Below are 55822 nucleotides of genomic sequence, written 5' to 3'. Positions count from 1 at the left end.
GCCGGCGGGCTCACCGTCTGGCTCCCGCCGCTGGTCTCCTACCTGCGCTCGCAGGGTGCGTTCGCGATCCGGATCGCTCCCCCGGTGCGGACCGAGACCTGGAGCGCCGCGGAGGTCAAGGAGGGCATCGCAGACCCGTGGGTCGTACGCCTCACCGATCTGCCCGGCCGCGCCGACCCGGTCGGCAGCGACGTGATCCGGTATCTGCGCGACGCCAGCTGGATCCCGCAGAACCCCGAGAGCGGGTTCGGGGCGGGGCAGCCGCAGTTCACGTACGAGGTCGCGCTGCGCCGCGCGGACGGGACCGCGCGGTCCGAGGACGACGTGCTCAGCGGGATGAACCAGCTGTGGCGGCGCAACATCAAGAAGGCCGCCAAGGCCGGCGTCGAGATCACCGCCTCGACCGGCGGGGAGGACCTGAAGGCGTTCCACGACCTCTACGTCCACACCGCCGAGCGCGACCGCTTCACCCCGCGGCCGCTGGCCTACTTCGAGAGGATGTTCACGGCGCTGAGCACCGAGGACCCCGGACGGATCAGCCTCTACCTCGCCCATCACGACGGCGACCTGGTCGCCGCGACAATCTACGTCCGGGTCGGCGGCCACGCCTGGTACGTCTACGGCGCCTCGTCGACGACGAAACGGGACGTACGCGGCTCCAACGCCTGTCAGTGGGCGATGATCCGCGACTCGCTGGCCGCCGGCTGTGAGGTCTACGACCTGCGCGGGATCACCCCGACGCTGTCATCCGACGACTCGCACGTCGGGCTGATCCAGTTCAAGGTCGGCACCGGCGGGCAGGCCGTGAGGTACGTCGGCGAGTGGGACCTGCCGCTGCGCCCGATCGTCTACCGGGCCTTCGATCTCTACATGAGGCGGCGGGGCCGATGATGGTGAACGAATCGGGCTCACTCACCTTCATGGGCATCGCCCTGCTCACCATCTTGGCGCTGCCCATGGCGGTGCTGGCAGTGCCGGTCCTGGCGCTGTTGCGCCGGGGACTCGGTCTGGCGCCGGGCCGGGCATGGCGTACGTCGCTGGCCGAGGTCGCGATCGTCTACGGCACCGTGCCGTTCGTACTGCTGACGATGGTCCCCGGTCCGATGGCTGGCCAGGTCGACGGCAGCGTGAGCCTGGTGCCGCTCGAGGACCTACCGACGATGACGACCATCGGTGTCGTCGGCAACCTGCTGATCTTCGCCGCGGCCGGCTTCTTCGGCCCGATCCGCTTCCGGGCGCTGCGCTCGGTGGGACGGGTCCTCGCCCTGGGGATCGCCGGCTCGGTGACGATCGAGACCCTGCAGTACACGCTGCGCCTTGACCGGGTCTCCTCCGTCGACGACGTGATCCTCAATGCCGGCGGTGCCACCGTGGCCGCGATCCTGTCGTGGCCGTGGTGGCGGCAGCGCACCGCGACCGCGCCGAGCACGGCGAACAGCAACGGCCTGGTGCGGTCGGGCTGACCGCGCCAGACCGTATGGCGATGCTGGCTACGCGTCTGGTGGGTTGCGGAGCTGCCGCTTCTGCTCGTCGTCGAAGCGTTTCAGCGCGAGAAGGCGTTCGTACTCCTCGTCGCTGTAGTCCGCCGAGTAGTCGGCCACGAAGTCGAGGGCCGGATCGCCGCTCTGCTTGTCCTTGCCCCTGCCTCCGCGACCGGCCCCTCCGGCACCTGCGCCGCGCATCTGGCTTCGGCTGCCCGCACCGGCCGCAGCCCGACCTCCGGCGCCGGCTCGGCCTCCTGCGCCGCGCGCGCCACCAGCCCCCGATCGTGCTGCCTGGCCGGGGGCTCCGACTCTCGGCGCCGTGCCGGCCGCCCTTCCTGCGGCGGCCCTCGCCGGGCTGCTGGCGGCACTGACCTTGCCGGCGGCTGCCGTCGCTCCGGCACCGAACCTGGCCCTCAGCGCCGCGGCGGCGCCGACCGCGAGCCCGGCGCCGCCGAGCCCGATCCCGAGCGCAGCCTCTCCGCCGGCGCCACCGCCGAGCGGTGCCAGACCTTCGGCGGTCTCGATGCTGGCGTAGCTCGTCGCCGGTGCCGCGGAGCCATCGGAGTTGACCCACATTCCGGCAGCGTTGTCCCACTCCGGGATGTTCTCGGCGTGGGCCTGCCTGATGATCTCCTTCTGCTCGGCCCGGATCTGGTGTCCCTCGCCCTCGGCGTAGAGCGTGCCCGGGTTCACCGAGTCGTACTTGGCCTGGGCCGCGGCGACCGCGCTGCGCGACCCCGGGCTGGAATAGCCACCGGACGAGCTGCCCGAGCCGCCGCTGCCGTTCGACCCGGGTGACGTCGACGATGGCGGCTCCGTGATCGCCCGCACCTTCGGCTCGGCTTCCCGATTGCCGTCATCGATCTGCTGGCACTGGAAGGCCGCCTCCCGCTCGGCATCCGCGATCGCCTGGGCGTCCTTCGCGTGCTGTGCCTTCGCCTCACTCAGAGCATTCTCGCGAGTCGTCTTCTCGGCCCCGGTGTAGCCCTCGGTCGTGTACGCCGGGTCGGATGCGCTCGGTGCCGGGCCATGCGACGTCGGCAGCCGGCCCTCATGCAAGTCGTACGCCTTCTTCGCCTGGTCGTAGCGCTCCGCAACACGCGCCACCGCCTGGCGTGCTTCCATGATGGTTTCCGCCTTCTCGCGCATCTGTGCGGCAGCCGTCTTGTAGGAGCGGTCGGCGGATTGTGCAGTGTAGGAGGATGCTGCGAAGGCGTCACCGCATCCCTTCGCCAACGCGGTGAACTGTTCGGATGCACCTGTGAAGAGCTCTTCGGCGAGCTGCCAGTTCGCGATATGGGCGTCAATGTCCGCCGCATCGGCCGCGAGCAGATACTGCTGCAGGCGAATCATGTGTGGACCTTTGACTCGGCTGATGCCGCCTCCACCGTCGAGGGCCGCCATCAGGCACCGTCCTGTCCGGACGAGGAGCCCACGATCTCTGCGCGCGACTGCATCTCCTGGAGCAGCTCAGGCGAAACCGGCAGGAAGGGGATCGGGAGCGGCAGGGCGTCGGGACGGTCGTCCTTGCCCACGTTCAGGGCGAGCGGCTGGCTCACCATCTCAACGCCATCCGCCATCGCTCTGCCCCAGTCGCCGGCGTCCTCATCGGCGCCAGTCATCTCCTTGGCTGCACGGTCGGTGCCCTCATAGAACTTGATCAGCGCGTCCGAGAGATGCGACAGCGTGGCGTTGATCCGATCGCTCGCCACATCCATCTGAGACTTGAGCGACTCCCCGCTCGCACCCTGCCCGAGAAGGCCCGCACGAGGCGTCTCCACCCGCAGTTTGTCCACGTCTACCTTCATGTCGACCAGCATGTTCTTCATGCTGTCGACGGCCGCTTGGTCGACCTTGGTCTCTTTCCCGCTCCCCACGGCGTACCCCCTCAGATGGCGCATGTGTTGAAACGTCGACCGAGTGCGCCCGAAGAGGCGGCGGCCCGGGACCCATCAACCCTCTGGCGCACATTTTGCTGGACAGGTCACCTCCTGTCCACGGCATAGCCCTCCCATGGTGTTCAGCGTTGCATCTCCTGGCATCGACCTCGGCTCGCTACGCTCGCCACCATGTCGACGACTCGGGCACGAACCCGCCATCTCGTTTCGACCTCCGTTGTTGCCGTGGTCGCCCTTCTAGGGGCGAATCTGAGCGCGTGCAGCTCGACTGAGGATCCAGCCGATGGCGCCACATCGTCCGCCAGCCCACCCAGTGAGCCCTCAGCGAGTTCGGCTGAGCCAAAGGATGGCTGGCACACGGCCGCAGACGAAGGCGGCCAGTTCCTCGTCCCACCGGACTGGAACGTAGAGAAGGTCGCCACTGGGCACGAGCTTCAGGCTCCGCTTGAAGACGAAGGCGGCTTCCGGCTCGGTGGGGGAATTCTCACGTCCAGGCCGACTCTGGAATCCGCCACCGCCATCGACGATGCGGCTGAGGCTAGAGTGGCCCACGACAAGAAGGCGGGCTACGACAAGGTGACACGTCTCCCAGACGTGACCTTCGGCGGTCTCACCTTTTACCACGTCCGCGCCGAGGATCCAGAAACCTGGATCGATGACTACGGGACTGTCAGCGACGGCCAGCGGGTCACCATCATATGGCAATTCAAGCGCGAACTGGTCGATCGGAAACAGACCGATGAACTGATCAACCAGGTGATGCCGACCTTCGAACCGTCCTCCTGACGAGGCGACGCGCGCACCCACGCCGGCCAGGTGCTCGTCTGGCTCGATCCACAACAATCAGCATCGTCGCCTGGTTTCCTCGCAACGGATGGATGTCACTGGACGAGCTTGTAGAGCGAGATCGTGGCATCTGGCGAGTCGGTATCTTCAGGTACGAGCGCAAGATAGCTGCCTGAGACGATGATCCGTGCGTCGTTGCTGTTCAACGGCAACGGATCACCGACCGGCTGGCCACGTTCATCGAGGAACGTCCACGGCCCCATCATCTCGTATGCAAAGGACCGGTCGTTGGCCACGACGGGCGTGGGCTGGACGAGCTTTCTCATCGGCTTGCTGACTGGAGACGAGGCACCGTCGCTCAGCCAGCTCACCATGTTCGGCTTCCGGCCGCTGCTGCTCCACACCACCCCATCACCTACGGCAGCGATGCGATGCGTCAGGCCGTCACCGCTCACGGGGAAAGCCGGGCCTTCATCCCCGGCTAGGCCGAGCTTCTTCACACCGGTCCTGAGCGCGTAGACACCCTTGGTGGAGTCGTTCTTGTACGTGTCGACGGCGTCACGGGCGAAGAGCACCCAGTCGTCGGAAATGCCGAACAGATTGGTGCGCGATTTCGTGCGCCACAACGTCTTGCCAGTCTCCGCGTCGAGCGCCTCGAACGGTGACCCACGCTTCGCGGTGCTATCTAGGGGAAGCGTGCGCGCCAGCACGACGCCGTTGCTGACGGACAGCGCGACGAGGCCTTTCCTCTCCCATGCGAGCTCGCCCGTCGCGGCGTGGAACGCCTGAGTGCGGCGGTGCCACGTACGTTTCGGCTCACCACCCATGTCGCCGCCGGTGAACTCGTCGATCGTCTGAATGACGAGCTCGTCGTGGGCCCCGACGAACTGGCGCCAGACCGTCACGCCGTCACGGCGCACGACAGGCTTGTAGGCGTGCGCCCACTTGGCCTTCATCGTCTCGGGGTCGATGCTGGCGATGCCCGGTGCGACTCCTGCCATCGAAAGATCGTCGAGATCCGCCACCGCGTCGTTGAGGAAGCCGACAACCACATCAGAGCCAGCGATGTAGACGCCGGGGTCCTGCACTTCGGGCAGAGGATTGAAGCCGTCCAGCCCAGACACTGACGCCATGCTTTCAGGCATCTCCCACCGCACCTCACCACTGGGAATGTCGACCACTGCCAGCCAGGGTTCGTCGGTGTACTCGGTCCAGTCGCTTTCGCCGAGCCCGCCGGGCATCCTCTCCGGCACCGTCGCTGGAATCGGAATGGAACGGATGATCGCAGTGTCACCGACGATCTCGACGCTGGTCGACGCATTGATCTGGAAACCCACGTCGTTCAACGTCCACAGCGGCTGGTAGTAGGGATCCTCGCCCGGCTTGAGCGTCGCCGCCTCGGACGACCCCTCCATACTCGGCCTCTTCGCTGGTTCCAACGACGTAGAAGGGACGATGCTGCACGCGGACAGCAGCATCACCGAGGCCATGATCCCGAGACGAGATTTCATGATGCCAATAGTTCCACAGCGCCCCGGGATTCTCTGTGGACGCAAGTCGCCGACATGGCGCCCCCATGACGCAACCTAGCCCCGCTCGACCGATCAGTCCGACTCCTCGGCAGGGAAGTCTGGCGCTCGCTCGAGCACTTTCTTCAGCAGCTCCGTGACGTCAACCGGCGGCTCCTCGCTTCCGCGGTAGTCCACACCGACTGCGGCAAGCCTGCCGTCCGAGGTCGGCGCGAACACCATTACGCCCGCAGGCTGAGCGTTCTCGGTCGTGTCATTCAGGCGGTAGCCGAACCCGCCTGCGGGCAGGTCCTCGACCTTCTCGATGCTCCAGGTCCCCGTCATATCCTGCGGAGGATGGTCGACCATCGACAAGCACTTCTGATAGCCGGCGTCCACCTCGTCCTCCATCGCCTGAACGGAGTCGTAGCGGTCACCCGGGGCGAAGATCGTGGCGCCGAGTTCCGCGTAGGGATCCTCGCGTATGAAAGTCGACCCAACAGGGGTCCCGGAGAAATCCACAAGGTTGTTCTTGGCGTTCGCCAACCCAAGACGGCACCAACTGGTTCCGAACACCTGGCCCTCCAAGAAGTCAATACCATCGGTGTCTTCTGACTGGCTGAAGGCTGCTGGGACATCACCCTTGTCGAGGAGCTGAGGTTCATCACCGACGCAGCTAGCGCAGAGCGCCAGCGCGGCGAGTGCAAGCGCGAGTGTGGCCCGGCGAATCATGGTGTTCCCTTACCTGTGCGGAATTCCACGAACGGGTCTTCGTAGGCACTCTTGAAGTCGTGCTCGGTCATGATTCCCTCACGGGCCAAGATCGCGTCAATGCTGCTGATCGCGCTGGCGGGATTGAGGTCAGCGAACGGCGTCGGTACGCCATCGCCGTCCTGGTCGAACAGGTCGTCGCCGGCGATGTCCAGGACACCCGCGTTGACCATCGCGTAGAAGGTGCGCGCCTTGACGTCGGCGAGGTGAGCTGCCGCGGCGTCGTTGGCTTCGGCGGTAGCCCCGTCCGCCTCGGAGCCGAACTCCTTGAGCGCGGACGCGGACATGCCGTCGCGTGCCTTCGAAATGCCCTCATCGACGAAGTTCTTGGCCAGCCCACCTGCGATGTCCTCGCCCGGACCAGGCAGCGGCACGATCTTGGCGCCGAAGCTGATGGCATCGATCATCTGCTTGCGGCGCTTGTCCTGCTCGGCTGCATCGTCGATCTCGATCTGGCCTGCAGAGTACTCAGCGAAGCCGGACAGCTTCGCCGTGTCCTGGATAGTGGCCTTGATGGCTGTTGGCGATCCGTCGGTCTCGGCAGCGGTGTTGAGGAGGGTCTGCTGGTAGAACCCGATCCGCTGACCCATCTCGCTTGCCCCGTCTTCGCGGGCAACCGCGACCTGCATCAGCCGATCCAGATCGTCCCCATTGATCATCGGGAGGTCCTCGAGCCTCACCGTCTCACCATCACTGCCTTGGAAGGGCAGGGCGTGATCGTAGATTCCCGGCCCTCCATCTCTGCCATCCATCGCCGCCGTCACGGATGGGAGGTTGCTGCCCAAGAGCCGTGCCATGTTCGGCGAGGCATCTTTGGCTCCCTCCGGGGTAAAGCCCTGGTTGTCGGCGATCTCGTCGAAGAAGCGTGAGGTGAACATCGCGAGGTCCTTGGGGTGTTGCTGCCCCAGTTGTGCGTCGGTGCCTACGTTGGCCGCGAACTCGGTGATGGTCGCGTAGCCATCGTGGCTCCAATCACGGTCGCCGAAGTAGTAGGCGGCACGCTTCTCGCCGACCTCGTCGGCGAAGAAATCGAGACCCTCTTGCGGGTGCTCGCCGAGAGCGCCGATGATCTCGCCCATCGGGTCGATGCGAACGTAGCCGCTGGTTTCACCCAAGAGCGGACTTGGCGTGGTCATGACCACCGGCTGTTCGGCGTTGCGGTCGCGGGGGTCGAATCCCTCGGCGGCACCGCGGACGAAGGGACCGTCGTAGCCGTGGTCCTTCATGAGATAGGCGACGACGGACGGTGAGGCGTTCTCGCCGATCTGCTTGCCGAAGTAGTGGTCGGGGAACGAGGAGTCGTGTGACGCGCTGACCAGACCCGAGCGGACCAGTCCGGCGGCGTCGTCGAGCCCCGTGATCTGGGTGGTCGACATCAGATACTCGATCCGCTCCATCGTGTCGACGGTCCCCGAGGCTCCCAGCTTCCCGAAGAGACCGGCGGCGACACCCGAGTTGGCTGCGGACATCGCCATCAGCTGATTGGCTCGGTTGACCTCTCTCTGAGTCGGCCTTTCGTCGGGGCCGAAGGTCGTCTCGACCTCTTGGGCGATCGCCGAGCCGACCGCCTTCTGCTGCGCCGGGGTCAATGTGTCGACGTAGCCCTCATACTTCTCAGGGTCCATCACGATGCGGGTGGCGATCTCTTCGTCCGAAAGACCCCGCAGCTCTGGGGGTAGACCTGCCTGGGAGAGAGAGCCAGTGCCTCCGTCGTAGGCGCCACGCCTGGCGTTGCGAAGGACAGTGGCGAAGTCGATGCCTGCCTGGTCCGCCTTCTGCAGGGCATCGAGAAGGTCCTGCACGAACTCACGAACCTGGCCTTCGAGGGCGTCGATCTCCTCTTGGGTCTTCCCATCGAGCTCCGCCTCCGACGGCGGCGAGGTGAGCACAGTCCTGCTCGTCGCGGACTCGACCTTCCACCCCTTGGCGATGATCGCCTCGCGGGCGGCGCGAGCCTGCTTCTGAGAGGTCTTGCCGACCTCGGCCGTGTGGTCGAGCGCTTCGATGATCGGTGGTGCTGGTGCGACGAGATCGTTGATCTGGTCACGCAGGTTGCGGTGACGTAAGCGAGCTCGCTCCGCGGCTGCGCCCGTCCAGTCGGGCGGAATCTCCCCGGCGTCCAGCTCGTCTTGCTGGTCGATCATCCGCTTGCGGCCGCTGTTGATCCGATCGGCGATCCCGGAGAGCTTGCCCGGATTCCAGGTCATCAGCTGGTCGTAGGTCAACATCATGCATTCCTCTCGACCCGGCTCGCGTGGCGCTGGCCCTCAGCGGCCGACTGGTCGTCGGCTTCGACGATTGCGCTGGTGTCCTCTGTCGTCGCCTGATGGTGAGCGTGTGCTGCCTTCACCCAGGCTCTCTTGTCGCCGTTCCAGCCACTCTGACATGTGGATGCGGCCTCGCCCGCCGGATGGCCCGGCATCGCACCGGCAACGTCAGCCAGCGGCTCGGCCAAGTCGATCTTGGCGACCTGGTCAGCCGCCGACTCGATCGACGCCGCAGCACGGCGGACCTCCGCGGGTTTGATTTCGATGTTCACGCCGGCACTTCCCCGAGACGGTTGAAACAGATGACTTCCATCTGGCTCATACCCCGCCGACGGAAACCTAAACATAAATCTCGCGGATCGTTCAGACGGGGTCAACGACATTACCGCCCGTTTGTGAGTGGCGGATCACCAGACCCTTGACGGCAGAGCCCCACAGATCAGCCCAGCGCCGCGGCGACCTCGTCGAGACGGGCTCCACGCGAGGCCTTGACGAGCACCACGTCGCCGGGGCCGAGGTGGCTCCGCAGCCAGTCGACGGCGGCGGCGTTGTCGGGCAGGGCGAGGGCCCTCTCCCCCGCGCCGTCGGCGATGACTGCGGCGGCTTCGCCGATGGTGATGACGAGGTCGGCACGGGTCGCTGCGTACGTCCCGATCTCGTGGTGGGCGTCGTGGCTCGCCTCGCCGAGCTCGAGCATCTCGCCGAGGACGGCGATGCGGCGCTTGGCGTCGATCGAGGCGAGCGCGTCGAGGCCGGCGCGGGTGGACTCGGGGTTGGCGTTGTAGGAGTCGTCGAGGAGCGTCGCGCCGCTGTCGAGGACGCGAAGTTCCATGCGCCACTTCGAGATCGAGGCGGTGTTCAGGGCGGTTGCCGCCTGCTCCAGGGATACGCCGGCGGCCAGGCCCGCTGCCACGGCGGCCGCGGCGTTGAGCGTCCAGTGGGCGCCGACGAACGGGAGCGTCACGCTGGCACTGTCGCTCCCATGCCACAGGTTGAACGACGGTCGGCCCAGCCGGTCCAGGGACAGGTCGCGCACGCGTACATCCGCTCCGTCGCCGGCGCCGAAGGCCAGCACCGGACCATCGGACAGCCTAGCCATCGCGAGCACCCGCGGGTCGTCGGCGTGGAGCACCGCCGTGCCGTCGGCAGCGAGTCCGCGCACCAGCTCGCTCTTGGCCACAGCGATCGCCTCGCGCGACCCGAACTCGCCCACGTGGGCCTGACCGACGTTCGTGACGACGGCGATGTCCGGTGCGACCAGGCCGGTCAGCTCGGCGATGTCGCCGATGTGCCGGGCACCCATCTCGAGCACGAGGAATCTCGTGGACCTATCGGCGCGCAGCATGGTGAGAGGTACGCCGAGCTCGTTGTTGAACGAGCCGGAGGTCGCCACGGTCGGCGCAGCGGTCGACAGCACCGCATCGATCATGTCCTTGGTGCTGGTCTTGCCCTGGGAGCCGGTGACCGCGACCACGGTCAGCTCCTCGCGCAGCATCGAGACGATATGGGCGGCCAGGCGTTGCAGCGCGGCCTGCGCGTCGTCGACGACGACGGTCGGGAGGGCTGTCGGGCGCGAGCCGAGCGCGGCGACGGCGCCGGCCGCGGCTGCCTGCGGTGCGTACTCGTGGCCGTCGGCGTGCTCACCGGCGAACGCGACGAAGAGGCCGCCGGGGGCCGCCGCGCGGCCGTCGATCACGGCAGGCGCTCTCACCGTCACGGAGCCGTCGCCGACGACCTTCCCGCCGACCAACGAGGCTATTTCGTCCAAGCTGAGGGGAATCATCCCGTCAGTCTTCGAGATCCGGTGTTGTCGGCACGTATGCGCTAATCGATATGCGGACGATAACTGCCCGAGATCACCGGTCCACCTATCGTCGACATATCGGAAAATCGATACGGGCCCGCAACTGCTCGTGGGGTTTGCTGGCGGCGATGATCTACCACGAACCGACCCTGACGGCACTGACAGAGCCGATACAGCCGACCACGATCTCCCCGACTGCTCGGATCGCGGTCTACGGCTGCGCACCCGACGAGAAGATGCTCTTCGAGTCGCTGGCACCCGTGCTCGGCGTCTCCCTGACCACCACGCTCGAGGAGGTCGCTGCGGACAATGCCGAGCTGGCCCGCGGAAACCGGTGTGTCAGCGTGAGCCATAAGACGCCGATATCGAACGAGACGCTCCTGGCTCTGAAAAGGGCAGGGGTCCGATATGTCTCGACGCGAAGCGTGGGGTTCAATCATGTCGACGTCGATTTCGCGGCGAGCATCGGCATGACGGTCGGAAACGTCGCCTATTCACCTGACTCGGTCGCCGACTACACCTTGATGCTGATGCTGATGTCGCTGCGCGGCGCCAAGAGCACGATCCGGCGATCCGACGCCCACGACTACCGCCCGGAAGCCGTACGCGGCCGCGAACTGCGCGACCTGACCGTCGGCGTGGTCGGCACCGGCCGGATCGGCGCAGCCGTCATCGACCGGCTGCGGGGCTTCGGCTGCGAGGTGCTCGCTCATGACATCCGGCCCCGCCCCGCGACCGCGGAGGTCGAGCACGTCGACCTCGACACCCTCGTCGAGCGCAGCGACGTCATCACGCTCCACGCGCCGCTCAGCGAGGAGTCGCACCATCTTCTCGACCGGCGGCGCATCGCCCGGATGCGCCCCGGCGCCTACGTCATCAACACCGGCCGCGGGGCGCTCATCGAGACGCCGGCGCTCGTCACGGCCCTCGAAGAGGGCCGGCTCGGCGGTGCGGCGCTGGACGTCGTCGAGGGCGAGGAAGGCATCTTCTATGCCGACCTGAGGGGACGCGAGATCCCCAACAGGTGGCTGGCGCGGCTCCAAGAGATGCCGAACGTGCTGGTCAGCCCGCATATCGCATATCTCACCGACCATGCCCTCCAGGACACGGTCGAGAACTCCATCGCGAACTGTCGTGAATTCGAAAGCAGGTTTCAGCATGTCTGAGTCCAAGATGTCCAAGTCCTCCAGGCTCAAGGTCGGCGTCATCTTCGGTGGCGTCTTCGAGGAGCACCCCGTCTCCGTGAAGTCGGCCCAGGAGGTCGCGAGGCACCTCGACGCCGACAAGTACGAGGCGTACTGGATCGGCATCACCAAGAGCGGCGACTGGCGCCTGTGCGACGGACCCGAGGTGAGCTGGGAGGACGGCGCGCACCGTCCGGTCGTGCTCTCCCCCGACCGCAGCGTCCACGGGCTGCTCGTCCTCGGCCAAGGCAACGACGCAGGCAAGTACGAGGCGATCCGGCTCGATGTCGTGCTGCCGGTCCTGCACGGCAAGCTCGGTGAGGACGGCGCGATCCAGGGACTCTTCGAGCTCTCCGGGATCCCCTACGTCGGCTGCGACGTGCAGAGCTCGGCGCTGTGCATGGACAAGTCGCTGGCCTACATGGTCGCCGGCGAGGCAGGGATCCCGACGCCGAACTTCTGGGTCCTCGGCCCCGATGACACTGTGCAGACCATCGGCGACCCCGCCGCACTCCCCTATCCGGTCTTCGTGAAGCCGGCCCGATCCGGGTCGTCCTTCGGGGTCAGCAAGGTGACCTCGGCCGAGGAGCTGGCCGAGGCGGTGGCGACCGCGCGGCAGTACGACGACAAGGTGCTCATCGAGGAAGGCGTCGTCGCCGAGGAGATCGGCTGCGCGATCCTCGGCAACGCGTCCGATCTGGTCACCGGAGAGGTCGACCATGTCGCGCTCTCGCACAGCTTCTTCAAGATCCATCAGGAGGACGCCCCCGAGACCGGCTCGGAGAATGCGACCTTCATCGTGCCCGCCGACGTCCCTTCCGAGGCGCAGGAGCTGGTCAAGACCGAGGCTCAGCGGGTCTACCGCGCGCTCGGCTGCCGCGGTCTGGCGCGGGTCGACATGTTCCTCAAGGCCGACGGCACCGTGGTGCTCAACGAGGTCAACACGCTGCCGGGGCTCACCTCCTACAGCCGCTACCCACGGATGATGGCCGCGGCCGGGATCTCGATGACCGAGCTCCTCGACCGTACGGTCTCGCTGGCGCTGGAAGGGACGGCCCGATGAGGGACGGGTTCGCCTTCGTGGACGAGCTGGTGCCGGGCATCCGCTGGGATGCCAAGTACGCCACCTGGGACAACTTCACGGGCAAGCCCGTCGACGGCTATCTGGTGAACCGGATCGTCGGCACCCACGAGCTCTGCGCAGCGCTCACGCGGGCACGCGACGAGGCGGCAGCGCTCGGGTACGGCATCCTGCTGTGGGACGGCTACCGCCCCCAGCGCGCCGTCGACGCGTTCCTGCGTTGGGCTGAGGAGCCCTCGCCCGCGGACGACGCGCGCAAGCGGATCCACTACCCCGCGATCACCCGTCCGGAGATGTTCGAGAAGGGGTACGTCGCCACGAATTCCGGTCACAGCCGCGGCAGCACCGTCGACCTGACCCTCTTCGACCTGGCCTCCGGCGAGCGGCTGGACATGGGCGGTGACCACGACCTGATGGACGAGATCTCCCACCACGGCGCAACCGGGGTCTCCGAGGTCGCGGCACACAACCGGTCGCGGCTGTGCGAGGTGATGGAGTCGTGCGGCTTCAGCCGCTACGACAGCGAGTGGTGGCACTACTCGCTGATCGAGGAGCCCTTCCCCGACACCTACTTCGACTTCCCGGTTGGCTGACTCAGCCAGCCGTGGACCTTCGGGCGGTTCGCCTTCTTCCAGACCGAGGCGAACCGCGCCTCGGCGGTGTCAGCGGCGGCCCGCTCGACCTCGAGGAGATCGCGGACGGCGTCGTCGGGACCTGGAACCTGCCCGATCGTCTGGATCATGACTGCGGCGTCGTTGAGGTCGCCGAGGGTCGACTGGATCGACTTGGCTGCCTTCGCGAGGCGCTCGGCATGCTTGCCGAAGACCTCGCGCGACGATTCGGCGGCGTAGCGGATCCTCTTGGCCCTCTTGCGCACCTCGTGGAACTGCCGGCGCCGCTCTTCCGCGTCGTCGGTGTTCGCGGCGGCGTCGGCCGCGGCCGCCATCAGTCGCCAGTTTCGGCGGAGCCGCTTGCGCAATGCCTTCTTGCCGGGATCCGCCTCTGACCAGCGCAGACCGGCGGCGAGGGCTGCGATCAGCGCCCGGTAGCGGTCACCGTCCAGCTCTGGCAGGAGCCGGGCCCTCCCCTGGATCTGGCGCTCGGCGAGCGCCGCCCGCAGCGCATCGACGCCGGACGGCCCCGGACCGTGCTCGGCCGCCCATCGACGGAGCCGCTTGCGGAGCACCTCTGCGTCGCGTACGTCTCCGAGGAGGGCGCCGAGCCACTTCAGCTCCGCCCGGAGCGGCTCGGTCCGCTCCGCATCGAGGAAGGGGCGGTAGGTCGCCAGAGCGCTGCGCAGCCTGCGTACGGTCACCCGCATCTGGTGGACCGAGTCGTCCTCGTCACGCAGCACGAGCCGGCCCCAGCGGTGGAGCGCGGCCACCTGGTCGCGCCACCACTGTCCGACCGGCTCGTGTGGATGCCTCATCCCTACAATTTTACCGTGCGACGGCTTCCACGTCACGCGTGGTTGTCTCGGCCGCCTCCACCTCCGTGCTGCGCTTCTCGCGGTGCGGGAGCAGGGTGAGGAGCAGGCCGGTCCCGGCCCAGCAGGCGAGGACGATCAGCGGCATGGCGGTCCCCGCACCGTCGAAGAAGGAGAAGCCGCGCAGCGCCGACCCGGCCGCTCCCGGCGGCATCAGCTGGCCGAGCCATCCGAACGGCACCATCTCCGGCGCGGAGGTGATCCCGGAGATCGGGTTGCCGACCAGCAGGATGAGCAGCGCCACGATGCCGACACCGGCCGGGCCGATGAGGTGGCGCAGGCCGATGATCGGGAGCGCGACCGCCAGGATGCCGAGGGCGACGACGCCGGCGTTGGCCAGGTAGCTGCCCTCCAGAGCGCCCAGCCAACTCTGGACGACGCCGGTCATCGCCAGACCGCCACCGATCGCGATCAGGAACGCGGCCGCGACCCGGTCTCGGGTGCGGGTCAGCACCAGCGAGGTGATGGCTCCGGCCATGATGCCGCCGATGACCAGCGGCAGCGCGGCCGCGCCGAAGACGATTCCGCGCGGGTCGTCCTCCGCACTCGGCACGAGGTCGGTGACCGTGGGCTGGGCGCCGGACTCGGCACCCATGGCGGTGGCCATCTGGGTGAGCTGTTGCGCGACGTTGGCGCTGGCTGCGGAGGCGACCAGGACCTCTTGGCCTTCAGAGCCGACGAGGATCGCGCCGTACGCCTCCCGGCCCTCGATCGCCTCGACCGCAGCGTCGCGGTCGGCGACCCCGGTGACCTCGAAGGCGTCCTCCCCCGCGGTGGTGGCGAGCTGGGTCTCGATCTGGGTGACCGCGGCCTCGGGGCCGGCCACGACCAGCGGTAGCGACCTGGGCTCCATCTCGCTGGCGGGCCAGGCGAACGCGGAGATGAGCAAGGTGAGCAGGGTGACGAGGCCGAGGCTGATCCCGATCACGGCTTTCACTGACTTGGACATGGCGATTCCTTAAAAACGAATGTTCATTTTCTTTGAGGGTCACTCTCCTCCTCCCCTGCGGGTTTATCAAGAACGAGCGTTCGTTTTCTTTTGAGGTACGCTTCGTCACATGCCCAAGGTCAGCGACGAGCACCGCACCGAGAAACGCCAGCAGATCATCGCGGCGACGTTGCGCTGCGTGGAGCGCGACGGCTTCCACAAGACGACGATGGCCGCCGTGGTCAAGGAGTCCGGCCTGTCCGCCGGCTCGGTCTACACCTACTTCCGCGGGAAGCACGAGATCATCCACGCGATCGCCTCGTCCGGGGTGACCGGCCTCAAGGACGCGATCAACGGCCTCGTCGCCGCGGCCAGCTCGGGTGCGGCCCCTCCCCCGCCCGCGCGGGCGATCGAGACCGCGACCCAGCACATCCTGGACCTATCCGAGGAGCTCGGCATCAATCTGCCTCGGATCGCTCTGCAGACCTGGGCCGAGGCCGCCTCGGACCCCGAGTTCCTCGCGCTGATGGCCCCCGAGGCGCGCGGCATCCGCGCCGCATGGCGGAGCTACGCCGAAGCCGCCATCGAAGCGGGGCAGTTCCGCAAGGACGCGGATCCCGAGAAGATCGCGATGGTGCTCACCGGCCTGCTCCCGGGCTACATCCTGCAGCTGGTCGTGATCGGCGACGTGACTCCGAAGGCCTATGCGGCGGGGCTTACGGACCTGCTCGGCCGATAGCTCGCCCGGCGGGCAGATCTACGAGGCCCGCTGGTGGGTGGACTACACGCGTCGAGCCCAGCGAGCGACCCAGTAGCGCACCCCGTACGGGTCGGCGTCGTAGTCGATCGCCACCGTGTCGACCCCACGCAGGAGGTCGGCCGATTCCACGATCGGATCGACGTCGGCCCACAGGTCAGCGGCCAGCCCGCGATCCAGCGCGCCCAGCGCGTCGGCGTCGGGCTTCGCCAACGACCTGCCGAGCAGCTCATCGAACCCGGCGGCCCGCGGGTCGAGGTGACCGGGAGCCTTCTCGCTGCGACGGGCCGAACCGTTGCCGACGATGAGGTGCGCAGCCGCCGCGCTGCTCGTCGGAGCCGCACCGACCTCGGCCAGCAGCGCGGTGGCCACCCGGGCGCCCTGCGCACCGGCGACGACGCGTACGTCCTCGCCCAGCCACGCCACGGCCGCCAGACAGGCGGAGCGGAGCTCCTCGACGGGGTCGTCGAGCGAGGCGTACTCCGGCAGCAGAGCCAGGCATCCCGGAACGAGCGCCACCCGTGTCACTGCAGCCCCCTGATCGCTCGCGCCGGACGCCGACGTCCGGCGATCGTCCAGACCATGTCGACGGTCTGCCGGGTCTCCGGCACCTGGTGGACGCGGTAGATGCGGGCGCCGGCCAGCGCGCAGACCGACGTCGCGGCCAAGGTGCCGATGAGTCGCTCGCCGACCGGTTGGTCGAGCGTCTCCCCGACGAAGTCCTTGTTGGAGAGGGAGACCAGCACCGGCCAGCCGGTTTCGACCATCTCCCCGAGCCGGCGGGTGATCTCGAGGGAGTGGAAGGTGTTCTTCCCGAAGTCGTGGGCCGGGTCGATCACGATCGACTCCTTGGCGACCCCGGCGTCGAGAGCACGCTGGGCGTAGCCGAGCGTCGAGTCGATCGCGTCGCGGACCACGTCGTCGTACTCGATCCGATAGGGCCGGGTCCGCGGCGTCACGCCACCCGTGTGAGTGCAGACGATCGCGGCGCCATGGGCAGCGGCGACGTCGACGAGCTCAGGATCCGCGCCGCCCCAGGCGTCGTTGATCAGGTCGGCGCCGGCGGCACACACCGCATCGCCGACCTCGGCGCGCCAGGTGTCCACCGAGATGACCAGCGCCGGGAACTCCTCCCGCACGCGGGCGACGAAGTCGACCACCCGGGCCTTCTCCTCCGCGGCGCCGATCTCGGCCCCCGGCGCCGCCTTGATCCCGCCGATGTCGACGATCTCCGCGCCTTGCGACGCCACCAGACGTACGCGATCGAAGGCCGCGTCCTCGGCCCAGGTCGCTCCCTTGTCGAAGAACGAGTCCGGGGTGCGGTTGACGATCGCCATCATCAGCGCTTCACCATCACCGAAGTCGTGTCGTCCGAGGCGCAGCATCAGGAGAGGATACCGCCCGACCCATCGCGGAGCGGCGGCCGCTCCAGGAGGCTCACGGACCGCTCCATGACCTTGGTGGAGCCGTCGATCGGGATGTACTGCCGCATCTCGACGTCATCGCCTGCCGGGCCGGTGCCGAGACGGCGCGACATCATGCCCACGATCTGCGTCGCCATCAGACCGAGATCGAAAAGATCCTGGTGGCTGTGGGCGCGTTGGCCGAGGTCGACCTGAGCGATCGCGTCCATCCCACGCGTGTCCAGCGTGTCGACGAGAGCGGCGAGCTCGACCCCGTAGCCGACAGGGACAGGCAGCCTCTCGAACAGCGAGCGTCGGATCGACCACTCCCCCGCCAGCGGCTGGATCAGGTCTCGCAGCGGCCGGCGGTGCAGGGCCAGCAGCGGGCGGGCGACGAGCTCGGTGACTCGACCGCCGTCGAGACCGTGCTCCCCCGGCCGCCGGTAGAAGCCCTTGACCAGCTCGATCCTCGGATTGTTGAGAAGAGGACCCACGAGACCTCGTACGAAGTGGGTGTCCCACTCCGTCAGGTCGGCGTCCATGAAGACGATGAGCTCACCGGTCGTCACGAACTGCGACTTCCACATCGCCTCGCCCTTGCCGGGGTAGGAGCCGAGATCGGGCCGGATCGCGGCCGAGGCGTAGACGGCTGCACCGGCGTCCGAGGCGATCCGCGCGGTGTCGTCGGAGGAGTCGGAGTCGATGACGACGAGCTCATCGACCAGGTCGGCGGTCTCCATCAGACTGGTGCGCAGCTTGCTGACCAGGTCGCCCACGGTCGCGGCCTCGTTGCGCGCTGGGACCACGAGGCTGACCCGCTGCCCCCGCTTGGCCTCGATGAGCTCGGCGAGCGACCAGTCGTCCCAGTGATGGGTGTTGCGCTCGGACCAGGACATGACCAAACCCTATCGACGGTGAACACGGACATCCGACCGATACCCGGTCCGTACGGTTTCCCGTCCTCCGTCAGTCGCCTTCCGGACGCTGCCGGGACGCCCGCCTGTCCACTACGCGACGACGAAGCCGCGCTGCTTGTCGACGACGTTCGGCAACGGTCGACCGCTCAGCCAACGCTGGGCACTGTCGACGAACTGGTCCGCCAGGGCCTCCCGCCAGCCCGTGTAGTCACCGGACATGTGCGCCGAGACCGCGACCCCCGGCATCGTCCACAGCGGACTCTCGGCGGGGAGCGGCTCGACCTCGAAGACGTCGAGCGAGGCGGCCGCGAGCGGACCGTCGCCGAGCGCGGCGACGAGCGCTCTCTCATCGACGATCGCCCCGCGCCCGACGTTGACCAGATGACTTCCTGGCTTCATCGCCGCGAGCACGTCCTTGCTGATCAGACCGCGGGTCTCCGGAGTCAACGGCGCGGCGAGGACCACGTGGTCCGCCCAACCCACGTGCGAGACCAGGTCGGCGCTCGCGACGATCTCGCCGAAGTCGGGGTCACCGCCGCGGGCGGTGCGGCCGGCACCGCGTACGTCCATCCCGACCGCACGCAGCAACCGAGCCGTCTCGCGACCGATCGAGCCGACGCCGACCACGAGCGCGGTCTGGGCGCTGATCAGCCTGGTCTCGCGGCGATGCCACCGGCGGGCCGCCTGCAGGTCGTGGCTGACGTGGATGCCCTTGGCCACGGCCAGGATCGAGCCGAGCACGAACTCCGCCATCGCCCGGTCGAAGATGCCGCGGGCGTTGGTGACGACCACCTCGGAGTCGACCAGCTCCGGGAAGAGCAGCTTGTCGACCCCGGCCGCGGCGACGTGTACCCAACGCAGCGAGCCGCCGCTCGGCCAGGCGTCGCGGACCGCATCGGAGAAGTAGTCCCACAGCAGCAGCGCGTCGGCTCCCTCGAGCGCGTCGGCCAGACCCGCGGCATCGGTGTAGGTGAGCTCGGCGTCGTCCTCGAGCAGCTCCATCCCGCGGGGCCTGACGCCGTCGGGTGGACAGAGGATCGCGATCGCGGGGCGCCGGGACGTCTCCAAGGAATTCTCCGTCACGCTCGCTGTCTCGGCAATGGTTCGGGACCACGGTAGGAGGGCTGGTTGCAGATCGTCAACAATCCTGACGAGCCGTGCGACTCGCCGGGGTGCCCCTACCCCTACCCGGGCTCAGAGCCCTCTTCGGGTAGCGTGCTGGCTTTACTTAAACCATCCGTCACACCCTGTGCCACCTTCAGCGCTCCCTCACCAGAGCGCAGAGACAGCGCTGACGTGGCGCACATTGTTGACAACCCTACGGTCGACACTTTGGGTCAAACGCGGTCCCCAGCCATCAATCACACCGATAGGTGAGAAGAAATGTCAGGAACCTCAACCATCCCCTCCGACGAGGCAAAACCCGATAGATCAAAGCTCCGCAGAGCGATAACCGGTTCCGCGGTCGGCAATGCGACAGAGTGGTTCGACTACGGCGCCTTCGCCTATGTGGCGACCGAGATCACCGCCAACTTCTTCCCCGAGCAAGGCTTCGCCGGCACGGCTCTGACCTTCGCGATCTCGTTCATCCTGCGTCCGCTCGGCGGCATCTTCTGGGGCCCGCTCGGCGACCGCATCGGGCGCCAGCGCGTCCTGGCGATGACCATCGTCCTGATGGCGGCTGCCACGTTCTGTGTCGGTCTGCTCCCGACGTACGACTCGATCGGCATCTGGGCCATCGTCCTGCTCGTGCTGCTCCGGGTGATCCAGGGATTCTCGACCGGCGGCGAGTACGGCGGCGCAGCGACCTACATGGCCGAGGTCGCCCCCGACAAGAAGCGCGGGTTCTACGGCAGCTTCCTGGAGTTCGGCACGATCGTCGGGTTCACCGCCGCCATCGCCGTCGTCTTCGCCACCGAGTCGATCATCGGCCAGGACGCCATGACCGAGTGGGGCTGGCGCATCCCGTTCCTGATCGGTGGTCCGATCGGCCTCGTCGGTCTCTACATCCGGACCAAGCTCGAGGAGACGCCGGTCTTCCAGGAGCTCGAGACGCAGGACGCCGTCGAGGGCGGCGCCGGAGCCGCACTGAAGGATCTCTTCGCGCTTTTCTGGAAGCCCATCCTCACCCTGATCGGCCTGGTCGCCGCGCTCAACATCGCCAACTACACGCTGCTCGCCTACATGGCGACCTACCTGCAGGAGGAGGCCGGCTTCAACAGCACCGACGCCGACCTCCTCGTCATCTTCGGACAGGTCGCGATGCTGCTCTTCCTGCCGATCGCCGGTGCGCTCTCGGACAAGGTGGGCCGCAAGCCGATGTGGGGCGGCTCCTTCATCGGACTGATCGTGCTCTCGGTCCCGATGTTCCTGCTGATCGGTCAGGGCTTCTGGCCGGCAGTCATCGGGTTCACCGTGCTGGGCATCGTCTACGTCGCCCAGCTGGCGACCATCTCCGCCACCTTCCCGGCGATGTTCCCCTCGCAGGTGCGCTACGGCGGCATGGCGATCGGCTACAACATCTCCACCGCTGCCTTCGGTGGCACGGCGTTGTACGTCAACAACGCTCTGATCGGCGCCACCGGCGACGTACTGATGCCGGCCTACTACATGATCGCGGGATCCGTGATCGGCCTGATCACGCTCTTCTTCGTGGTCGAGACTGCGGGCAAGTCGATCCGGGGCACCGAGATCCCGGGGACGCCGGAGTCCGAGGCGGAGCTCGCTGAGCTGGACAGGACCGTCTGACCGGGGACACCGACGGGCGGGCCGGGCACCTCACACGTGCTCGGCCCGCCCGCCAGCGCTACGGCTAGCCTCGCGTCACATCGCGATCCCGACGTACTTGGTCTCGAGGTACTCCTCGATCCCGGCGCGCCCGCCCTCTCGCCCCAGACCCGAGGCCTTCACGCCGCCGAAGGGCGCGGCCGGGTTGGAGACGACGCCCTGGTTGAGCCCGACCATGCCGGACTCGAGCGCCTCGGCGACCCGCAGCCCACGGCGCAGGTCGTTGGTGAAGACGTAGTTCACCAGGCCGAACTCGGTGTCGTTGACGGCCGCGACCACCTCGTCCTCGGTGTCGAACGACGTCAACGGCGCGACCGGGCCGAAGATCTCCTCGCTGGCCATCCGCGCGGTGACGGGTACGCCGGTGAGCACGGTCGGCGGGTAGAAGTAGCCCGGCCCGTCGGGAGCCGTGCCGCCGGTCAGCACCCGCGCGCCGCCGGCCACCGCGTCGTCCACGAGGCTCTGCACCTTCTCCCGGGCCTTCTCGTCGATGAGAGGCCCGACGCGTACGCCGTCCTCGACCCCGCGACCGACGGGCAGCTCCGACATCGCCTTGGCGAGCCGCTCCCCGAACTCGTCGATGACCGAGCGCTGCACGAAGATCCGGTTGGCGGCCGTGCACGCCTCGCCCGTGTTGCGCATCTTCGCCGCCATCGCACCCGCGACCGCCTCGTCGATGTCAGCGTCCTCGAAGACGACGAATCCGGCGTTGCCGCCGAGCTCCATGGACGTACGCAGCACCTGCTCGGCGCTCTGGGCGAGCAGCGTCCGACCGACGCCGGTGGAGCCGGTGAAGGAGAGCTTGCGGATCACTCCGGAGGTCAGCAGCGGCTCGGTGATCTCGCCAGGCCGGGTGGTCGGCAGAATGTTGACGACCCCATCGGGCACGCCGGCCTCGCGCAGGACCTCGCCCAGCGCCAGCATCGAGAGCGGCGTCTGCTGGGCGGGCTTGGTGATGCTCGTGCAACCGGCCGCGATCGCCGGTCCGAGCTTGCGGGTCCCCATCGCCATCGGGAAGTTCCACGGCGTGATCAGCAGCGCGGGACCGACCGGCTGCTTCGTGATCAGGAATCGGGAACCACCGGCGGGGGCGGTCTGGTAGCCGCCGTCGATCCGCACCGCCTCCTCGGCGAAGTGGCGGAAGAACTCAGCGGCGTACGCGATCTCGCCCTTCGACTCGGCCAGCGGCTTGCCCATCTCCAGCGTCATCAGCAGCGCGAGGTCCTCGATCCGCTCGTGCAGCAGATCGAAGGCGGACATGAGCATGTCCGCCCGGGCTCGCGGCGCCGTCGCGGCGAACTCCTTCTGGGCGGCTGCCGCGGCCTCGAGCGCACGCCGGCCGTCCTCGGGGGTCGCGTCGGCGACGGCGCACAGCGCCTCTCCTGTCGAGGGGTCGAAGACGTCGAAGGTGCCACCGTCGCTCGCATCTGCCCACTGACCGGCGACCAGGAGCCCCTTCGGCACCTCGGCCACGACCCTTGCCTCGTTCGGGTTTCCGCTCATCGCGCATCAGCCTCCAAGGTCAGGCGTTCGACTGTCCTTGCTGACAGTCGTCGAACGTTTGCCTACAGTAGTAGCCGGTCGGATTGTCGAGGATCAACAGGAGCGCGAACCACGAGATGAGCGACGACCTCGAGCGACTCCTTCGCTGGCAGGAGGCCGGCGCGACCTGGGAGCCGATCTGGCCCCGCGCCGGCGAGGTGACCATCGTGCTGTGCACCTGCGACAGCGGTGAAGAGGTCGACCGCTACACCTCGGCCGCCGCCGACCTCCTCGACTACGTGAGCGACCCGAGACGCGCCGAGCGGTGATAACCAGTTGCCCGCGGCCTCGGCCCATCTAGATGATGGGCCGATGACCCTGACCGAGGTGTGGCCGCTCTTCGGCCTGGTGATCCGGACCCCGCGACTGGAGCTGCGGCTGCCGAACGACGACGAGCTCGCGCGCCTGGCCCAGGTCGCCGCGGACGGGGTGCACGAGCCGACAGATCGGCCGTTCCTGACCCCGTGGGCCGAACGGCCACCTCTGGAGCGGGCGCGCCACGTGCTGCGCGGCGCCTGGGCGAGCCGGGGCGAGTGGGCGCCGGAGGACTGGAGCCTGGGACTGACGGTCTTCAGTGACGGCGAGCCGCTCGGCGTCGTCTGGGTCTCGGCGACCGAGTTCGCCGACCGATGCGAGGTGAGCACCACCTCCTGGCTCGGACTGCCTCACCACCGCCGGGGCTTCGGCACGGAAGCCCGCCTCGGTGCCCTCACCCTGGCCTTCGACCACCTCGGGGCCGCCTACGCCACCTCCGAGGCGTTCCCGGACAACGCCGCCTCCGTGGGGGTCTCCACCAGGCTCGGCTACCAGCCCGACGGGATCTCCCGCGACGTGCGCGACGGCGAGGTGCTCGTCTCCCACCGGCTCCGGCTCGACCGGGAACGATGGGAGCGCAACGACCGCACCGGCATCGAGGTCAGCGACCTGGAGCCGTGCCTGACCATGTTCGGGGTGGGGTAGACGGGCTCGGCACAGGAAGCAGCACGACGCCGGCCGCAGGTGTTCCTGACGCGGACCTACCGGCTCAGCAGCCCGGCGATCGCACCGAGCCCGGCGAGGCCGGTGTCGCGGACCGCGACCATCGGCCCGTTGTCGACCTGGCCGAGCGCGCCGACCATCCGCGAGGCCATCACCAGGCGCTGGGTCGCCGGCCGCCGGGTGCGGTCGTAGGCGACCACCGCGCTCTCGACCCGGGCATGACCGGCGACCTGGGCGGCCAGCACGGCCGCGTCCTCGATCGCCGCGCACGCACCTTGGCCGAGGTTGGGGGTCGTCGCGTGCGCGGCATCCCCCAGGAGCACGACTCGACCGTGGTCGAACCGTTTCAGCGGCAGCCGCAGGTCACAGATGTCGCCGCGGAGGACGGCGCTCGGCGGCGTCGCCGCCAACAGCTGCGGGATCGGATCGTGCCAGTCGCCGACCAGCGCGGTGACCTCGGCGTGATGGTCTCCGCCGCTCTCCCCCGCCGGCCGGTTGGCGGTCGCGAACCAGTAGATCCGACCGTCCACCAGCGGGGCATAGCCGACACGGATCCCGGTCCCCCAGGTCTCCCCACCCGTGCTCGAGGCTGCGCCCGGGACCGGCTCCGCGGTGACCCCGCGGTAGGCGGTGTAGCCGGCATGACGTACGTCTTCACGTCCGTGCAGCTCGTTCCTGAGCGTGCTGCGGATCCCGTCGGCGGCGACCACCAGGTCGGCCGGGCCGTGGGGGCCGGCCTCATCGAGATCGTCCAGGCCGGTGACGGTCACCCCGGTGCGTACCTCGACCCCGTCGCGCTCTGCCAGCGCACCCACCAGTGCCTCGTGCAGCTTGGCCCGGTGCACCATGACCGGGGTCCGCTCGACGGCGTCGGGGCTCACCTTCGCCAGCCAGCGCCCGTCGGGTCGCCGCAGCCCGGCCTGGATCGCCGGCCGGGTCCCGTCCGCGAGGCGGTCCGCGACCCCGAGGTCGGCGAGGATCCGCCACGCCCGTGGCCAGATCGAGAGGCCGGCACCGACCTCGCCCAGCTCCGGCGCACGCTCCAGCACGGTCACCTGCCACCCGACCCGCGACAGCGCGAGCGCCGCCGTGAGCCCGCCGATCCCCGCACCGACCACCAGAGCACGCCGTCCCGCTGAGCTGTTCACGCCTCGAACCTAGCGAACCCCGCCGACCTGAGTACCCGCGCTCATGTGTCCCGGGCCCCCGATCCGGCAGGCTGAAGACATGAAGCTCCTCGTACGCCTCGCCGCGATCGTCGGCGGCAGCCTCCTCTACTCGATCGTGCTCAACCTCTTCCCGAGCGAGGATGCCAACATCGGCGCCGGCCTGCTCTACTTCGGGCTCCTGCTCGTCGTATCGGCGCTCTGGGGGCTGTGGGACGGCCACCACTCGGAGACCCTCCCGCCGGTGTTCGTACGCTGGACGGTGGTGGCCATCGTGACCGGTCTCGTATTTCCGATCCGTATCTGGTCGGTGGAGGGCCTCGACTTCGATGTCCTGTGGAGCGACCTGGCGAACCTCTCGCCCTTCGTGGCGGGGCTGGTGCTCGCGCCCGCGGCGGTGGGGATCGCCGTCGGGTACGTCCTAGGCTCTCCCCGAAAGCAGTCGATCCAGGAGGAACCCAGATGACCACCTTCCGTGAGGCGATCGAGGCCAAGGACATGGACGCCGTGGAGGCGATGCTCGCCGAGGACGTCGTGTTCACCAGCCCGGTCGCGTTCAAGCCCTATCCCGGCCGGGCGATCACCGCCGCGATCCTGCGCGCCGTCGTGAGGGTGTTCGAGGACTTCACCTACGTCCGCGAGATCCACGACGGCGCTCACCACGCCTACGAGTTCACCGCCAAGGTCGACGGCCTCGAGCTCAACGGTTGCGACTTCCTCACCTACGACGAGGACGGCCGGATCGTCGACTTCAAGGTGATGGTCCGCCCGCTGCGTGCCGCCGAGGCTCTCGCCGCCCGGATGGGCGCGCAGTTCGAGGAGATCAAGGCTGACGCCTCAGCAGGCTGAGGCGTTCAGCCGACGAACCCCTCTTCGCGCAGGTAGTCCCAGGCGACCTCGGCGGGGTCACGTCCCTCCACGTCGACCTCCGCGTTGAGCCCCGAGATCACCTCGTTGGTAAGCGCCGCGGACAGCGGCTCGAACAGATCCGCGATCTCGGGGGGCTTCTCGAGCACCTCGCCTCGTACGACCATGGAGGCGTTGTACTTCGGGAAGAAGCTGCGGTCGTCCTCGAGCGCCGTCAGGTCCAGCGCCTCGATCCGGCCGTCGGTGGTGAAGACCTCGCCGAAGGTGCACCGCCCCCTGGCGGTCGCGTCGTAGATCGCGCCGGTCTGCAGCGTACGCAGGTTGCTCCTCGGAATCCCCTCGGGGCTGCCCAGCGGCAGGCCGTAGGTCTCGAGCATGCCCTTGAGCCCGTCGGGGCGGTTGGTGAACTCCGCCTCGACACAGAACGTGCGCTCGGCGGGGGGCACCTTGCTCATCTCCGAGAGCTTCGTGATGCCGTACTTCTTCGCGCTCTCCGAGCTGATCGCCATCGTGTAGGTGTCGTTCATCGGCGTCGGCGGCAGCCAGACCAGGTTGTTCTCACGCAGATCGGCGTCGCGGGTGGCGATGTACTGCTTGCGCTCGTCCGGGATCGGGTCGGCGTTGTTGAGGTAGGTCAGCCAAGCGGTGCCCGTGTATTCCCAGCTGAGCTCCACCTGTCCGGCCAGCTGCGCCTCGCGAGCGGCCGCGCTGCCAGGGATGTTGGTGAGATCCTTGACCTCGGCGCCGGCCGACTTGAGCAGGATCACCGCCATCTTGCCGAGCAGGATCTGCTCGGTGAAGTTCTTCGAGCCGACCGAGAAGCTGGCACCATCGAGCTCGATCCCTTCCACGGGGCCGGCCAGCGGGCCGGACTTCGTGAGGCCGCCCGCGGTGCCGAGTCCGATGCTGCACCCGGACAGCGTGATCGAGACGACTGCGGCGGTGATCGCCAGGGTGAGTCGCTTGAGTCTCATCAGATCCCCTTCGGTCGGAGGACGGTCTCGAGCACGCGACCCACCCACTCGATCAGGAGCGCGAGCAGTGCGATCAACAGGGCAGCGGAGACCATGACCGGGAACCGGAAGAGGTTGATCCCCGAGGTCAGCGCGCCACCGAGGCCGCCGGCGCCGATGAAGGTCACCAGTGCCGCGGTCCCGACGACGAGCACCAGCGCGGTGCGGATGCCGGCCATGATCACCGGCAGCGCGAGCGGGAGCTCGACGCGCAAGAGGACCTGGGGTGCGGACATCCCGATGCCCCGGCCCGCCTCCACCAGGGTCGGGTCCACGCCCTGCAGCCCGGTGATGGTGTTGCGCAGCACCGGCAGCAGCCCGTAGACGACCAGCCCGAGCACGCCGGTCCAGAAGCCGAAGCCCAGCCAGATCGCCAGCAGCACGATCAGCCCGATCGCGGGTGCCGCCTGCCCGGCGTTGGCGAAGGCGACGACGGCCGGGGCGATCGCCCTGGCCCGGCCGCGGGTCAGCAGGATGCCCAGCGGAACCGCGATGACGACCACGATCGCCGAGGAGACCAGGGTGATCGCAATGTGGTCGCGCAGCTGCTCCCAGATCGCGCCCCAGGCCAGCGTGGACTCCTCGATCGAGTCCAGGTCCGCCGTCTGGCGCCAGATCACGTAACCGATGAAGAGGACGGCGACCATGATCGGCAGCACCATCAGCATCGCGGCGCTCTCGCCGCCGGCAGGTCGCAGCCGGGTGCGGCGTACGGACTTCTCGGGGGTGGCGACGGTCGGGTCCAACGTGGTCATGACCCGACCTGCCCGGTATCGGCCGTCGCTTCCTCAGCTGTCGCTTCCTCGGCAGCCACTTCGCGGGCGACCGCTCTCTCGACCGTACGCATGTGGTCGGTGACGCTCTCGAAGAAGACCACGCCGAGGTATTGGTCGCGGCTGTCGCAGACGATCCCGCCGCCGCAGCTCGAGGCGAGCATGACGTCGAGGGCGTCGTTGAGGGTCGAGCGCTGGTCGAGGGTCACCAGCTTCTCCCGGTCGCCGTCCACGATGGTGTCGTGACGGGCGAGCTCACGCTGGAACCGCCAGGCCACCGGGCGCCGACGCGAGTCGAGGATCACCACGCTGTCGTCACCCGCTGCCTTGGCGCGGGCGATCGCGTCGGCGCTGGAGTCGCCGACCGTGGCAGTGGTCGTCTGCTGCAGGTCGATGTCGCTGACGCGCGAGAGGGTGAGCTGCTTGAGCGCTGATCCGGAGCCCACGAAGTCGTCGACGAAGTCGTTGGCGGGGGCGGCGAGGATCCTCTCGGGGGTGTCGTACTGGGCGATGTGCCCGCCCTCCTGGAGGATCAGCACACGGTCGCCGAGCTTGATCGCCTCGTCGATGTCGTGGGTGACCATGACGATCGTCTTGTGCAGCTCGCGCTGGATGCCGAGCAGCTCGTCCTGGAGCCGTTGCCTGGTGATCGGGTCGACCGCGCCGAACGGCTCGTCCATCAGGATCACCGGCGGATCGGCGGCGAGCCCGCGCGCCACACCGACCCGCTGCTGCTGGCCCCCGGAGAGCTCACGCGGGTAGCGATCGCGATAGCGGTCGGGCTCGAGGCCGACCAGGTCGAGCAGCTCGTCGACGCGCTCGGCGATCCGGGACTTGCTCCAGCCCAGCAGCCTGGGCACGATCGCGATGTTGGTCGCGACGGTCATGTGCGGGAAGAGCGAGCCGCCCTGGATGACGTAGCCGATGTGGCGGCGCAGCTCGTCGGAGCCGCGGCCCGAGATGTCCTCGCCACCGAGCCTGATGGTGCCGGAGGTGGGCTTGATCAGCCGGTTGATCATCTTCAGCGAGGTCGTCTTGCCGCATCCCGACGGCCCGACGAACATGACCATCTCGCCGGCCGGCACGGTCAGGCTCAGCGAGTCGACGGCGGCCGCCTTCTGGCCTGGATACCGCTTCGTCACCCCGTCGAGCTCGATCTCGATGCCGCTGACGTCGCTGGCCGGGTGGTTGGGTGTGGTGGTCATCAGACTCGGATTCCCTTCGGAATTGTCACGCGCCCGACGAGCACGAGCAGCAGGTCGAGGATCAGCGCCAGCAGGACGACGCCGAGCGTCCCGACCAGCGCGTAGTTGAGGGCGTTCTTGCCGCCGATCTGGGCAAGGCCGGTGAAGATGTAGCTCCCCAGTCCGGGGCCGAGAACGTACGCCGCGATCGCCGCGATGCCCATCGACATCTGCAGCGAGACGCGGATGCCGGCGAGGATCACCGGCCAGGCGAGCGGGAGGCGTACGCGGGCCATGACCGCGGCCTCCCCCATGCCCATGCCGCGGGCCGATTCGAGCAGCACCGACTCGACCCCCTGGAGGCCGACCACCGCGTTGCGCAGGATCGGCAGCACGGCGTAGAAGCACACGCAGATGAAGGCTGTGGTGCTACCGATGCCCGTGGCCGGCATCAGCAGCCCGACCAACGCGAAGCCGGGGATGGTCAGACCGATGGCGCTGAGCATGTTGGTGACACCGCCCAGGCGCGGGACCTTGGTGACCAGCATCGCGAGAAGGACCGCGATGAAAGTGGCCGCGACGACGGCGAGCACCACCAGGTAGACGTGTTGAAAACCGTCGTAAAGGATCTGTCTATGTCGTTCCGCGATGAAGTCCCACACGTCCTCGAAACACCTCCACGACCATTTCGTCTCACGTTCGAAAGTCCGCTACCACCCAACCACATCTTTACCCTCATCCGACCGACGGGTCGTTGGAGAGCGAACATATCCGCAGTTCAGACGGCATGAAACGAGCGGCGGGATCCGACGTCAAGCGCGGAGAATCGCACCCAAAGGTGTGATCTGCGGGAGGTGATGGCGGTGTCGCCGGAGCCGTGGATCCGGCCAGCGGTGGAGCTCCTCGTCGAGGGGTCGAAGGCTACGTCAGCATGTCGTGACCACGTCGAAGCGGCCGCCCGCCGACTCCTGGAGGGTCGTCACGGTGGCGTCGCCCTGCCCCAGGTAGTCCTCCGAGACGTTCGCGTAGAACGGGTTGTACGGGTTGGTGCCGTAGGAGTGGGCGCGCCCGGCGGCCTCATGCTGGGCGTTGGTCGCCGAGCCGCAGTAGAGGCCCGGCTCGGTCGGCGGGTCGGTGGGATCCTCCGTCGGCGGATCGGTGGGCTCGGTGCCCCGCTCGACCCGGCGGTTGTTGTCGAAGAAGAAGCCCGTGACGTACGCCGGGTAGTCGATCGAGTTCGTCGTGACGTACGAGCCACCGGGGCCGCCGCCGGCCGGCCAGTTGTGTCCCATCCCGGTGTTCTGGATCAGAGACACGCGCGGGCCGCTGCCGTCCGACCACAGCGTGCCGGAGCCGGCGGTGTTGTTGCCGGCCAGGCCGGACAGCGAGAAGGACGACCGCGACCCGGCACCGTAGATCCCTGCCATGACCTGCGCGTTCAGAGTGTTGTAGCCGGGCGCGACGGTGGTGTCGTTGGAGCCGTAGATCACCGAGGTGAGCTGGCTGCCGAACTCCGATGAGGCGGAGCCGGCGAACGTACGGCAGGTGTTGGTGACCTGTGACTGGGTCACCGCCACGGACCCGATCTGCCCAGAGGTCGTCCCGACCGAAGGGCCGGCGTTGATCCCGATCCCGGCGAACACGTCGGGTGCCAGGCAGCCCATCACCATCGTCTCGCCACCGCCCGAGGAAAGCCCGGACAGATAGACCTGGTCGGGGTCGATGTCCAGGGCCGGATCGGCGAGCAGGTCGTTCACCAGCTGGAGGAGGTTGTCGTCGTGCCGCCCCGGCGAGGTCCGGGAGTGGTTGCTGTCGTAGTAGTCCCAGCAACCGAGGAGTACGCCGCCGTTCGGTGCCGCGGGGATCGCCACGACCATCCCACGCGCGTCCGCGGTCGCGGCCCAGTTGCCGCCGTCGCGCAGGGTGGCCGAGGTCTGGACGCAGCCGTGCAGATTGACCATGAGCGCGCGCCCCGTGCCGAGCGTTGGAGCGGTGCTGGGGACGTACAGCTGGGTCGTCATCCCGCCTGCCGTCCTCGCCGACCACGTGCCCGCCGCGGCCGTGGAGGTCTCGGCCGGTGCGACCGCGACGGCCGCTCCCCCTGCCACCACCAGGCCGAGGCCCGCGAGCGTGGCGCCGATTCGTTGCTGCCGGAACCTGGACGAGATCCGAAACCCGAGACCCATGACCGATCCTCCTGAGCGAGACCAGCCCGCCGCCTCCCGGCAGGCAGACCGACCGTAGATGTGACGCCCGCCACAGGTCTATGTCGGCCCGGACCACAATCCGGTGCTGGGATGTATCGATCCGGCTCCGGTCACCGGTAGAGCTCCTCGTCGATGCTCGCCAGCCGTGACGGATGGACGCGATCCCCGAGTCCGTAGAAGTGTTGGAAACTCATCACCAGCGGCCGCCATCGATCAGGGTCGATCCGGTTGGGGTGGCCGGCCAGCCGCAGCTCAGGGGCCACCCGGACCGCTGTCACGCCGACCTCGACGGCAAGCAGCTTCGGCGCGCCGAGATGGTGAAGCGCTGTGACCGTACCCTCGAGATGCACGGGACACTCCGCGACCGACGTCGGCAGCACCGTGTCGGAGCCGTACGCGGTCAGCCCGGCATGTGCATACTTGTCGGACACGTGCACATACCCGCGCTCGGCCTTCGCCGCCGACATCGCCGCGTTGCCCGTGGTCAGCGCGAGCCGGTCGAGCTCGCTGACCAGGTCGACGCTGGGAAGGTTAAGGGCGATCTCGGGCCGATCCCTGACGTTGAGCGCCGTCTGCGACGAAGCGCCGACCCCGAGGACCGCCGTACGTCCCAGCCAGAAGACCGACGACATCGGCATCAGGTTGGTGGTGCCGTCCTCGTTGAGGGTGGAGAGCAGAACCACGGGTGTGCCGAAGTAGAGGATGGCCGGATCGATGTCGACATGCGTACTCATGCCTCGAAACTAGGACGCTCCGCCGCCGGGTTCCGGCAGAAATCAGACGCCGCGTTCACGAGCCGCCGTTGCCTGTTGCGATCAGGGCCTACGCTGTGACCGGCCTGCCGACCTGTGTCAGGAGGACATGTGCAGCGTGGCGAAGTCTGGTGGGTGGAGTTCGACGAGCGCCGGCTGGTCGTGCTGCTGTCGGAGGACGACCCCTCCGGAATCCAGGTGATGCAGGTCGTCGCCCCCGCGGGCGTCGAAGTGGCAGTAGGCGCCACGGAAGGACTGCCCTTTGAAGGCGTCCTACGGGTCGCGATCCGGCGCCACGGCCTCACCCCGTGCACATGGCTGACCACCCTGTCTCGGGAAGACCTGATCGAGCGCGCAGGCACGCTGTCTCCCGCGAAATTCAGCGAGATCGAAGATGCCCTCCGTCTCGGTGGGACTCATTTCGGCTCAGGATCGTCGAGTGAACCGGACGGTGCCGTCGGGTAGTCGCTCGTGAACGTAGGCAGCGTTGTGCGCCAGGCGGTGATGGTGCGGGCAGAGCAGGACCCCGTCTTTCAGGTCTGTTCTTCCGCCGGCGGCCCATGGATCTAGATGATGGGCGTCGCACCATTCCGGTAGCATGTCGCATCCTTCGGCTTGGCAGCACTTCTGCTGCAACCGCAGCGCTTTGCGCTGGGTCGGCACGAAGAACCTACTCGCCCGGCCCATATCGAGGACCTCGCTGTCACCGCCGAGGACCCAGGGGATGATGGTGGCGTTGCAGGCCATCCGCCGAACCTCTGCGGCGGTGATGGTGGTGCCGTTCGTCTCGTCGAACCCCAACGTGGCGGTGCCGAGCTCCTTGCGGAGATCCTCGAGGCTGATCACGACGTTGATCACGGTGGTGTCGCCACCGTGCCTGGGCAGCACGGTCGGGTCGATGGTCTCGATCAGGCGAGCGAAGCCCTGGCCCAGCATCCGCTCCCACGGCGGCAACGGGGCACCCTTCTCGACGAGCTGCTGCTTGCGGGGTTGGGCCCAGGCTTCGACCTGCTTCTTGAACCGCATCCCGATGGAGGTCGGGAGGACCCCGTCGAACCCGATGGTGCCGTCGTGGTTGTCCCACACCCGGAGTGCGGTCTTCTGCTGGGCGCGTTCTTCCTCGGCGAGGAGGGCTTTGGCTTCGGCTTCCTCGAACCGGGCGGGGTCGACCTCGATCAGGATCCGCTTACCGATGATCCGCAGTTCCTTGGCCGTCATCTGGGCCGCGTAGTCGACCAGCAGCTTCTCGGCCAGGACCAGGTCCTCGCCGGTGGCGACCGGGTCGGCATCGACCTTGTCGAGGGCTTTGGTGATCACCCGGGCCTTCGCCTCGGAGAGGACACCAGCAGCCAGGCCGGCAGAGACCAGCTCGTACTTCGCCACCGCATGGGCGAACTTGATCTGCGTCCGCGCGGCACCTTTGTCGACCAGCAGCTCGGCACGCATCCACCCGGAGGCGTCCTTGTCGCCGGTCTCGGCGGCGATATCCCCTGAGACAGCGAGCACTCGCAGCGTCAACGCAGCCTGCAGGGCTTGGAGTTTCTCCGCTTTCGCGAGGTAGTCCTTCTTCTGGCTGGTGCGCCAGTAGGTCGGGTCCATCGCGAGGAGCTGTTCGAGGGAGGTTTCGATGGCAGCAAGAGAAGATTCGAGAAGGTCAGTGGGGTTGGTTCCCCAGTGGTCGATGCTCATCGCCGTCACCTCCTTCGAAAGGCGTGCCGTAATGCCTCCGATTCTACCTTTTCCGCGCCTCCTTGGATACCTATTTGTGCAGGTCAAATGCACTTTTTGCGGTGAGCGAACGGCGCCGTACCTGTCCTGTCACCGATGTCCCGCGACATGACAGAACGGCGCCGTACCTGTGGATGGTAAGTGGCCCGAAGGGCCACCCCTCTCACCCCACGTGCGTCACCGTTCCGAAGCAAGATCCCCTCCGCGCCACACCCGGGCCGCCGCCCCGATAACCAGCCATGTTTTTTCTCGAGATGGTCCGGTGTCACGGACCGCGAAGCGGCCGGCGAAGCCGGCGCCCGAAGGGCGTCCTTGACTCCGGAGCATCTCGAGAACACTCTCGAAGTCGGGTCGGCGGCCCACCCCGGCCTTCGGGTGAAAGGTTTCCGGCAGGGAACCGTGTTGATCTCGACACGCCACCGCCTAGCGGCTCCGGCGGCTCGACCAGCGGGGCAGGAGGTCTCGACCAGTTCGACCACCGCGCAACGCAAGCGTCAGGACACCCCACAACCAACGGCACCCGCAATCTCAGCCACCATTGCCCGAAGATCGTCATCAGACACCGGCCGCTCCAGGACCCCCGAGGCGCCGATGGTCACGACCATGCCACCGTTCTCGACATCCGGCCCCAGGTCACATGCCCAGAACGCGCGCGCCGCAGGACCACCACCACCGATGTACGCCTGCCCACCAGCGAGTGCGAACGAGTCCTCGACCGCGCTGATCCGCCGATGCTCGTCCTCCCAGTCGTGATGCTCGACCGATGCCGCAGCGACGAGGCTGCCGACGTCGCCGTCGACGCTGTCGGTGACGACGGAACACGACCACCTCTCCCGATCATTGAGAGGCAGTGGCTCGGGCTCGCCGTCTCGGAAGAGCCTCGTCCCGAGCACCGATGCGACGCGCCCGGTGCTCATGCCGCAGGCGGTCGGATCCACGTGCGTCTCGAACGGCGCATCCAGTGGGTCGGCTTCGCAGCCGGCGGCATACTCGATCGCTGATCTGAACACCTTCTCGAACGTCTTCGCCGACCCATCGACCTCGGCGGATGTCCACACGGAGATGGCTCGTAGACCCGGCCAGTAGCGGGAGCACACCCAGGTGCCGTCGAAGCTCCCGTCGACACGTCCATATCCGCCAAGGCCACCGTTGAAGCTGATCCGGTGCGGACTCGACTCCACGTTCCGGAGCCGCTTCGGCCAGCTCGTCGCGTCGTCGGTGAGCACCATGAACTCGATCTCCCCGTCCTCCGCCCTGGCCCCACCGACCAACGCCGAGCAGCGTTGCCCGAACCCGTAGCGCTCCACGAAGCGGTCCGTGCCCAACAGATCCTCGACGAGGGCCGACGGGACGCCGCACACGGCGGCCTTCTCATAGTGCGGCGTCAATCCGCTGCGCCACTTCCAGACGCCGCCGCCAACCGCGAGCAGCACGATCACAACACCGACGACGACAACGCGAGTCCTCACGACATTCCCTTCGCTCCCGAGACGAGGGCCATTGCCCCTCAGCGTTCAGTCTCATACCAGACACGTATCCGCGCGATGATCGCATCGACTGAACCGTCCTGGACGGCACGCCCGAAGACACCATCATTGAACCGCTCCCCCCGAACATAGACGGTTGCCAGCCGAGCCGCATCGGCAACCGGCGCACCGGCAAGGCGAACGGGGTCGCGGAGGAGCGGGTTGCCGCGCATCCACTTCATCCAGTCGATGTTGGCACCCCGGAGCGAACGGTAGAGCTGACGAACCCGGTCGCTGTAGGCGGGATACGGCATCTGGATCGCGCCGCTCTCGGTCTTCTGGCCGCCGCCCCAGGCGAAGTCGCGGTCTTCGGCGGTCAGCGCGTCGGCGGCGGCGAAGACCTCCAGCCAGGTCTCCTCCGGCACCTTCCGCAGCTCGGCCTCGACCTGGGCATCGGAAGGATCGAGCGCCTCCCGGGCGCGGTCGAAGGCGTCGTACGCCTTCTGGTCGAAGAGCACCAGACACACCTCGTCGACAGAGGTCGCGGTCCGGGCGAGGGTCCAGAGCGAGACGTACGCGGCCACATCGAGCGGGTAGCGGTAGACGCCGGTCGAGATCGCCGGGAACGCCACCGTGCGCGCCCCGAGCTCGTCGGCCACCCGAAGCGACTCCCGGAAGCACGAGGCCAGCGGGTCGACGTTGTCCTGCCCGTCGGCGTAGACCGGGCCGACCGTGTGGATCACCCACCGCGCGGGGAGGTTGCCGGCGGTCGTCGCGACCGCCTGCCCGACCGGCAGACCGCCACCGAGATGCCCGGCCCGCAGTCGCCGGCACTCCTCGAGGATCGCCGGACCACCCCTCCGGTGGATCGCCCCGTCGACCCCTCCCCCGCCCAGCAACGAGGAGTTGGCCGCGTTCACGACGGCGTCGACCTGCTGCTCGGTGATGTCCCCGCGTACGACCGTGATCCTCACCCGTTCAATCTACGACCATGCCGGGACCTGTGAAGTATCGAGCTGACCACCCGATAGCCGCCCGCGACGAAAACCCCGACGCCCAACGAGGCAAGAACACCGACCCAGCCGAGCCCAGCAGCCTCGAGCCCCGGATAGATCTGCCAGTGGACCAGATAGATCCACAGCGACGACGCGGCGAGCACGCCGACCAGCCGGGACACGGGCCACGGCAGCAGGACCGACCAGGGGACGAGCAGCAGGAGGATGCCGGCGGCGACCGTGGCCTCGCGGAGAGGATCACCGAAGAAGCCGTACGTCCCGGCGACGACCATCACCGCGACCAGGACGCGCTGCCACGGTCGCCGCGCCTCGGCCGCCGCCCAGCCGAGCGCCACGCACCACAGGACGCAGCCGATCGTGTAGCGCTCGGTGGCCCCCGCCTCGAGCCCGACCCATAGATACCGCAGCAAGAGGGTCAAGCCGACCGCAGCCACGGCGGCGCCGAACCGGTGCCGACGCTGCCACCGGTCGAGCAGAGGGACCGCGAGCAGGAGCGCGAGCGCGGCGAAGGACCAGGTGACGACCTCCAGGAACCACAGCTGCCAGTCACGGGTCCACTCATTGCTCCCGAGTGCCTGGTTGAGTCCCAGCGCGGTCGGCCAGTGGTAGCGGTCGCTGACCAGAGCCACACCGCCGACCCACAGCGCCGCCGGGAGCGCGACCGCGGCAGCGCCCCGAAGCAGGCGTCGTACCCGCAGCGTCCGGGTCGGCGCGGTGAGCCCGAAGCGGGCCAGGTTGAACCCGACCACCGCGAGCAAGATGTGCGCTCCGCCGAGAAGGGTCCAGACGTCCGCATGGCTGCCGACGATGGCGACGATCGCCACCGCGCGCAGCAGGACCGGGATCTCGACGGGACGCAGCCAGCGCCGCGGGCTCCCCGCGCTCGCGGCGAGCTCGGCAATGCTTCGATGCTGCCAACCGGCGGGCAGGGTGCCGAGCCGCTCGCCGACCTGGGTGGCGATCTCCACGAAGGAGAGCGAGTCGCCGCCGAGCGAGACGAAGCTGTCCGCCACGGTCGCGTCGGGACGCCCGAGCACGACGGAGAAGACCGTACGCAGCGCCTCGGCGTCCGCACCCTCGGCCAACACCTCGGTCGACGCGGCTGCCGAGGGCCCGGCGGTGTCCGCGGCGCTCGCCCAGCTGTTGAGCGTGGCGTAGTCGACCTTCCCGTTCGGCGTGCGCGGCATCTCCTCGATCCGGTGAACCTGGACCGCCGCTCGCGACAGCGCCACGATGCCGTCCATCCGCGCCGGCAACCGGTCGGCGGCCTCGGGATCCTCGGTGAACAGGTGCAGTCGGGAGCCGGGGGCGACGGCGCGTACGGACGTGGGTGCGAGCTCGGACTCGATCCGGTCGAGGTCGACGCGCAAACCGAGGATCTTGCCGAACCGACTTCGCCGGCCGGTGATCTCCCAGAGCCCGTCGTCGGCCTGGCGGGCGAGATCGCCGGTGCGGAGCTCGGTGAGCTCGGGGCCACGGGCGAGGTCGGCGACGCTCTCGGCGTACCCCATCATCACGTTCGGTCCGGTGTAGACGAGCTCGCCGACGCCTTCCTCCAGCCCCTCCCCCGGGCCCGTGCCCTCCACCGGTTCGAGGCGGAAGTGTCCGCCGGGGATCGGGATGCCGATCGCTTCCGGCCGGCTCGCGGCCAGGTCGGGCGGCAGGTAGGCCATCCGGGCGGTGGCCTCGGTCTGGCCGTACATCACGACCAGGTCCCAACCACGAGAAGCACCCAGCGCGGCATAGCGACGGACCGTCTCGGGCGGCATCTTGCCGCCGGCCTGGGTGATGTAGCGCAGCGACGGCAGCGAGCGGTCGGCGAACCCCGAGGCATCGAGCAGCTCGAAGGTGTAGGGAACCCCCGCGAACGAGGTGGCGCCGTTGCGCGTCGCGACGTCCCAGAAGCAGTCGTCGGCGACCGAGAGATCGGTGAGGATCACCGCGGCGCCGGCGCTGAGATGGGAGTTGAGCACCGAGAGGCCGTAGCAGTAGTGCAGCGGCAGCGAGCTCATCGCCCGGTCGGCGGAGGTGAGCCCGAGGTAGGCCGCGATGCTCGCCGCGTTGGCGGCGAGGTTGTCACGGGAGAGCCGGACCAGCTTCGGCGACCCGGTCGAGCCGGACGTCGACAGCAACAGCGCGAGGTCGGGATGGAGCTCTGCCCGGCCGGCGAACGCGGCCGCGTAGCGCGTGCGGAGCTCGTCGGTGTCGCCTCCCGGCGGCGTCAGCAGAACCGGCCGACGAGCGGCGAGCGCGGCCAGGTAGCCGATCACCGAGTCCAGGTGGTTGCCCGCCTCGAGCAGCACGACCCCTCGCGAGGGGCCGTACGCGGCCACCCGGCCCATCACCGCCTGCTCCAGCTCGGCGTAGGTCAGCGTCGCCTCGGGAGTGATGACCGCCGGATCCCCCGGCCGCCCGTTCAGAAGCAGGTGGGTGCCCGTGGCGATCGTCGAGCTCACGCCGCCACATCCGTGACAGAGCGGAAAGAATACGGACGCGGCGACGTGACGATCTGATCGTTCGCTCGCCTACGCTCGCTCATCGAGTCTCACCGGCATAGCCGACCAAGGGCCCGACGACCTCGAGCGCGACGGTGGTCCCGATGTCGGGGATCCCGGTGCCCGGGACCCGCGCGGTCACCCGTACGTCGTCGCTCAGCCGCACTCGGATCGTGGCGTCGTGCCCGAAGAAGGAGACCTCCTCGACGACACCCTTGATTCCGGAGGCGGCGTCGGCCGAGACCTGCACCTGCTCCGCGCGGACGACCAGCGTCACCGGACCGGCAGGCTGCGGCGTGGCGAGGGCGATCTCACCGAGCGCCGAGTCGACCCTTCCGTCGCCGTCGACCTCACCGGGCAGCAGCGTCGCGGAGCCGAGGAAGGCGGCGACCTCGGGATGCTCCGGCGTCAGGTAGACGTCCACCGCCGATCCGACCTGCAGGAATCGACCGGCGGCCATCACGGCCACCTGGTCGGCGAGCGAGAGCGCCTCGCCCTGGTCGTGGGTGACGAGCAGCGCTGCCGCGCCGGCCGTACGCAGCGCCCGCACGACCGCGCGCCCCGACTCCTCCCGCAGGCCCGCGTCGAGGGATGAGAAGGGTTCGTCGAGGAGCACGAGGCGTGGCCGGGGCGCGAGCGCGCGGGCCACGGCGACCCGCTGCTGCTGGCCGCCGGAGAGCTCGTGGGGCTGGCGGTCGGCCAGCTCCGCGGGCAGCTCCAGCAGCCTGAGCAGCTCGGCGACGCGAGCCTGCCGCTCGGCGCGGGCCACGTTCCGGCCGAGTCCGAAGGCGATGTTGCTGCCGACGTCGAGGTGCGGGAAGAGCGCGCCCTCCTGCGGGACGTACCCGATCCCGCGCCGGCGCGGCGCCAGCCCGGCGACCGAGCGCCCGCCGATCCAGATCTCGCCCGCGCTCGGGGCGATGAAGCCCGCCACGCACCGCAGCAGCGTCGTCTTGCCGCAGCCCGACGCTCCGAGCACGGCGGTCACGCCGCCCTCGACGGTCAGATCGAGCCCGTCGAGGACCTGGCGAGAACCGTGTCCGGCCCGCAGCCCGCTGACTTGCAGAGCCGCCGTCATCGACCCACCCCTCTCGACGCGCGTCCCAGCAGGATCGTCGCCGGCATGGCGAGGAGCACCAGCGCCAGCGCGTACGGAGCCGCGGCTCCGTACGCGACCGAGGATGCCGCGCTCCAGAACTCGGTTGCCAGCGTGGTGGTCCCGATCGGGGCCAGCAGGAGCGTCGCGGTCAGCTCCGTGGAGACTGCGAGCGCGACCATCGCGGTCGCGGTCGCCAGCCCGGGCAGCAGCAGCGGAAGGGTGACCCGGCGCATCGCCCCGGCCCGGCTCAGGCCGAGTGTGAGCGCGACCTCCTCCAGCCGCGGCGGCACCAGCTCCAGCACCCCGCGCACCGCCACGAGCGCACGCGGCAGAAACAGGATGACGTACGCCACCACGAGCAGCGGCAGCGTCTGGTAGAGCGCAGGCACCCAGCCGATGGCCACGGTCACCAGCGCGAGCGCGACGACCACCCCGGGCAGCGCGCTGGTGACGTACGCGACCCGCTCGACGCCCAGCGACCAGCTGTTGCGGCGGCGTACGGCCTGCCACACGACCGGAAGGGCCGCCGCTGTCGCGACGACTCCCGCGACCGCGGCCAGCGCGACACTGGTGCCGGCGGCTGGAAGCAGCCGACTCAGATCCAGCTCGGCGGAGGCGCCCCGGACCAGCCAGCGCACCAGGCTGGCGGCCGGCAGACCGACGGCCAACGCTATGAAGGCACCGAGCGAGACGACCACCGGCACGGTCCCACGGCCCAGCCGCAGCCGTGAGACCGGACGGACGGTGCCGCTCCCGACCCTGGCACGCCGGGCCGGGCCACGGATCAGCATCTCCAGGGCGAGCAGACCGAGACAGGCGACCAGCAGCACCCCGGCCAGCAGAGTGGCGGCCGGCCCGTTGAAGGCAGTTCCGTACTGCTGCAGGATCGCGGTCGTCAGGGTCGGGTAGTTGAGCAGCTGCAGGGCGCCGTACTCGGCCAGCAGATGCAGCCCGACCAGCAGCGCACCGCCGAGCACCGCCGGTGCGATGGTGGGTAGGACCACGCGGAGGAACACCTCCCGCGGCCGTCTCCCGAGCGCCGCCGCGACCTCCTCGAGCGCCGGGTCGAGGCGTCGCAGAGCTGCCACCGCGGGCAGGTAGACCAGCGGATAGTAGGACAGCGAGACGACCAGCACGGCGCCGAGATAGGACTGGACAGCGTGGGTCGTGGCCACCCACGCATAGCCGTTGACGAACGCCGGGATGGCCAGAGGCGCACACATCGCCCCGTGCCACCAACCGGCCAGCGGCAGGGAGGTCCGCTCGACCACCCAGGCGCCGCCGAGCCCGAACACCACCGAGAGCGCGATACCACCCACCAGCAGCCTGCCGGTGTTCCACAGCAGCTCACCGATGCGCGGGCGGACCAGGAACTCGTAGGCCTCGGCCGGCCCCAGCGAGGCGGTCGACCAGATGACGTACGCCACCGGCAGCAGGCATGCCGCAGCGATGATGCCGGCCATAGCCGGCATCAGCCACCTGCCGTAGGCGGCGGCAGGAAGTGTGCCGAGATGCACGCTGCTCAGAGGAAGCCGACTTCCGTCATCATGTCGACCACCGCGGCGCTGTCCAGGTCGGAGATCGCTACCTCGGGCGGGTCGAGCTCGGAGAACTTCTTGACCGGCGGGTCGAGCTGGACCTCGGGGTTCAGCGGGTATTCCAGCGCGTAGCTGTCGGCCAGGCCCTGCTGCCCGGCCTTGCCGGTCAGGTAGCCGATGAACTCCTCGGCGTCGGACTTGTGCTCGGCCGAGGCCAGCACGCCCGCCCCGGAGACGCTCACGAAGGCACCGGGGTCCTGGTTGCCGAAGAAGTGGAGCTTTGAGCTGTCGCTGACCTCACCGGACTCGGCCTGGTCGCGATACCAGTAGTAGTGGTAGATGACGCCGACCGGCACCTCACCCGAGTTGACCGACTCCAGCACGACGTTGTTGCCGTCGTAGACGATGCCGTTGGCCTTGATCCCCTCCAGCCATGCCTTCGTGGCCTCCTCGCCCTCGGTCGCGAGGACTCCGGCGACGATCGCCTGGAAGTCGGCTCCGGTCGGCGAGAAGGAGATCTTGCCCTTCCACTCCGGCTCGGCCAGGTCGAGCAGGGAGGCGGGCAGCTCGGCCTCGGTGATCTGGTCGGTGTTGTAGACCAGCACGGTGGAGCGGGCCACGAACCCGGTCCAGGCGTTGCTCTCCGGCCGGAACTGCTCCGGGATCGGCGCGATCACGTCGTCGGGCAGGGTGGCCAGCAGACCCTCGCGCTCGACCGCGGCCATCGCCGGGGAGTTCTCGGTGAGGAAGACGTCGGCCGGGGACTTCTTCCCCTCCGCGACCAGCTGGGCGGCGAGCTCGAGGTCCTTGCCGTTGCGCAGCTCGACGTCGATCCCGGTCTCCTCCTCGAACGCCGGCACCAGCTCCTCCATGAGCTGCTCGTGCTGGGCGTTGTAGACGACGAGCGCGTCGCCGGAGGAACAGGAGGTGAGCGTTGCCCCGAGGAGAGCAACCGAGACCGAGACCACAACAGCAGAGATAGGCTTCACGGCCATCCTTTCAATTGGTAAGCCTCACCTTAGAAAGGTTTACCTAAGAACGCGAACGCGAGTGTGTCGGGCCCTCGGCCGACACCCGGCCGCGTGCGAGCGATCATCGATTCTGCTGATGCATTGCGCCAAAAGGATTCGTTTGCCAGAGGAACACGCGAGTCACGACCATGGTGGGGCGCCTCACACCTTTTGGAGAATGCCCATGTCTGACCAGCCAGTCGTCGAGAAGCACACCATCGGCTACGTCCCACCCGAGGACCGCCACGGCAAAGTACGCGACCTCTTCACCCTGTGGTTCGGGACGAACATCGCTCCCCTACCCGTCGTCACCGGTGCCGCCGGCGTCACCGTCTTCGGCCTCGACCTGTTCTGGTGCGTCGTCGCCATCGTGGTCGGCCACCTCGTGGGCGGCGTCTTCATGGCTCTGCACTCGGCCCAGGGCCCGCAGATGGGCATCCCGCAGATGATCCAGAGCCGCGGCCAGTTCGGCTCGTACGGGGCGCTGATCGTCGTGGTGATCGCGGCGGTCATGTACCTGGCGTTCTTCGCCTCCAACATCGTCCTGGCCGGCCAGTCGCTGCACGGCATCGCCGACCCGATCCCGGTCGAGGCGGGCATCGTCCTCGGGGCGCTCGGGTCCGGCCTGATCGCGGTGATCGGCTACAAGGTGATCCACTCGCTCAACAAGGTCGCCACCTGGGTCCTCGGCATCGGCATCGTGCTCGGCACCGTCGCGATCTTCGTCTCCGGCCTTCCCGCGGGCTTCTGGACCCAGGGCGGCTACACCACCGCCGGCTTCCTCGCGACGGTCTCGCTGGGCGCTCTGTGGCAGATCGCGTTCGCTCCGTACGTCTCGGACTACTCGCGCTACCTGCCGGCCGGCGTCGGGGTGAAGGCCACCTTCACCGCCACCTACCTCGGCTGCACCCTCGGCTCGATCCTGCCGTTCGTCTTCGGCGCGATCGTGGCACTGGCGATGAAGCCGGGCGTGGAGGTCATGACCGGGGTCCGCGACACGACCGGTGCGTTCGGTACGCCGCTGCTCGTCCTGTTCCTGCTCTCGGTGATCAGCCACAACGCGCTCAACCTCTACGGCACCGTGCTCTCGATCATCACCTGCGTGCAGACGTTCGTCGCCAGCTGGATCCCGACCGCCCGCAGCCGCGTGGTGCTCTCGCTGGTCGTGATGGCCGCCTCGACGTACTTCGCCATCGGTGTCTCGGGCAACTTCATCTCGTACTTCGTCGACATCGTGCTCGCGCTGCTCGTGGTGCTGGTCCCATGGACCGCGATCAACCTGATCGACTTCTACCTGATCCATCGCGGCAACTACGACCTCGACTCGATCTTCGCGGCCGACGGTGGCATCTACGGCCGGTTCAACAGCCAGGCGATCCTCGCCTACGTGATCGGCATCCTCGTCCAGATCCCGTTCATGGCGACCCCGCTCTACACCGGGCCGGTCGCAGAAAGACTCAACGGCGCCGACATGAGCTGGATCCTGGGCCTGGTCGTCACGGCGCCGGTCTACTACCTGCTGGCGCGCGGTCGCAAGCTCGCCCCGAGCGAGATGGCGCTCGCCTCGCACGCCTGAGCCATCGCCGAGTCGGCTCATCCTGACCGCGATCCCCGCCGAGTCGGCGCGTCATGACGCGCCGACTCGGCGGAGCCTTGTCAGTTCGGGCCGACTCGACGGTCGATGCTCAGCGGCCTTCCCGCCGGCGTGCTGCTCGGCCCGAGGAGCGGACGAAGGCCTGGGCGCGGGCGGTGAGGCGTACGCCCTTCATCGAGGCCAGCACGACCTCGAGCGGCTCGATGGGGTCGCTGATCTCGAGGGTCACGATCTGGGCACCGTCGTACGTCGTGTCGCTGGCCGGGCGCTGGTTGAGGACCGACCACCCCTGGCCGTTGGCGACCATCGCCCGGACGGTCTCGAAGCCGGCGGTGCGGTGGCGGATCTGCGGGCGGAAGCCGGCCGACTCGACGAGCCGCTCGAAGTACTGGCCGCTGTGGGGCAGGTCGAGGAGCACCATCGGATCCTCCTGGAGCTCGGCGAGGGCGACCTTCTTGCGGCGGGCCAACCGATGGCCCTTGCCGACGAGGACGTACGGCGCGGCGAGGCCGACCTGGACATGGTCGATGTCGTCGTCGAGGTCGTAGCCGTACATGAGCGCCAGCTCGCAGCGGCCCGAGCGCAGCGCCTGCTTGAGCGCCGCGTGCTCGTCCTCGACGACGGAGACGTGGATGCCGGGATGGTCCTGCTCACAGGCGGCCAGCAGCCGCGGGAGCTCGAAGGGGCCCAGGGTGGTGAAGCAGCCGATGGTGAGGTCGCCGACGAGCGCCTGACCGGCCGAACGCGCGACCTCCACCAGCTCGTTGGTGTGCACCAGATAGCTGCGCAGCTCGCGGTAGAACTCCTCGCCGGCCGACGTCAGCGTCAGACCGCGGGCGTGGTGGCGCAGCAGCAGCTGGACGCCCAGCTCCTTCTCCAGCTGCGCCACGGCCGTGGAGACGGCCGACTGCGAGACCACGAGCTGCCGCGACGCGGCGGTCATGCTGCCCAGCTCCGCGGCTGCGGCGAAGTAGCGCAGCTGGGTCAGGGTGAAGGACGGCTCGGCCATGCGAGCCATCTTGCCCGAACCATGCGACTGCGCGATCTCTTACTCCCGTGTCGCCACGTTGGCGCCGGGCACGTCGAGGTTCGCCAGCGTCTCGGGCCGCAGCAGAGCGTCGAGCACGGCCGGGTCGAGGACGCCGGTGGCCAGGGCCAGATCCCGGATCGCTCCCTCGCCGCCGAGCGCGGCCTTGGCGATCTCCGCGGACCTCGCGTAGCCGAGCAGCGGGGTCAGTGCGGTCGCGAGGCCGGCGTTGGTGGCGGCCGCGGCAGCGAGCGCGGAGGCGTCGACGGTGATGCCGTCCACGCACAGCTCGCGCAGCGAGTCGAAGGCCGACGCGGTCCAGCCGAAGCCCTGGAGGAGGCCGTGGCCCATGACCGGCTCGAACGCGTTGAGCTGGAGCTGGCCGGCCTCGGCTGCCATGGTGACGGTCAGGTCGTTGCCGATCACCCAGAAGGCGACCTGGTTGACCATCTCCGGGATGACCGGGTTGACCTTGCCGGGCATGATGCTCGACCCGGCCTGGCGAGCAGGCAGCTGCAGCTCACCGAGACCGGCCTGCGGGCCGGAGCTGAGCAGCCGGAGGTCGTTGCAGATCTTGGAGGCTTTGACGACGATCCGCTTCAGCACGCTGGAGACCTGCACGAAGGCGCCGGTGTCGCTGGTCGCCTCCACGAGGTCACCGGCGCCGACGACCGGCAGGCCGGTGATCTCGGCGAGGTGCTGGACGGCGAGACGCCGGTAGTCGGGGTGGGCGGTGATCCCGGTGCCGATCGCGGTGGCCCCGAGGTTGATCTCGCACAACAGCATGCGTGAGTCGGCCAGTCGCGCCAGCTCCTCGCGCAGCGTGGTGGCGAAGGCACCGAGCTCTTGGCCGACCGTCATCGGGACGGCGTCCTGGAGCTGCGTACGACCGATCTTGGGGACGGCACGAAACTCGCTCGCCTTCCGGGCGAACGAGGCGGCGAGAGCTTCGGTCGCCTCGGCCAGGCGGTCGATCGCCCCGACCAGCGCGAGGCGCACGGCGGTCGGGTAGACGTCATTGGTCGACTGGCAGCGGTTCACGTGGTCCAAGGGGTGGAGCTCGGCGTAGCTGCCGAACGGCAGGCCCAGGATCTCCAAGGCACGGTTGGCGACGACCTCGTTGGCGTTCATGTTGGTCGAGGTCCCGGCACCGCCCTGGATCACGTCGACGACGAACTGGTCGTCGAGGGCACCGTCGCGGACCTCCTGTGCGGCGGCGGCGATCGCCTCGTACCGGCGGTCGTCGAGCAGGCCGACATCGTGGTTGGCGCGGGCCGCGGCGAGCTTGACCGCGCCGAGCGCGGCGACGAGCGATCGGTGGGCCCCGACCGTGGTGCCGCTGATGGGGAAGTTTCGCAGCGCGCGGGCGGTGTGCACGCCCCAGTACGCGGTCGCGGGGACCTCGAACGCGCCGAGCGAGTCGTGTTCGGTGCGGGTGGAGGGAGCGCCGATGGCGGTCATCGTGCCGTCGCCTCCTCGGCGACGTCGAGCGCGGTCCACGCCAGCGCGGTCGCGGCTTCGAGGATCGCCTTCTCGGCGTCCCCGCCGACGCAATGTGCGGCGAACTCTGGCTGATGGTTGAGGGCGGTCCCGGAGTTGATACCGACGTAGGGGTGGATGGCGTTCACGACCTGGGAGACGTTGCCCATGTCGGTGGAGGCTCGGTTCATCCGGCGGGCAGGGGTCCCCGGGTCGAAGACCCGGCCGATCTCCTCGGCATTGCGCCGGTACGCCGCCAGCGCGGGCGCGAAGATCCGGAACTCGGCGTACGGCTTGCTCTCTGGCTCGACGGTGAGCGTCGCGCCGGTCGCGAGCGCACCGGCCTCGAAGCAGCGCCAGACCTTCTCCTCCGTCTCGGCGAGCTGGGCGAGGCTCTCGGCGCGCACGTACCAGCGGCCCTCGGTCCGCGCGGGGATGGCGTTGGGCGCCTCTCCCCCGTTGGTCATCACGCCGTGCACTCGCACGGTCGGCGGCAGCTGCTGGCGGAGCAGACCGATCGCCACCTGCGCGATGGTGAAGGCGTCGGCGGCGTTGACGCCCTGCTCGGGATAGGCGGCCGCATGGGCCGCCTTCCCGTGGTACTCGACGTGCGAGTGGGACACCGCGAACGGCTCGGCCTCGGCGACATCGACCGGCGCCGGGTGAGCCATCATCGCCAGGTCGAGGCCGGCGAAGGCGCCGCGCTCGAGCAGCTCGATCTTGCCGCCGCCACCCTCCTCGGCGGGAGTGCCGTAGACCTCGATCGTCAGGCCGGCCACATCGGCCAGCGGAGCGAGCGCGCGGGCGGCACCGACGGTGATCGCGGAGATCAGGTTGTGGCCGCAGGCATGGCCGAGACCGGGGAGCGCGTCGTACTCGGCACACAGGCCGAGGCGGAACGGACCACTGCCGAAGGTGGCCAGGAACGCGGTCTCGAGGCCGAGGTGGGCCGGAGTCACATTGAACCCGGCCTCCTCGAGCGACTCCGCGACCCAGCGCGAGGACTCGTGCTCCTCCCACGCGGTCTCGGGGTTGGCGTGCAGCTGCTCCGAGAGCCGGACGAGGCGCTCGGCATCGCCGCCGATCGTGGCCGCGGCGTGCGTTTTCGAGGTGGTCATCGGCTCACTCGTCCCCAGGCACGCCGTAGGACGGGGCGGTGGTGGGGTCGAGGCCGCGGGTCACGTAGTCGTCGCGCTGCGGCATCCAGACCTTCAGCAGGTCACGGAGGTCCTCGACCGGGTGATCGCTCCAGTCGACGCGGAGGTCGGTGACTCGCCAGGCGACGTCGCGTACGACGGACAGGCCGGCCGAGTGCAGCGGCCCGGCCTCGCCGCCGACGGCCAGCCCGGCCTCGAGAGCGGCCAGCAGCCGCTCCTCGAGCTCGCCGGTCGAGGTCTGGAAGCCAGCGACGACGGCGTCGACGACCTCGGTGCCGGCCAGCAGGTTGCCGGCGGCGACGACCTGCGGCGCGACGGCGTGATGGTGGACGCCGAGCGACCCCGACCCGCTGTACGCAGCGCCGGTGCCGTCGAGGCCGAGCACCGTCAGCTGACGGTGGTCGATGTGCTCGCGACCCTGCGTGACCGACGCGAGCGCTGCCCGGGCGTCGAGCCCCGCGGCGAGCGCGGCGAGCAGCTCGGTGCCCAGGCGCGGGTCGGTGATGTTCTGCGACGAGGCGCCGCCGACACCGGGGCGCAGATGGACGCAGCGCGCGGCGACGGCCGGGCTGGAGGAGGTCACGGCGATGCCGACGGCGCCGTTGCCGTCGGTCGCGAGGACGGAGAAGGTCACTGCTGCTCCCCCGGGATCACGGCGATCGCGTCGACCTCGACCAGCCACTCCGGACGGGCCAGGGCGGAGATCACCAGGCCGGTGGAGATCGGGTGGACGCCCTTCGTCCAGCGGCCGATCGTCCGGTAGACCGTCTCGCGGTAGCGCGGGTCGACGATGTAGATCGTGAGCTTGACCAGGTGCTCCATCTCGGCACCGGCCTCCTCGAGCAGCATCTTGATGTTGGCCATCGCCTGCTCGGTCTGCGCCTCGACGTCGCCGATGCCGACCGACTCGCTGGTGTCCAGGTTCTGCCCGATCTGGCCGCGCACATAGACGGTGTTGCCCGCGACGACGGCCTGGCACAGGTCGTTGTCGAGGTTCTGCTCGGGATAGGTGGCGCTGGTGTTGAACGGGCGGATCCGGGTGTGTCCGCCGACGACGATGCTCTTGTTGGTCTCCACGAAGACCAGTCCACCTCGTCGCAGAGCATGTGTCCAACAGATGTTTCCAAGGACTATCGTCAATGAAACAGATGCAGTAGCGGGGCCCCGGTGATTGCATCGGCCGATCCGATGGGTAAGGCCAACAACATCTGTTGGACACGAGCAAAGGGGCGCCTCAGGATTTGAGTATGTCCAACGAACAGATCGAGGTCCTCGTCGTCGGCGCCGGTCAGGCCGGCGTGGCGATGAGTGAGCACCTGAGCGACAACGGCGTACCCCACCTCGTGCTGGAGCGTGACCGGATCGCCGAGCGCTGGCGCACGATGCGCTGGGACTCGCTCGTCGCCAACGGCCCGGCTTGGCACGACCGATTCCCGGGCCTGGAGTTCCAGGACGTCGACGCGGACGCGTTCGCCACCAAGGACCAGGTCGCCGCCTACTTCGAGGCGTACGCCGAGAAGATCGCCGCCCCGATCAGGACCGGTGTCGAGGTCACCTCGGTGACCCGGAACGAGGGTCGTCCGGGCTTCCGGGTCGAGACCTCCGACGGCGTCATCGACGCGCGGTTCGTCGTCGCCGCGACCGGCCCGTTCCAGCGACCGGTCTACCCGCCGATCGTCCCCGACGGCGCGGTCGCGCGGCAGCTGCACTCGAGCGACTACCGCAACCCTGACCAGCTTCCGGCGGGCAACGCCCTCGTCGTCGGCGCCGGTTCCTCCGGTGTCCAGATCGCCGACGAGCTGCAGCGCTCCGGCCGCCAGGTCCACCTCTCGGTCGGCCCGCACGACCGTCCCCCGCGCAGCTACCGCGGCCGCGACTTCTGCTGGTGGCTCGGCGTCCTGGGGCTCTGGGACCTGGAGACTCCGGCCGCCGGCGCGGAGCACGTCACCATCGCCGTCAGCGGCGCGCACGGCGGCCACACCATCGACTTCCGCACCCTCGAGGCGAGCGGGATCCAGCTCGTCGGCATGACCGACACCTACGACGCCGGCACGCTCACCTTCCGTGAGGATCTGGCCGAGAACATCGCCCAGGGCGACGCCAACTACCTCGCCCTCCTCGACGCCGCTGACGAGTACGTCACCCGCAACGGCATCGACCTGCCCGAGGAGCCTGCGGCCCGCGAGCTCGGCCCCAGCCCTTCAGCTGCGACCACGCCCCTGCTCTCTCTCGACCTGGCCGAGGCCGGCATCACCACGGTGATCTGGGCGACCGGCTTCGCGACCGACTACGGCTGGCTCCAGGTCGACGCGCTCGACGAGAACGGCCGCCCGGCCCACCGCCGCGGCGTCTCCACCGAGCCCGGCGTCTACTTCGTCGGACTCCCCTGGCTCTCCCGTCGCGGCTCGAGCTTCATCTGGGGCGTGTGGCACGACGCCAAGCACGTCGCCGGCCACATCGCGACACAGCGCAGCTACGCGGCGTACGACCGACAGGCCCGCGGCTGATCCGGCGGGCCGAACCTACGACGGGGAGTTTTGCAGGGGTTACTCGCACGTAACCCCTGCAGAACTCCCCGTCGTACGTGGCCCTGTGGATAACTTCTGCAGGGAAGTCGGCTCCGGGTGATGATCTCGGCATGGCCGTTTCCGCTGAGGACTTCGAGCCGCCGGAGTTCCACGTGCGCCGGCCGGGGCTCATGCGCCCTGTGCGCGTCGATCCAGCCGGGAAGGGCGGGCCGACGCGAGGTCAGGTGGCCGGCAAGGGGTGGCGACGGACGGGTCGGGGCTTCTACCTGCCCGCGCGACACACCGCAGACACGCCGGAGCAGCGGATCGTCGAGGCAGCGGTGGTGCTCGGCCCCTACGATGCCGTGACCGGGTGGGCGGCGCTTCGCTGGCTCGGCGCGGAGGCGTTCGACGGCCTCGAGGCCTCGACGAGATCAGGACAACGGCCCAACCGCGAGCGGCCGGTTCCGCTCCTGGTGGACGATCATCGCATCGACCCGCCCCGGGGCGCATTCATCACCGCCGAGAGGCGCCAGCTCGATGATCGACGGGTCGTCGACGGCCTGCCCGTCACGCATCCGCTCCGGTCCGTCTGCTTCGAGATGAGGTTCGCCTCGACGCTGGTCGAGGCGGTCAAGATCTTCGACGCCGCCGCGCAGGCCGACCTGGTGGCGAAGCAGGAGGCCGAGGCGTACGTCGTGCGTCTGTCCGGTTGGACGGGCGTGGGCCGATGCCGCGAGGCGATCGCGCTCGGCGACGAGAACACGTGGTCGCGGATGGAGACCGAGATGCGCCTGCTGTGGCGTGACATCGGCCTCGTCGACGTCGTCTCCAACCATCCCGTCTTCGACATGGCAGGCAACCACATCGGTACGCCCGATCTGCTCGACCTCGACCACGGCGTTGTCGGGGAGTACGACGGCGCACTGCACCTGGAGGGCAAGCAGCGAGCCAGGGACATCCGTCGTGAAGGAGCATTTCGCCGCGTGGGCCTGGAGTACGTGACCATGGTCGCCGCCGACCGTCGCGATCCCGCCGACTTCCTCCGCCGCACCCGAGACGCATGTCGGCGAGCCGGCCGAGATCGGACAAGAGACTGGACCCTGACCCCACCAGCTTGGTGGCTCCCGACAACCACGGTAGAACAACGCCGCGCCCTGACGAAGGAACAGCGCTCGAGAATCCTCCACCGCCGAGCCAGCTGACCCCTACCGGGTACGACGGGGAGTTCTACACGGGTTACTGGCGCGTAATCCCTGCAGTACTCCCCGTCGTACCTATTTCGGTCGCCTCAGGCCAGCTGGGTCACCTCACGCCGGAACGGCACCTCGTCGTTGGAGGGCAGGACGGCGTCGAACTCCTCGGCGGCGCGCCGGCCGGACCACACCGCCGCCGCGATGGTGCCGGGACCCCAGGAGTCGCCGATGCCGCGTACGGAGGCGATCTCGTCGGCATCGCGACGGGCGACGAGGTCGAGGTAGAGCTCCTCGCGCGGGAGGCGGGCGGTCACCATGACGACGGCGTCGCAGTCGAGATCGCGCTCGACGCCCGCGTAGACGTCCTGCACCCGGACACCGCCGACCCCGACGGAGACGACCGCGTGGTCGGTCACCCGAGTGATGCCGTTCTCGATCAGACGCCGCTGGATCCGGTTGACCTCGAAGGTGTTGTTGGTCCACGACGACACCTGCGAACCGGTGGTGACGATCGAGACGTCGTAGCCCTTCTGCGCGAGCAGCTCGGCGACGACGCCGCCCAGGTAGTAGTGGTCGTCGTCGTAGACGACCACCTTCTTGCCCTCGGGAAGCCGGCCGGCGAAGAGGTCGTCGGGCCCGAGCACCTGGGCACCCTCGGCGATCGGCATCGCGCTGGTGTGGAAGCGCGCGACCCCGTCCGTACGCCAGGTGGCGCCGGTCGCGGTGATGACGTGCTCGAAGCCGAACTCGACGATGTCCTCACCGCTCATCGGGCTCTCGCGATAGATCTCCACGTTGGGCAGCTCGGCGAGGGCCGCCTCACGGTACTCCTTGACACGGCCCCAGGCAGAGAGGCCTGGCAGCGCGGACTCCTGCGTCACCCGGCCGCCGAGATCACGGCCGGCCTCGGCCAGCACGACGTCGTAGCCGCGGACACCGAGCGCCCGGGCCGCCTCCAGCCCGGAGGGGCCGGCGCCGACGACGAGGATGCGGGCGTCGCTCTCCTTGGCCCGGATCCGCTCCGGGTGCCAGCCGCGGCGCCACTCCTCCCCCATGCTCGGGTTCTGGGTGCAGCGGATCGGCGACATTGTGAGGTCGCCGGAGACGCAGATGTTGCAGCCGATGCACTCGCGGATCAGGTTGAGCCGGCCGTCGCGGATCTTGTTCGGCAGGAACGGGTCCGCGATCGACGGGCGCGCGGCGCCGATCAGGTCGAGGATGCCGGCCTTGACCTGGCGCACCATCGCGTCCGGCGAGGTGAACCGGCCGACGCCGACCACCGGCTTGGAGGTGAGCTTCTTCAGTCCGGCGACGAACTCCTCCTGGCGGCCCTCGGGCGCGAACCGCGAAGTGACCGAGTCGCCCTCCCAGCTGCCCATCGCGAAGTCCCACAGGTCGGGCAGCTCGCCGAGCTCGCGCAGGACGCCCTCGATGTCCTCGCGGGTGATGCCACCGTCGATCTCCTCCTCGACCGTGATCCGGCAGGCCACCGCGGCCCGGCCGGCGACCTCGTCGATGGTGTCCTCGAGAAGCTCGCGCAGCAGCCGCATGCGGTTCTCGAGCGAGCCGCCGTACGCGTCGGTGCGGTCGTTGTAGCGCCGGGAGAGGAAGTGGTGCGGGGTGCCGTAGCCGTGGGCGCCGTAGACGTAGACGACGTCGTAACCGGCCTCGAGCGAGCGGCGTACGGCATTGCGGTGCCAGCGCCGCAGATCCTCGATGTCCTGCAGCGACATGGCGCGGGCCTGGACCGGCGCGATCGTGTCGGGAGCGACCGGCAGGTGCGCCGGCCCGAGCGGGGTCTCGCGGCTGAGCTGATTCGGGGCGTTCATACCGTTGTGGGCCAGCTCGATGCCGGCCAGGCCGCCACCCTCGTGGATGGCGTCGGCGATCCGCTCGAGCGCGGGCAGGTCCTGGTCGTCCCAGATCCGCAGCTCGATGAACGGCGCGATGTCGGAGGTCGCGTGGATCTCCACCTGCTCGGTGCACACCACCGACCAGCCGCCCTCGGCCTTGATCTTGCGCATCGCCGCCTGGGCGCTGGGGTCGCGGTAGCCCATCCCGTTGCAGTGGGGCACCTGGTAGAAGCGGTTCTTCGTGGTGAACGGCCCGATCTGCACGGGCTCGAACAGGATGTCGTACGGCGCGGGGGTCTGGTCGGTCATCGGATGGGCTCCTCGGTGGGAACGGACGGCACGGGGGCGCCGACCTCGGCGCGGACGCGGGCACCACGGACGTACCCGACTCCACAGAGCAGGAGCAGGCAGCCGAGCGTGCCGAGGGTGAAGGTCTCGAAGGTCACCCGGCTCACGCCCCAGATCTCCTCGAAGGGGTAGGCCACGCCGAAGACGCGCTCGAGGGTGCCGGGGAAGACCGCGACCCACGAGCCGAGCAGGACCCAGGCGAAGGCCGACCAGCCGAGCACCGCGAAGCCGCGGTCGGAGACGGGCACGCGGAACGGGCGCGGGCGGTCGGGGTAGCGGGTGCGCAGCCGGATCGCGGCGGGGATGACCAACAGGTAGCTGAGCAGGAAGGTCGAGATCGAGATGGTGAGCACGACCCCGAAGATCGACGCCCCCGACCCGGTCACCTGCATCGCGACGAGCATGAACACCGTCGAGACGACGCCGGAGAGCATGTTGACCCGAACCGGCGTACCGAGGCCCTCGTGGAAGCGGCCGAAGAACCCTCCGAAGAAGGACCCGTCGGCAGCGGTCATCGCCTGCATCCGGTCGGAGATGATCATCCACGCGGCACCCTGGCTCATCAGGATGTAGACGAAAGCGACGGCGGTGAGCGTGAGCAGCGGCTCCGCCGCGGGGCCGTAGACCGAGTAGACGGTGCCGACGGCGTCGAGGAGCCCACCGATGCCGGTGATGTCCTCGCTGGGTACGACGAGCAGGATCGCGAAGATCGGCACCAGGTAGCAGACCGCAGCGGTCAGGCAGGAACGGAAGATCGAGACCGGTACGTCGCGAGCGGGGTTCTCCATCTCGCCGGCCGCGCTGTTGGAGGACTCGAAGCCGAGGTAGGCGAAGAGCAGGATCGGCACCGACCCGAACAGGCCGAGCAGGGTCGGGCTGAAGTCGCTGCCGTTGAGCTCGACCACGCCGTGCTGCGTGGCGTAGATGATCGTGGTCAGCACGAAGAAGGCGAGCAGGCCGACCTTGAGGATCGCGCCGCTGGTCGGGAGCCACTTGCCCTTGCTGAGGCTGGCGATCGCCGCGACGACGGTGATCCAGATGAACACGATCTTGAACACGTAGTCACCGACCGAGCCGTGCTCGAGCGGCGTGATGTAGACGCTCACGGTCTCGGCGGCGAGGAAGGCCATCGAGCCACCGACCCACACCGGCTGGGTGATCCAGGTGAGGATCGCCGCCACCGCGGCGGCCGGACGTCCGAAGGCGTCTCTGACCCAGGTGTAGGCACCGCCCTCCTCGCTGAACGCGGCCCCGGTCTCGGCGAAGATCAGTCCGTACGGCACGAGGAAGAAGATCGCGAGCACGAGCGCCCAGGTGAACGCCTCGGCGCCGTAGACCGAGACCTGCCCGAGGGTCTCGAGGCCGACGACGGCGGCGATGAGCAGGAAGATGATGTCGAAGCGTCGCAGCGTCTTGCGAAGATGCGTCTGTTGCTCGGCCGCGAGCGCGGTCGGCTGGTTGGTCTGCGTCATGGTGGCTCCCTGGCTGGTCGGACGGGTCAGTGGTTGATCCAGACGGTCTTGAGACCGACGTACTTGTCGAGCGCGTGCAGCGAGAGATCACGCCCGAAGCCGGAGCCCTTGAACCCGCCGAACGGGGTCCAGGCGCTGAAGGCGTCGACGCCGTTGACGGTCACCGTGCCGGCGTGGATCCGTTCGGTGAGCCGGTGCGCGCGGCTCAGGCTGCTGGTCGCGACCGAGGCGGCCAGTCCGTACGGCGTGTCGTTGGCGAGCGCGACGGCCTCGTCCTCGGTGTCGAAGGCGGTGACCGCCAGGACCGGCCCGAAGACCTCTTCGCGGGCGAGGGTGGAGACCGGGTCGACGTCGTCGAAGACGGTCGGCTGGATGTAGCAGTCGCTGCCGTCGCGGGTGATCCGCTCGCCACCGGTGACCAGGCGGGCGTCGGAGGCCTTGGCCGCGTCGACGAAGCCCATGATCCGGTCGGTCTGCTCGGACGAGACGATCGCGCCCATCCCGGCGGCCGGGTCGAGCGGGTCGCCGGGGGCGTACGCCGCGGCCTCCTTCGCGACGAGGTCGACGAACTCCTCGTGGGCCTCGCGCTGGACGAGCACGCGGGAGTGCGCCGAGCAGACCGCGCCCTGGTTGAACCAGATGCCGAAGGCGGTCTGCTTCGCCGTGGCCGCGAGGTCCTCGGCGTCGGCGAAGACGACGTGCGGGCTCTTGCCTCCGCACTCGAGCCAGACCTGCTTGAGGTTCGACTGGCCGGCGTACTGCAGGAAGTACGCGCCGACCTCGGTCGAGCCGGTGAAGGCGAGCACGTCGACGTCCGGGTGCAGGCCGAGGGCGCGGCCGGTCGTCTCCCCCAGGCCCGGGACGACGTTGAGGACACCGTCGGGGATCCCAGCCTCGGCGGCGAGCTCGGCGATCCGCAGCGCGGAGGAGGGTGACTGCTCGGCGGGCTTGAGCACGACGCTGTTGCCCGCGGCCATCGCCGGGGCGACCTTCCACGCGAGCATGTCGACCGGGTAGTTCCACGGGACCACCGCGCCGACGACGCCGAGCGGGACGCGGCGGATCAGCGCCGTGGTGCCCGGCGGGGTCGGCGCGACCTCGTCGTTGATCTTGTCGATCGCCTCGGCGTAGTAGCGGAACAGGTCGACCGAGAACGGCAGATCCAGGTCGTAGGCGTCCACGACCCGCTTGCCCATGTCGAGCGAGTCCAGCACCGCCAGCTCGGCGGCGTGGTCGGCGAGGAGATCGGCGAAGCGGAGCATCCGCTCCCGGCGGAATGCGACCCCGGCCCGCG

52 protein-coding genes and 1 pseudogene (1 of these 53 cut by a window edge) are annotated in these 55822 nt (G+C 68.9%); 16 read left to right on the top strand and 37 right to left on the bottom strand.

Annotated elements, in window-relative coordinates; genetic code table 11:
- Both ABZZ22_RS14740 and ABZZ22_RS14735 read left to right on the top strand, forming a co-directional pair.
- Positions 1-891: the 3' portion of a peptidoglycan bridge formation glycyltransferase FemA/FemB family protein gene (locus ABZZ22_RS14740; protein ID WP_354932540.1), read on the top strand. Its footprint begins 240 nt before the window's first position; 891 of the gene's 1131 nt are visible here — the last part of the coding sequence; its start codon lies beyond the left edge, outside the window; it ends in the stop codon at positions 889-891.
- Entirely contained in the window at positions 888-1463 is a 576-nt protein-coding gene (locus ABZZ22_RS14735) for a VanZ family protein (protein ID WP_354932538.1), read from the top strand. Before ABZZ22_RS14740 ends, ABZZ22_RS14735 begins: the two co-directional genes overlap by 4 nt.
- A 27-nt stretch (positions 1464-1490) precedes the next feature.
- Here ABZZ22_RS14735 and ABZZ22_RS14730 read toward each other — a convergent pair whose 3' ends face one another.
- Together ABZZ22_RS14730 and ABZZ22_RS14725 are read right to left on the bottom strand one after the other, a co-directional pair.
- Positions 1491-2837, bottom strand: coding sequence for a hypothetical protein (locus ABZZ22_RS14730; protein ID WP_354932536.1), 1347 nt, complete (start codon positions 2835-2837; stop codon positions 1491-1493).
- A gap of 50 nt (positions 2838-2887) precedes the next feature.
- The gene (locus ABZZ22_RS14725; protein WP_354932534.1) at positions 2888-3385 is read right to left on the bottom strand and encodes a hypothetical protein; all 498 of its coding nucleotides are present in this window, start codon (positions 3383-3385) and stop codon (positions 2888-2890) included.
- A 168-nt stretch (positions 3386-3553) separates the two neighbouring features.
- Between ABZZ22_RS14725 and ABZZ22_RS14720 the strand changes: the two genes are divergently transcribed.
- Positions 3554-4168, top strand: coding sequence for a hypothetical protein (locus ABZZ22_RS14720; protein ID WP_354932532.1), 615 nt, complete (start codon positions 3554-3556; stop codon positions 4166-4168).
- Between the two features lie 95 nt (positions 4169-4263).
- Here ABZZ22_RS14720 and ABZZ22_RS14715 read toward each other — a convergent pair whose 3' ends face one another.
- The 5 genes from ABZZ22_RS14715 to murF all read right to left on the bottom strand — a co-directional run bounded on the left by ABZZ22_RS14715 (position 4264) and on the right by murF (position 10497).
- On the bottom strand, positions 4264-5679 hold the full coding sequence (locus ABZZ22_RS14715; protein ID WP_354932530.1) for a hypothetical protein: 1416 nt from the start codon (positions 5677-5679) through the stop codon (positions 4264-4266).
- 93 nt (positions 5680-5772) lie between these two features.
- Positions 5773-6408 carry a hypothetical protein gene (locus ABZZ22_RS14710; RefSeq protein WP_354932528.1) on the bottom strand — a complete coding sequence of 212 codons (636 nt, stop codon included), beginning with the start codon at positions 6406-6408 and terminating at the stop codon, positions 5773-5775.
- Positions 6405-8675 (bottom strand): DUF6571 family protein, encoded by a 2271-nt coding sequence (locus ABZZ22_RS14705; RefSeq protein ID WP_354932526.1) that lies wholly within the window; start codon positions 8673-8675, stop codon positions 6405-6407. Before ABZZ22_RS14705 ends, ABZZ22_RS14710 begins: the two co-directional genes overlap by 4 nt.
- Complete coding sequence (locus tag ABZZ22_RS14700; RefSeq protein WP_354932524.1) at positions 8675-8986, bottom strand: hypothetical protein; 312 nt, start codon at positions 8984-8986, stop codon at positions 8675-8677. The genes ABZZ22_RS14705 and ABZZ22_RS14700 overlap by 1 nt, the downstream gene beginning before the upstream one ends.
- Before the next feature lie 167 nt (positions 8987-9153).
- Positions 9154-10497 (bottom strand): UDP-N-acetylmuramoyl-tripeptide--D-alanyl-D-alanine ligase, encoded by a 1344-nt coding sequence (gene murF / locus ABZZ22_RS14695; protein WP_354932522.1) that lies wholly within the window; start codon positions 10495-10497, stop codon positions 9154-9156.
- Positions 10498-10754: 257 nt separating this feature from the next.
- Here murF and ABZZ22_RS14690 point away from each other — a divergent pair, with 257 nt between their 5' ends.
- The 3 genes from ABZZ22_RS14690 to vanX are packed head-to-tail and all read left to right on the top strand — an operon-like array spanning position 10755 to position 13376.
- On the top strand, positions 10755-11684 hold the full coding sequence (locus ABZZ22_RS14690) for a D-isomer specific 2-hydroxyacid dehydrogenase family protein (RefSeq protein ID WP_354932564.1): 930 nt from the start codon (positions 10755-10757) through the stop codon (positions 11682-11684).
- A gap of 7 nt (positions 11685-11691) precedes the next feature.
- Positions 11692-12765: a D-alanine--(R)-lactate ligase gene (vanA, locus tag ABZZ22_RS14685; protein ID WP_354932562.1), complete on the top strand. Its 1074-nt coding sequence runs from the start codon at positions 11692-11694 to the stop codon at positions 12763-12765.
- Positions 12762-13376: a D-Ala-D-Ala dipeptidase VanX gene (gene vanX, locus ABZZ22_RS14680; protein WP_354932520.1), complete on the top strand. Its 615-nt coding sequence runs from the start codon at positions 12762-12764 to the stop codon at positions 13374-13376. The genes vanA and vanX overlap by 4 nt, the downstream gene beginning before the upstream one ends.
- Here the strand turns inward: vanX and ABZZ22_RS14675 are convergent.
- Together ABZZ22_RS14675 and ABZZ22_RS14670 are read right to left on the bottom strand one after the other, a co-directional pair.
- The gene (locus ABZZ22_RS14675; RefSeq protein ID WP_354932518.1) at positions 13352-14212 is read right to left on the bottom strand and encodes a CHAD domain-containing protein; all 861 of its coding nucleotides are present in this window, start codon (positions 14210-14212) and stop codon (positions 13352-13354) included. The genes vanX and ABZZ22_RS14675 overlap by 25 nt on opposite strands.
- 10 nt (positions 14213-14222) lie before the next feature.
- A complete protein-coding gene (locus ABZZ22_RS14670) occupies positions 14223-15218 on the bottom strand; it encodes a hypothetical protein (RefSeq protein ID WP_354932516.1) in 996 nt (331 codons plus the stop codon).
- 109 nt (positions 15219-15327) lie between these two features.
- Between ABZZ22_RS14670 and ABZZ22_RS14665 the strand changes: the two genes are divergently transcribed.
- On the top strand, positions 15328-15936 hold the full coding sequence (locus ABZZ22_RS14665; RefSeq protein ID WP_354932514.1) for a TetR/AcrR family transcriptional regulator: 609 nt from the start codon (positions 15328-15330) through the stop codon (positions 15934-15936).
- Between the two features lie 42 nt (positions 15937-15978).
- Here ABZZ22_RS14665 and ABZZ22_RS14660 read toward each other — a convergent pair whose 3' ends face one another.
- The 4 genes from ABZZ22_RS14660 to ABZZ22_RS14645 form a co-directional block, all read right to left on the bottom strand.
- The gene (locus ABZZ22_RS14660) at positions 15979-16473 is read right to left on the bottom strand and encodes a hypothetical protein (protein WP_354932512.1); all 495 of its coding nucleotides are present in this window, start codon (positions 16471-16473) and stop codon (positions 15979-15981) included.
- Between the two features lie 5 nt (positions 16474-16478).
- On the bottom strand, positions 16479-17339 hold the full coding sequence (gene folP / locus ABZZ22_RS14655) for a dihydropteroate synthase (protein ID WP_354932510.1): 861 nt from the start codon (positions 17337-17339) through the stop codon (positions 16479-16481).
- Positions 17339-18253, bottom strand: coding sequence for a glucosyl-3-phosphoglycerate synthase (locus tag ABZZ22_RS14650; RefSeq protein ID WP_354932508.1), 915 nt, complete (start codon positions 18251-18253; stop codon positions 17339-17341). The genes folP and ABZZ22_RS14650 overlap by 1 nt, the downstream gene beginning before the upstream one ends.
- A 111-nt stretch (positions 18254-18364) precedes the next feature.
- Positions 18365-19357 (bottom strand): D-2-hydroxyacid dehydrogenase, encoded by a 993-nt coding sequence (locus ABZZ22_RS14645; RefSeq protein WP_354932506.1) that lies wholly within the window; start codon positions 19355-19357, stop codon positions 18365-18367.
- Between the two features lie 300 nt (positions 19358-19657).
- On the opposite strand from ABZZ22_RS14645, the gene ABZZ22_RS14640 reads away from it, so the two are divergent.
- Positions 19658-21022: an MFS transporter gene (locus tag ABZZ22_RS14640; protein ID WP_354932504.1), complete on the top strand. Its 1365-nt coding sequence runs from the start codon at positions 19658-19660 to the stop codon at positions 21020-21022.
- Between the two features lie 75 nt (positions 21023-21097).
- On the opposite strand, the gene ABZZ22_RS14635 is transcribed toward ABZZ22_RS14640, so the two are convergent.
- Positions 21098-22564, bottom strand: coding sequence for an NAD-dependent succinate-semialdehyde dehydrogenase (locus ABZZ22_RS14635; protein ID WP_354932502.1), 1467 nt, complete (start codon positions 22562-22564; stop codon positions 21098-21100).
- Between the two features lie 116 nt (positions 22565-22680).
- On the opposite strand from ABZZ22_RS14635, the gene ABZZ22_RS14630 reads away from it, so the two are divergent.
- Positions 22681-22872: a hypothetical protein gene (locus ABZZ22_RS14630; RefSeq protein ID WP_354932500.1), complete on the top strand. Its 192-nt coding sequence runs from the start codon at positions 22681-22683 to the stop codon at positions 22870-22872.
- 43 nt (positions 22873-22915) lie between these two features.
- Entirely contained in the window at positions 22916-23563 is a 648-nt protein-coding gene (locus ABZZ22_RS14625; protein WP_354932498.1) for a GNAT family N-acetyltransferase, read from the top strand.
- A 56-nt stretch (positions 23564-23619) separates the two neighbouring features.
- Here the strand turns inward: ABZZ22_RS14625 and ABZZ22_RS14620 are convergent, their stop codons facing one another.
- Positions 23620-24729 carry an FAD-dependent oxidoreductase gene (locus tag ABZZ22_RS14620; protein ID WP_354932496.1) on the bottom strand — a complete coding sequence of 370 codons (1110 nt, stop codon included), beginning with the start codon at positions 24727-24729 and terminating at the stop codon, positions 23620-23622.
- 79 nt (positions 24730-24808) lie between these two features.
- On the opposite strand from ABZZ22_RS14620, the gene ABZZ22_RS14615 reads away from it, so the two are divergent.
- Both ABZZ22_RS14615 and ABZZ22_RS14610 read left to right on the top strand, forming a co-directional pair.
- Positions 24809-25213 (top strand): hypothetical protein, encoded by a 405-nt coding sequence (locus tag ABZZ22_RS14615; RefSeq protein WP_354932494.1) that lies wholly within the window; start codon positions 24809-24811, stop codon positions 25211-25213.
- Complete coding sequence (locus ABZZ22_RS14610; RefSeq protein WP_354932492.1) at positions 25210-25596, top strand: nuclear transport factor 2 family protein; 387 nt, start codon at positions 25210-25212, stop codon at positions 25594-25596. Before ABZZ22_RS14615 ends, ABZZ22_RS14610 begins: the two co-directional genes overlap by 4 nt.
- 5 nt (positions 25597-25601) lie before the next feature.
- Here ABZZ22_RS14610 and ABZZ22_RS14605 read toward each other — a convergent pair whose 3' ends face one another.
- The 6 genes from ABZZ22_RS14605 to ABZZ22_RS14580 all read right to left on the bottom strand — a co-directional run bounded on the left by ABZZ22_RS14605 (position 25602) and on the right by ABZZ22_RS14580 (position 31525).
- The gene (locus tag ABZZ22_RS14605) at positions 25602-26588 is read right to left on the bottom strand and encodes a glycine betaine ABC transporter substrate-binding protein (RefSeq protein ID WP_354932490.1); all 987 of its coding nucleotides are present in this window, start codon (positions 26586-26588) and stop codon (positions 25602-25604) included.
- A complete protein-coding gene (locus ABZZ22_RS14600) occupies positions 26588-27382 on the bottom strand; it encodes an ABC transporter permease (protein WP_354932488.1) in 795 nt (264 codons plus the stop codon). The genes ABZZ22_RS14605 and ABZZ22_RS14600 overlap by 1 nt, the downstream gene beginning before the upstream one ends.
- Positions 27379-28605, bottom strand: a complete 1227-nt coding sequence (locus ABZZ22_RS14595; RefSeq protein WP_354932486.1) for an ABC transporter ATP-binding protein — start codon at positions 28603-28605, stop codon at positions 27379-27381. The genes ABZZ22_RS14600 and ABZZ22_RS14595 overlap by 4 nt, the downstream gene beginning before the upstream one ends.
- Positions 28605-29246 carry an ABC transporter permease gene (locus ABZZ22_RS14590; protein ID WP_354932484.1) on the bottom strand — a complete coding sequence of 214 codons (642 nt, stop codon included), beginning with the start codon at positions 29244-29246 and terminating at the stop codon, positions 28605-28607. Before ABZZ22_RS14590 ends, ABZZ22_RS14595 begins: the two co-directional genes overlap by 1 nt.
- Before the next feature lie 264 nt (positions 29247-29510).
- Positions 29511-30770: a PHB depolymerase family esterase gene (locus tag ABZZ22_RS14585; RefSeq protein ID WP_354932482.1), complete on the bottom strand. Its 1260-nt coding sequence runs from the start codon at positions 30768-30770 to the stop codon at positions 29511-29513.
- Positions 30771-30901: 131 nt separating this feature from the next.
- Complete coding sequence (locus ABZZ22_RS14580) at positions 30902-31525, bottom strand: flavin reductase family protein (RefSeq protein ID WP_354932480.1); 624 nt, start codon at positions 31523-31525, stop codon at positions 30902-30904.
- Between the two features lie 114 nt (positions 31526-31639).
- Between ABZZ22_RS14580 and ABZZ22_RS14575 the strand changes: the two genes are divergently transcribed.
- On the top strand, positions 31640-32008 hold the full coding sequence (locus ABZZ22_RS14575; RefSeq protein ID WP_354932478.1) for a type II toxin-antitoxin system PemK/MazF family toxin: 369 nt from the start codon (positions 31640-31642) through the stop codon (positions 32006-32008).
- On the opposite strand, the gene ABZZ22_RS14570 is transcribed toward ABZZ22_RS14575, so the two are convergent.
- The 8 genes and pseudogenes from ABZZ22_RS14570 to ABZZ22_RS14535 all read right to left on the bottom strand — a co-directional run bounded on the left by ABZZ22_RS14570 (position 31970) and on the right by ABZZ22_RS14535 (position 41880).
- Positions 31970-33232, bottom strand: a complete 1263-nt coding sequence (locus ABZZ22_RS14570; protein WP_354932476.1) for a DUF222 domain-containing protein — start codon at positions 33230-33232, stop codon at positions 31970-31972. The two genes, ABZZ22_RS14575 and ABZZ22_RS14570, sit on opposite strands and share 39 nt — an antisense overlap.
- Positions 33233-33765: 533 nt before the next feature.
- Complete coding sequence (locus tag ABZZ22_RS14565) at positions 33766-34740, bottom strand: hypothetical protein (RefSeq protein ID WP_354932474.1); 975 nt, start codon at positions 34738-34740, stop codon at positions 33766-33768.
- Positions 34741-34778: 38 nt separating this feature from the next.
- The gene (locus tag ABZZ22_RS14560; RefSeq protein WP_354932560.1) at positions 34779-35162 is read right to left on the bottom strand and encodes a DUF6508 domain-containing protein; all 384 of its coding nucleotides are present in this window, start codon (positions 35160-35162) and stop codon (positions 34779-34781) included.
- Between the two features lie 72 nt (positions 35163-35234).
- Positions 35235-35711 (bottom strand): annotated as a pseudogene (locus tag ABZZ22_RS14555) (O-acetyl-ADP-ribose deacetylase); the annotation flags it as partial.
- Positions 35708-38209 (bottom strand): AMP-binding protein, encoded by a 2502-nt coding sequence (locus ABZZ22_RS14550; RefSeq protein WP_354932472.1) that lies wholly within the window; start codon positions 38207-38209, stop codon positions 35708-35710. The pseudogene ABZZ22_RS14555 and the gene ABZZ22_RS14550, both read right to left, overlap by 4 nt.
- 79 nt (positions 38210-38288) lie before the next feature.
- On the bottom strand, positions 38289-39326 hold the full coding sequence (locus ABZZ22_RS14545) for an ABC transporter ATP-binding protein (RefSeq protein WP_354932470.1): 1038 nt from the start codon (positions 39324-39326) through the stop codon (positions 38289-38291).
- Positions 39323-40864: an iron ABC transporter permease gene (locus tag ABZZ22_RS14540; RefSeq protein ID WP_354932468.1), complete on the bottom strand. Its 1542-nt coding sequence runs from the start codon at positions 40862-40864 to the stop codon at positions 39323-39325. Before ABZZ22_RS14540 ends, ABZZ22_RS14545 begins: the two co-directional genes overlap by 4 nt.
- Positions 40865-40869: 5 nt before the next feature.
- Positions 40870-41880, bottom strand: a complete 1011-nt coding sequence (locus ABZZ22_RS14535) for an iron ABC transporter substrate-binding protein (RefSeq protein WP_354932466.1) — start codon at positions 41878-41880, stop codon at positions 40870-40872.
- 199 nt (positions 41881-42079) lie between these two features.
- On the opposite strand from ABZZ22_RS14535, the gene ABZZ22_RS14530 reads away from it, so the two are divergent.
- Positions 42080-43471, top strand: a complete 1392-nt coding sequence (locus ABZZ22_RS14530) for a cytosine permease (protein WP_354932464.1) — start codon at positions 42080-42082, stop codon at positions 43469-43471.
- Between the two features lie 109 nt (positions 43472-43580).
- Here ABZZ22_RS14530 and ABZZ22_RS14525 read toward each other — a convergent pair whose 3' ends face one another.
- Genes ABZZ22_RS14525 through ABZZ22_RS14505 form a run of 5 tightly spaced genes read right to left on the bottom strand, consistent with a single transcriptional unit; the run spans position 43581 to position 48229 of the window.
- Positions 43581-44498, bottom strand: coding sequence for a LysR family transcriptional regulator (locus ABZZ22_RS14525; protein WP_354932462.1), 918 nt, complete (start codon positions 44496-44498; stop codon positions 43581-43583).
- Between the two features lie 39 nt (positions 44499-44537).
- Positions 44538-45977, bottom strand: coding sequence for an aspartate ammonia-lyase (locus ABZZ22_RS14520; RefSeq protein WP_354932460.1), 1440 nt, complete (start codon positions 45975-45977; stop codon positions 44538-44540).
- On the bottom strand, positions 45974-47113 hold the full coding sequence (locus tag ABZZ22_RS14515; protein ID WP_354932458.1) for a M20 family metallopeptidase: 1140 nt from the start codon (positions 47111-47113) through the stop codon (positions 45974-45976). The genes ABZZ22_RS14520 and ABZZ22_RS14515 overlap by 4 nt, the downstream gene beginning before the upstream one ends.
- A 4-nt stretch (positions 47114-47117) precedes the next feature.
- Entirely contained in the window at positions 47118-47786 is a 669-nt protein-coding gene (locus tag ABZZ22_RS14510; protein WP_354932456.1) for a DUF1028 domain-containing protein, read from the bottom strand.
- Positions 47783-48229, bottom strand: coding sequence for a RidA family protein (locus tag ABZZ22_RS14505; protein WP_354932454.1), 447 nt, complete (start codon positions 48227-48229; stop codon positions 47783-47785). The genes ABZZ22_RS14510 and ABZZ22_RS14505 overlap by 4 nt, the downstream gene beginning before the upstream one ends.
- A 170-nt stretch (positions 48230-48399) precedes the next feature.
- Between ABZZ22_RS14505 and ABZZ22_RS14500 the strand changes: the two genes are divergently transcribed.
- Positions 48400-49659, top strand: coding sequence for an NAD(P)/FAD-dependent oxidoreductase (locus tag ABZZ22_RS14500; RefSeq protein ID WP_354932452.1), 1260 nt, complete (start codon positions 48400-48402; stop codon positions 49657-49659).
- A gap of 131 nt (positions 49660-49790) precedes the next feature.
- A complete protein-coding gene (locus tag ABZZ22_RS14495; RefSeq protein ID WP_354932450.1) occupies positions 49791-50864 on the top strand; it encodes a hypothetical protein in 1074 nt (357 codons plus the stop codon).
- Positions 50865-50950: 86 nt separating this feature from the next.
- On the opposite strand, the gene ABZZ22_RS14490 is transcribed toward ABZZ22_RS14495, so the two are convergent.
- The 3 genes from ABZZ22_RS14490 to ABZZ22_RS14480 all read right to left on the bottom strand — a co-directional run.
- Positions 50951-53017 (bottom strand): FAD-dependent oxidoreductase, encoded by a 2067-nt coding sequence (locus ABZZ22_RS14490; protein ID WP_354932448.1) that lies wholly within the window; start codon positions 53015-53017, stop codon positions 50951-50953.
- The gene (locus tag ABZZ22_RS14485) at positions 53014-54528 is read right to left on the bottom strand and encodes an APC family permease (protein ID WP_354932446.1); all 1515 of its coding nucleotides are present in this window, start codon (positions 54526-54528) and stop codon (positions 53014-53016) included. The genes ABZZ22_RS14490 and ABZZ22_RS14485 overlap by 4 nt, the downstream gene beginning before the upstream one ends.
- 26 nt (positions 54529-54554) lie before the next feature.
- The coding region (locus ABZZ22_RS14480) for an aldehyde dehydrogenase family protein (protein WP_354932444.1) at positions 54555-55822 on the bottom strand (1268 nt) is incomplete at its 5' end.

It is taken from the genome of Nocardioides sp. NPDC006273, assembly GCF_040613495.1.
GTDB lineage: Bacteria > Actinomycetota > Actinomycetes > Propionibacteriales > Nocardioidaceae > Nocardioides.
Note: the sequence above shows the minus strand (reverse complement) of the source record. Positions and strands in the feature narration are given on the sequence as shown.

What these genes read in the sequence shown, in the direction of transcription:
- ABZZ22_RS14485 (WP_354932446.1), bottom strand. Translation starts at nt 54,528, where the DNA reads ATGACGCAGACCAACCAGCCGACCGCGCTCGCGGCCGAGCAACAGACG.
- ABZZ22_RS14500 (WP_354932452.1), top strand. Translation starts at nt 48,400, where the DNA reads ATGTCCAACGAACAGATCGAGGTCCTCGTCGTCGGCGCCGGTCAGGCC.
- ABZZ22_RS14715 (WP_354932530.1), bottom strand. Translation starts at nt 5,679, where the DNA reads ATGAAATCTCGTCTCGGGATCATGGCCTCGGTGATGCTGCTGTCCGCG.
- ABZZ22_RS14670 (WP_354932516.1), bottom strand. Translation starts at nt 15,218, where the DNA reads ATGTCCAAGTCAGTGAAAGCCGTGATCGGGATCAGCCTCGGCCTCGTC.
- ABZZ22_RS14520 (WP_354932460.1), bottom strand. Translation starts at nt 45,977, where the DNA reads ATGACCGCCATCGGCGCTCCCTCCACCCGCACCGAACACGACTCGCTC.
- vanX (WP_354932520.1), top strand. Translation starts at nt 12,762, where the DNA reads ATGAGGGACGGGTTCGCCTTCGTGGACGAGCTGGTGCCGGGCATCCGC.
- ABZZ22_RS14585 (WP_354932482.1), bottom strand. Translation starts at nt 30,770, where the DNA reads ATGGGTCTCGGGTTTCGGATCTCGTCCAGGTTCCGGCAGCAACGAATC.
- ABZZ22_RS14640 (WP_354932504.1), top strand. Translation starts at nt 19,658, where the DNA reads ATGTCAGGAACCTCAACCATCCCCTCCGACGAGGCAAAACCCGATAGA.
- ABZZ22_RS14530 (WP_354932464.1), top strand. Translation starts at nt 42,080, where the DNA reads ATGTCTGACCAGCCAGTCGTCGAGAAGCACACCATCGGCTACGTCCCA.
- ABZZ22_RS14525 (WP_354932462.1), bottom strand. Translation starts at nt 44,498, where the DNA reads ATGGCCGAGCCGTCCTTCACCCTGACCCAGCTGCGCTACTTCGCCGCA.
- ABZZ22_RS14675 (WP_354932518.1), bottom strand. Translation starts at nt 14,212, where the DNA reads ATGAGGCATCCACACGAGCCGGTCGGACAGTGGTGGCGCGACCAGGTG.
- ABZZ22_RS14580 (WP_354932480.1), bottom strand. Translation starts at nt 31,525, where the DNA reads ATGAGTACGCATGTCGACATCGATCCGGCCATCCTCTACTTCGGCACA.
- ABZZ22_RS14690 (WP_354932564.1), top strand. Translation starts at nt 10,755, where the DNA reads ATGCTCTTCGAGTCGCTGGCACCCGTGCTCGGCGTCTCCCTGACCACC.
- ABZZ22_RS14535 (WP_354932466.1), bottom strand. Translation starts at nt 41,880, where the DNA reads ATGGCCGTGAAGCCTATCTCTGCTGTTGTGGTCTCGGTCTCGGTTGCT.
- ABZZ22_RS14490 (WP_354932448.1), bottom strand. Translation starts at nt 53,017, where the DNA reads ATGACCGACCAGACCCCCGCGCCGTACGACATCCTGTTCGAGCCCGTG.
- ABZZ22_RS14495 (WP_354932450.1), top strand. Translation starts at nt 49,791, where the DNA reads ATGGCCGTTTCCGCTGAGGACTTCGAGCCGCCGGAGTTCCACGTGCGC.
- ABZZ22_RS14705 (WP_354932526.1), bottom strand. Translation starts at nt 8,675, where the DNA reads ATGTTGACCTACGACCAGCTGATGACCTGGAATCCGGGCAAGCTCTCC.
- ABZZ22_RS14665 (WP_354932514.1), top strand. Translation starts at nt 15,328, where the DNA reads ATGCCCAAGGTCAGCGACGAGCACCGCACCGAGAAACGCCAGCAGATC.
- ABZZ22_RS14600 (WP_354932488.1), bottom strand. Translation starts at nt 27,382, where the DNA reads ATGACCACGTTGGACCCGACCGTCGCCACCCCCGAGAAGTCCGTACGC.
- ABZZ22_RS14605 (WP_354932490.1), bottom strand. Translation starts at nt 26,588, where the DNA reads ATGAGACTCAAGCGACTCACCCTGGCGATCACCGCCGCAGTCGTCTCG.
- folP (WP_354932510.1), bottom strand. Translation starts at nt 17,339, where the DNA reads ATGCTGCGCCTCGGACGACACGACTTCGGTGATGGTGAAGCGCTGATG.
- ABZZ22_RS14710 (WP_354932528.1), bottom strand. Translation starts at nt 6,408, where the DNA reads ATGATTCGCCGGGCCACACTCGCGCTTGCACTCGCCGCGCTGGCGCTC.
- ABZZ22_RS14720 (WP_354932532.1), top strand. Translation starts at nt 3,554, where the DNA reads ATGTCGACGACTCGGGCACGAACCCGCCATCTCGTTTCGACCTCCGTT.
- ABZZ22_RS14610 (WP_354932492.1), top strand. Translation starts at nt 25,210, where the DNA reads ATGACCACCTTCCGTGAGGCGATCGAGGCCAAGGACATGGACGCCGTG.
- ABZZ22_RS14545 (WP_354932470.1), bottom strand. Translation starts at nt 39,326, where the DNA reads ATGACGGCGGCTCTGCAAGTCAGCGGGCTGCGGGCCGGACACGGTTCT.
- vanA (WP_354932562.1), top strand. Translation starts at nt 11,692, where the DNA reads ATGTCCAAGTCCTCCAGGCTCAAGGTCGGCGTCATCTTCGGTGGCGTC.
- ABZZ22_RS14515 (WP_354932458.1), bottom strand. Translation starts at nt 47,113, where the DNA reads ATGACCACCTCGAAAACGCACGCCGCGGCCACGATCGGCGGCGATGCC.
- ABZZ22_RS14650 (WP_354932508.1), bottom strand. Translation starts at nt 18,253, where the DNA reads ATGTCCTGGTCCGAGCGCAACACCCATCACTGGGACGACTGGTCGCTC.
- ABZZ22_RS14730 (WP_354932536.1), bottom strand. Translation starts at nt 2,837, where the DNA reads ATGATTCGCCTGCAGCAGTATCTGCTCGCGGCCGATGCGGCGGACATT.
- ABZZ22_RS14725 (WP_354932534.1), bottom strand. Translation starts at nt 3,385, where the DNA reads ATGCGCCATCTGAGGGGGTACGCCGTGGGGAGCGGGAAAGAGACCAAG.
- ABZZ22_RS14570 (WP_354932476.1), bottom strand. Translation starts at nt 33,232, where the DNA reads ATGAGCATCGACCACTGGGGAACCAACCCCACTGACCTTCTCGAATCT.
- ABZZ22_RS14735 (WP_354932538.1), top strand. Translation starts at nt 888, where the DNA reads ATGATGGTGAACGAATCGGGCTCACTCACCTTCATGGGCATCGCCCTG.
- ABZZ22_RS14630 (WP_354932500.1), top strand. Translation starts at nt 22,681, where the DNA reads ATGAGCGACGACCTCGAGCGACTCCTTCGCTGGCAGGAGGCCGGCGCG.
- ABZZ22_RS14615 (WP_354932494.1), top strand. Translation starts at nt 24,809, where the DNA reads ATGAAGCTCCTCGTACGCCTCGCCGCGATCGTCGGCGGCAGCCTCCTC.
- ABZZ22_RS14635 (WP_354932502.1), bottom strand. Translation starts at nt 22,564, where the DNA reads ATGAGCGGAAACCCGAACGAGGCAAGGGTCGTGGCCGAGGTGCCGAAG.
- ABZZ22_RS14625 (WP_354932498.1), top strand. Translation starts at nt 22,916, where the DNA reads ATGACCCTGACCGAGGTGTGGCCGCTCTTCGGCCTGGTGATCCGGACC.
- murF (WP_354932522.1), bottom strand. Translation starts at nt 10,497, where the DNA reads ATGATTCCCCTCAGCTTGGACGAAATAGCCTCGTTGGTCGGCGGGAAG.
- ABZZ22_RS14595 (WP_354932486.1), bottom strand. Translation starts at nt 28,605, where the DNA reads ATGACCACCACACCCAACCACCCGGCCAGCGACGTCAGCGGCATCGAG.